At 44.3% G+C, this 57671-nt stretch carries 58 protein-coding genes, 1 other RNA gene and 2 pseudogenes (2 of these 61 running past the window's edge); 8 read left to right on the top strand and 53 right to left on the bottom strand.

Translation table 11 applies throughout. From position 1 onward, the window contains the following. The 5 genes from AALA56_RS00640 to AALA56_RS00620 form a co-directional block, all read right to left on the bottom strand. Positions 1 to 307, bottom strand: partial view of a zinc-binding dehydrogenase gene (locus AALA56_RS00640; RefSeq protein ID WP_369908291.1) — the start only. The gene continues 731 nt to the left of window position 1, outside the view; only the first 307 of its 1038 coding nucleotides appear in the window; its start codon is at positions 305 to 307; its stop codon lies off the left edge, out of view. 112 nt (positions 308 to 419) lie between these two features. Beyond that, positions 420 to 968: a ribosome hibernation-promoting factor, HPF/YfiA family gene (hpf, locus tag AALA56_RS00635; protein WP_164682447.1), complete on the bottom strand. Its 549-nt coding sequence runs from the start codon at positions 966 to 968 to the stop codon at positions 420 to 422. 75 nt (positions 969 to 1043) lie between these two features. Continuing rightward, the gene (locus tag AALA56_RS00630; RefSeq protein ID WP_369908290.1) at positions 1044 to 1184 is read right to left on the bottom strand and encodes a phosphoribosyltransferase family protein; all 141 of its coding nucleotides are present in this window, start codon (positions 1182 to 1184) and stop codon (positions 1044 to 1046) included. 48 nt (positions 1185 to 1232) lie between these two features. Then, positions 1233 to 1706 (bottom strand): ComF family protein, encoded by a 474-nt coding sequence (locus AALA56_RS00625; protein ID WP_369908289.1) that lies wholly within the window; start codon positions 1704 to 1706, stop codon positions 1233 to 1235. Then, positions 1706 to 3004 carry a DEAD/DEAH box helicase gene (locus tag AALA56_RS00620; protein ID WP_369908288.1) on the bottom strand — a complete coding sequence of 433 codons (1299 nt, stop codon included), beginning with the start codon at positions 3002 to 3004 and terminating at the stop codon, positions 1706 to 1708. Before AALA56_RS00620 ends, AALA56_RS00625 begins: the two co-directional genes overlap by 1 nt. 54 nt (positions 3005 to 3058) lie before the next feature. Here AALA56_RS00620 and AALA56_RS00615 point away from each other — a divergent pair, with 54 nt between their 5' ends. Next, positions 3059 to 3715, top strand: coding sequence for a YigZ family protein (locus AALA56_RS00615; protein ID WP_369908287.1), 657 nt, complete (start codon positions 3059 to 3061; stop codon positions 3713 to 3715). 76 nt (positions 3716 to 3791) lie between these two features. Beyond that, positions 3792 to 4721: a cysteine synthase A gene (gene cysK, locus AALA56_RS00610; RefSeq protein ID WP_369908286.1), complete on the top strand. Its 930-nt coding sequence runs from the start codon at positions 3792 to 3794 to the stop codon at positions 4719 to 4721. Positions 4722 to 4752: 31 nt separating this feature from the next. On the opposite strand, the gene AALA56_RS00605 is transcribed toward cysK, so the two are convergent. The 18 genes from AALA56_RS00605 to AALA56_RS00520 all read right to left on the bottom strand — a co-directional run bounded on the left by AALA56_RS00605 (position 4753) and on the right by AALA56_RS00520 (position 23255). Further along, positions 4753 to 5118, bottom strand: coding sequence for a S1 RNA-binding domain-containing protein (locus tag AALA56_RS00605; protein ID WP_115268507.1), 366 nt, complete (start codon positions 5116 to 5118; stop codon positions 4753 to 4755). Beyond that, positions 5119 to 6519 (bottom strand): Cof-type HAD-IIB family hydrolase, encoded by a 1401-nt coding sequence (locus AALA56_RS00600; protein ID WP_369908285.1) that lies wholly within the window; start codon positions 6517 to 6519, stop codon positions 5119 to 5121. Between the two features lie 50 nt (positions 6520 to 6569). Next, positions 6570 to 7205 carry a response regulator gene (locus tag AALA56_RS00595; protein WP_369908284.1) on the bottom strand — a complete coding sequence of 212 codons (636 nt, stop codon included), beginning with the start codon at positions 7203 to 7205 and terminating at the stop codon, positions 6570 to 6572. After that, positions 7198 to 8229 carry a sensor histidine kinase gene (locus AALA56_RS00590; protein ID WP_369908283.1) on the bottom strand — a complete coding sequence of 344 codons (1032 nt, stop codon included), beginning with the start codon at positions 8227 to 8229 and terminating at the stop codon, positions 7198 to 7200. Before AALA56_RS00590 ends, AALA56_RS00595 begins: the two co-directional genes overlap by 8 nt. Next, a complete protein-coding gene (gene liaF / locus AALA56_RS00585) occupies positions 8226 to 8921 on the bottom strand; it encodes a cell wall-active antibiotics response protein LiaF (protein WP_369908282.1) in 696 nt (231 codons plus the stop codon). Before liaF ends, AALA56_RS00590 begins: the two co-directional genes overlap by 4 nt. An 83-nt stretch (positions 8922 to 9004) precedes the next feature. Further along, the gene (pknB, locus tag AALA56_RS00580; RefSeq protein WP_369908281.1) at positions 9005 to 10945 is read right to left on the bottom strand and encodes a Stk1 family PASTA domain-containing Ser/Thr kinase; all 1941 of its coding nucleotides are present in this window, start codon (positions 10943 to 10945) and stop codon (positions 9005 to 9007) included. Next, positions 10942 to 11682 (bottom strand): Stp1/IreP family PP2C-type Ser/Thr phosphatase, encoded by a 741-nt coding sequence (locus AALA56_RS00575; RefSeq protein WP_369908280.1) that lies wholly within the window; start codon positions 11680 to 11682, stop codon positions 10942 to 10944. The genes pknB and AALA56_RS00575 overlap by 4 nt, the downstream gene beginning before the upstream one ends. Before the next feature lie 39 nt (positions 11683 to 11721). Continuing rightward, positions 11722 to 13038: a 16S rRNA (cytosine(967)-C(5))-methyltransferase RsmB gene (gene rsmB / locus AALA56_RS00570; protein WP_369908279.1), complete on the bottom strand. Its 1317-nt coding sequence runs from the start codon at positions 13036 to 13038 to the stop codon at positions 11722 to 11724. Next, a complete protein-coding gene (gene fmt / locus AALA56_RS00565) occupies positions 13028 to 13963 on the bottom strand; it encodes a methionyl-tRNA formyltransferase (RefSeq protein ID WP_369908278.1) in 936 nt (311 codons plus the stop codon). The genes rsmB and fmt overlap by 11 nt, the downstream gene beginning before the upstream one ends. Positions 13964 to 13975: 12 nt before the next feature. Beyond that, positions 13976 to 16321, bottom strand: a complete 2346-nt coding sequence (locus tag AALA56_RS00560) for a primosomal protein N' (RefSeq protein ID WP_369908301.1) — start codon at positions 16319 to 16321, stop codon at positions 13976 to 13978. Positions 16322 to 16434: 113 nt separating this feature from the next. Beyond that, the gene (gene rpoZ, locus AALA56_RS00555; protein WP_164682422.1) at positions 16435 to 16749 is read right to left on the bottom strand and encodes a DNA-directed RNA polymerase subunit omega; all 315 of its coding nucleotides are present in this window, start codon (positions 16747 to 16749) and stop codon (positions 16435 to 16437) included. A gap of 25 nt (positions 16750 to 16774) precedes the next feature. Beyond that, entirely contained in the window at positions 16775 to 17398 is a 624-nt protein-coding gene (gene gmk / locus AALA56_RS00550; RefSeq protein ID WP_369908277.1) for a guanylate kinase, read from the bottom strand. Positions 17399 to 17483: 85 nt separating this feature from the next. Further along, entirely contained in the window at positions 17484 to 18167 is a 684-nt protein-coding gene (locus AALA56_RS00545; RefSeq protein WP_369908276.1) for a TMEM175 family protein, read from the bottom strand. 55 nt (positions 18168 to 18222) lie between these two features. Beyond that, positions 18223 to 18819, bottom strand: coding sequence for a response regulator transcription factor (locus tag AALA56_RS00540; RefSeq protein WP_369908275.1), 597 nt, complete (start codon positions 18817 to 18819; stop codon positions 18223 to 18225). Continuing rightward, a complete protein-coding gene (locus AALA56_RS00535; RefSeq protein WP_369908274.1) occupies positions 18816 to 19910 on the bottom strand; it encodes a sensor histidine kinase in 1095 nt (364 codons plus the stop codon). The genes AALA56_RS00540 and AALA56_RS00535 overlap by 4 nt, the downstream gene beginning before the upstream one ends. Then, positions 19907 to 20647, bottom strand: coding sequence for an ABC transporter permease (locus AALA56_RS00530; RefSeq protein ID WP_369908273.1), 741 nt, complete (start codon positions 20645 to 20647; stop codon positions 19907 to 19909). Before AALA56_RS00530 ends, AALA56_RS00535 begins: the two co-directional genes overlap by 4 nt. Further along, positions 20644 to 21516 carry an ABC transporter ATP-binding protein gene (locus AALA56_RS00525; protein WP_369908272.1) on the bottom strand — a complete coding sequence of 291 codons (873 nt, stop codon included), beginning with the start codon at positions 21514 to 21516 and terminating at the stop codon, positions 20644 to 20646. Before AALA56_RS00525 ends, AALA56_RS00530 begins: the two co-directional genes overlap by 4 nt. A 131-nt stretch (positions 21517 to 21647) precedes the next feature. Then, positions 21648 to 23255 carry a ribonuclease Y gene (locus AALA56_RS00520; protein ID WP_115268470.1) on the bottom strand — a complete coding sequence of 536 codons (1608 nt, stop codon included), beginning with the start codon at positions 23253 to 23255 and terminating at the stop codon, positions 21648 to 21650. Positions 23256 to 23448: 193 nt separating this feature from the next. On the opposite strand from AALA56_RS00520, the gene AALA56_RS00515 reads away from it, so the two are divergent. Next, positions 23449 to 23931 carry an S-ribosylhomocysteine lyase gene (locus AALA56_RS00515; protein ID WP_369908271.1) on the top strand — a complete coding sequence of 161 codons (483 nt, stop codon included), beginning with the start codon at positions 23449 to 23451 and terminating at the stop codon, positions 23929 to 23931. 31 nt (positions 23932 to 23962) lie between these two features. On the opposite strand, the gene AALA56_RS00510 is transcribed toward AALA56_RS00515, so the two are convergent. From AALA56_RS00510 to AALA56_RS00490, 5 genes are all read right to left on the bottom strand, one after another. Then, positions 23963 to 25438, bottom strand: coding sequence for a cell division site-positioning protein MapZ family protein (locus AALA56_RS00510; protein WP_369908270.1), 1476 nt, complete (start codon positions 25436 to 25438; stop codon positions 23963 to 23965). Positions 25439 to 25449: 11 nt separating this feature from the next. Next, a complete protein-coding gene (locus tag AALA56_RS00505; protein ID WP_369908269.1) occupies positions 25450 to 26610 on the bottom strand; it encodes a THUMP domain-containing class I SAM-dependent RNA methyltransferase in 1161 nt (386 codons plus the stop codon). A gap of 71 nt (positions 26611 to 26681) precedes the next feature. Further along, positions 26682 to 27048, bottom strand: an RNA gene (gene rnpB / locus AALA56_RS00500) — RNase P RNA component class B. Between the two features lie 13 nt (positions 27049 to 27061). Further along, on the bottom strand, positions 27062 to 27403 hold the full coding sequence (gene gpsB, locus AALA56_RS00495; protein ID WP_369908268.1) for a cell division regulator GpsB: 342 nt from the start codon (positions 27401 to 27403) through the stop codon (positions 27062 to 27064). Between the two features lie 123 nt (positions 27404 to 27526). Beyond that, positions 27527 to 28048, bottom strand: a complete 522-nt coding sequence (locus tag AALA56_RS00490) for a DUF1273 domain-containing protein (protein ID WP_369908267.1) — start codon at positions 28046 to 28048, stop codon at positions 27527 to 27529. A gap of 81 nt (positions 28049 to 28129) precedes the next feature. On the opposite strand from AALA56_RS00490, the pseudogene recU reads away from it, so the two are divergent. Further along, a pseudogene (gene recU / locus AALA56_RS00485) lies at positions 28130 to 28755 on the top strand (Holliday junction resolvase RecU). Further along, entirely contained in the window at positions 28733 to 30922 is a 2190-nt protein-coding gene (gene pbp1a / locus AALA56_RS00480) for a penicillin-binding protein PBP1A (RefSeq protein WP_440210891.1), read from the top strand. The pseudogene recU and the gene pbp1a overlap by 23 nt, the downstream one beginning before the upstream one ends. A gap of 56 nt (positions 30923 to 30978) precedes the next feature. Here pbp1a and AALA56_RS00475 read toward each other — a convergent pair whose 3' ends face one another. The 22 genes from AALA56_RS00475 to AALA56_RS00370 form a co-directional block, all read right to left on the bottom strand. Beyond that, entirely contained in the window at positions 30979 to 31296 is a 318-nt protein-coding gene (locus AALA56_RS00475; protein WP_369908265.1) for a hypothetical protein, read from the bottom strand. Positions 31297 to 31463: 167 nt separating this feature from the next. Continuing rightward, positions 31464 to 32801, bottom strand: a complete 1338-nt coding sequence (pepC, locus tag AALA56_RS00470; RefSeq protein ID WP_369908264.1) for an aminopeptidase C — start codon at positions 32799 to 32801, stop codon at positions 31464 to 31466. 80 nt (positions 32802 to 32881) lie between these two features. Beyond that, entirely contained in the window at positions 32882 to 33706 is an 825-nt protein-coding gene (gene nadE, locus AALA56_RS00465) for an ammonia-dependent NAD(+) synthetase (RefSeq protein ID WP_369908263.1), read from the bottom strand. Continuing rightward, positions 33703 to 35163, bottom strand: a complete 1461-nt coding sequence (locus tag AALA56_RS00460) for a nicotinate phosphoribosyltransferase (RefSeq protein ID WP_276770340.1) — start codon at positions 35161 to 35163, stop codon at positions 33703 to 33705. The genes nadE and AALA56_RS00460 overlap by 4 nt, the downstream gene beginning before the upstream one ends. Before the next feature lie 140 nt (positions 35164 to 35303). Then, positions 35304 to 36218 (bottom strand): thioredoxin-disulfide reductase, encoded by a 915-nt coding sequence (trxB, locus tag AALA56_RS00455; RefSeq protein ID WP_369908262.1) that lies wholly within the window; start codon positions 36216 to 36218, stop codon positions 35304 to 35306. A gap of 81 nt (positions 36219 to 36299) precedes the next feature. Beyond that, positions 36300 to 36524: a DUF4059 family protein gene (locus AALA56_RS00450; RefSeq protein ID WP_369908261.1), complete on the bottom strand. Its 225-nt coding sequence runs from the start codon at positions 36522 to 36524 to the stop codon at positions 36300 to 36302. A gap of 149 nt (positions 36525 to 36673) precedes the next feature. Further along, positions 36674 to 37417, bottom strand: a complete 744-nt coding sequence (locus AALA56_RS00445; RefSeq protein ID WP_369908260.1) for an amino acid ABC transporter ATP-binding protein — start codon at positions 37415 to 37417, stop codon at positions 36674 to 36676. Beyond that, positions 37417 to 38214, bottom strand: a complete 798-nt coding sequence (locus tag AALA56_RS00440) for an amino acid ABC transporter permease (protein ID WP_164682385.1) — start codon at positions 38212 to 38214, stop codon at positions 37417 to 37419. Before AALA56_RS00440 ends, AALA56_RS00445 begins: the two co-directional genes overlap by 1 nt. A gap of 128 nt (positions 38215 to 38342) precedes the next feature. After that, positions 38343 to 39152: a transporter substrate-binding domain-containing protein gene (locus AALA56_RS00435; RefSeq protein ID WP_369908300.1), complete on the bottom strand. Its 810-nt coding sequence runs from the start codon at positions 39150 to 39152 to the stop codon at positions 38343 to 38345. 140 nt (positions 39153 to 39292) lie between these two features. Next, a complete protein-coding gene (locus AALA56_RS00430; RefSeq protein ID WP_369908259.1) occupies positions 39293 to 40636 on the bottom strand; it encodes a DEAD/DEAH box helicase in 1344 nt (447 codons plus the stop codon). An 89-nt stretch (positions 40637 to 40725) separates the two neighbouring features. Further along, complete coding sequence (mraY, locus tag AALA56_RS00425) at positions 40726 to 41724, bottom strand: phospho-N-acetylmuramoyl-pentapeptide-transferase (RefSeq protein ID WP_369908258.1); 999 nt, start codon at positions 41722 to 41724, stop codon at positions 40726 to 40728. 1 nt (position 41725) lies between these two features. Continuing rightward, on the bottom strand, positions 41726 to 43948 hold the full coding sequence (gene pbp2x, locus AALA56_RS00420) for a penicillin-binding protein PBP2X (RefSeq protein WP_369908257.1): 2223 nt from the start codon (positions 43946 to 43948) through the stop codon (positions 41726 to 41728). Positions 43949 to 43951: 3 nt separating this feature from the next. Further along, entirely contained in the window at positions 43952 to 44275 is a 324-nt protein-coding gene (ftsL, locus tag AALA56_RS00415; protein WP_115268432.1) for a cell division protein FtsL, read from the bottom strand. Between the two features lie 8 nt (positions 44276 to 44283). Beyond that, positions 44284 to 45234 (bottom strand): 16S rRNA (cytosine(1402)-N(4))-methyltransferase RsmH, encoded by a 951-nt coding sequence (gene rsmH / locus AALA56_RS00410; protein WP_369908256.1) that lies wholly within the window; start codon positions 45232 to 45234, stop codon positions 44284 to 44286. 82 nt (positions 45235 to 45316) lie between these two features. Beyond that, positions 45317 to 46567: a glutamate-5-semialdehyde dehydrogenase gene (locus AALA56_RS00405; RefSeq protein ID WP_369908255.1), complete on the bottom strand. Its 1251-nt coding sequence runs from the start codon at positions 46565 to 46567 to the stop codon at positions 45317 to 45319. Next, positions 46554 to 47375 (bottom strand): glutamate 5-kinase, encoded by an 822-nt coding sequence (proB, locus tag AALA56_RS00400; RefSeq protein ID WP_369908254.1) that lies wholly within the window; start codon positions 47373 to 47375, stop codon positions 46554 to 46556. The genes AALA56_RS00405 and proB overlap by 14 nt, the downstream gene beginning before the upstream one ends. 59 nt (positions 47376 to 47434) lie before the next feature. Beyond that, positions 47435 to 49024 carry an ABC transporter permease gene (locus AALA56_RS00395; RefSeq protein ID WP_369908252.1) on the bottom strand — a complete coding sequence of 530 codons (1590 nt, stop codon included), beginning with the start codon at positions 49022 to 49024 and terminating at the stop codon, positions 47435 to 47437. A gap of 17 nt (positions 49025 to 49041) precedes the next feature. Continuing rightward, positions 49042 to 49773, bottom strand: a complete 732-nt coding sequence (locus AALA56_RS00390; RefSeq protein ID WP_369908251.1) for an ABC transporter ATP-binding protein — start codon at positions 49771 to 49773, stop codon at positions 49042 to 49044. Between the two features lie 167 nt (positions 49774 to 49940). Continuing rightward, the gene (locus AALA56_RS00385) at positions 49941 to 50198 is read right to left on the bottom strand and encodes a DUF896 family protein (protein ID WP_369908250.1); all 258 of its coding nucleotides are present in this window, start codon (positions 50196 to 50198) and stop codon (positions 49941 to 49943) included. Between the two features lie 18 nt (positions 50199 to 50216). Continuing rightward, the gene (gene glyS / locus AALA56_RS00380) at positions 50217 to 52256 is read right to left on the bottom strand and encodes a glycine--tRNA ligase subunit beta (RefSeq protein WP_369908249.1); all 2040 of its coding nucleotides are present in this window, start codon (positions 52254 to 52256) and stop codon (positions 50217 to 50219) included. Positions 52257 to 52269: 13 nt separating this feature from the next. Continuing rightward, positions 52270 to 53184: a glycine--tRNA ligase subunit alpha gene (gene glyQ / locus AALA56_RS00375; protein WP_369908248.1), complete on the bottom strand. Its 915-nt coding sequence runs from the start codon at positions 53182 to 53184 to the stop codon at positions 52270 to 52272. A gap of 271 nt (positions 53185 to 53455) precedes the next feature. Next, positions 53456 to 54298, bottom strand: a complete 843-nt coding sequence (locus AALA56_RS00370) for an aldo/keto reductase (protein WP_369908247.1) — start codon at positions 54296 to 54298, stop codon at positions 53456 to 53458. A 192-nt stretch (positions 54299 to 54490) separates the two neighbouring features. Between AALA56_RS00370 and AALA56_RS00365 the strand changes: the two genes are divergently transcribed. Together AALA56_RS00365 and AALA56_RS00360 are read left to right on the top strand one after the other, a co-directional pair. Continuing rightward, entirely contained in the window at positions 54491 to 55033 is a 543-nt protein-coding gene (locus AALA56_RS00365; protein WP_369908246.1) for a hypothetical protein, read from the top strand. Further along, positions 55023 to 55532: pseudogene (locus AALA56_RS00360) on the top strand (YgjV family protein). The gene AALA56_RS00365 and the pseudogene AALA56_RS00360 overlap by 11 nt, the downstream one beginning before the upstream one ends. Before the next feature lie 26 nt (positions 55533 to 55558). Here AALA56_RS00360 and AALA56_RS00355 read toward each other — a convergent pair. Continuing rightward, the gene (locus tag AALA56_RS00355; protein ID WP_369908245.1) at positions 55559 to 56410 is read right to left on the bottom strand and encodes a DegV family protein; all 852 of its coding nucleotides are present in this window, start codon (positions 56408 to 56410) and stop codon (positions 55559 to 55561) included. 170 nt (positions 56411 to 56580) lie between these two features. Here AALA56_RS00355 and AALA56_RS00350 point away from each other — a divergent pair, with 170 nt between their 5' ends. Beyond that, a complete protein-coding gene (locus AALA56_RS00350; protein WP_369908244.1) occupies positions 56581 to 57138 on the top strand; it encodes a TetR/AcrR family transcriptional regulator in 558 nt (185 codons plus the stop codon). Between the two features lie 24 nt (positions 57139 to 57162). Here the strand turns inward: AALA56_RS00350 and AALA56_RS00345 are convergent, their stop codons facing one another. Together AALA56_RS00345 and AALA56_RS00340 are read right to left on the bottom strand one after the other, a co-directional pair. Then, a complete protein-coding gene (locus AALA56_RS00345; RefSeq protein WP_369908243.1) occupies positions 57163 to 57297 on the bottom strand; it encodes a hypothetical protein in 135 nt (44 codons plus the stop codon). Between the two features lie 15 nt (positions 57298 to 57312). After that, positions 57313 to 57671, bottom strand: partial view of a Cof-type HAD-IIB family hydrolase gene (locus AALA56_RS00340; RefSeq protein ID WP_369908242.1) — the 3' portion only. It continues 454 nt past the right edge of the window; the window shows 359 of its 813 coding nt (coding positions 455-813); the start codon falls outside the window, past its right edge — the gene reads right to left on this strand; its stop codon occupies positions 57313 to 57315.

Below are 57671 nucleotides of genomic sequence, written 5' to 3'. Positions count from 1 at the left end.
AATTGCCATCAAAGCCCGAACGACAAGCCACACAATAGCCACAACCATGCGTAAAAGGAACCACGACAAAGTCACCGACCGCAACAGAAGTCACTTCACTTCCTACCTCATCGACAATACCGATTGCCTCGTGTCCTGCTAGTGTATCGCTATCTCTCTTAGAAATCCCACGATACCACCACAAGTCAGAGCCGCAAACGCAAGTGCGCAAGACACGAATGATAACGTCTGTTTTACTCTGCAGTTGTGGTTTGTCAACCTCCTTGACCTCTACTCTTCCTGGCTCTATAAAAACCGTTGCTTTCATAAATATCCCCCTTGATAGTGTATTCTGTAGTTATTGTAGCATAAGTTTGCCCCTTCGTCACTTAATCGTTGATAAAAAATATGAGGTTGCCTTTGGCAACCTCATGTCTTTCTTATTTGGCTTCGATAAGTCCTAGCTCACCGTCTTCACGACGATAAAGAACGTTTGTTGTAGCGTCTTCTGCGTCTGTGTAGATGAAAAAATCATGTCCTAGAAGTTCCATTTGTAGGATAGCTTCTTCAACATCCATTGGTTTTAAGCTGACGTGTTTAGTACGAACAACCTTTGTTTCTGGAACTTGCTCAATAGCTTCTGCTTCAAATTCATCTGTGAAAACTTGTCCAGCTGGTACTTTTTCACGGTGTTTTTTAGCGATTTTTGTTTTGTTTTTGCGGATTTGGCGCTCGATTTTATCAACAACCAAGTCAATAGAGCCATACATGTCTTGAGAAACATCCTCAGCACGAAGCACAACGGCATCCACTAAGATAGTCACTTCAACTTTTGAAGATTTTTCACGGTAAACTTTCAAGTTGACACGTGTGTCCAGTGTTTGATCTTCATTAAAATATTTTTCAATTTTAGCAAGTTTGTTTTCAACATAAGAACGAAGGGCATCTGTAACTTCGATGTTTTCTCCGCGAATACTAAATTTAATCATAAAGTACCTCTTTCTTGCGCTCATCACGCTTTCTTTATTATCATTATAACCGCTTTCATGAAAGTTTGCAAGTTTTTAACGCACTAATGAAAAAGTTCTTATCTGCTTGACACCATTTTCCTTTAGCAAAGAGACGATATCATCTAGTGTAGCGCCTGTGGTGTAGATGTCATCAACCACTACTATCTTGTCTGGTAACGGCACCCCTGCTACCACAGAAAAAGGATTGTCATGAGAGAGACGCTCCTGCCTTGAGAGGCTTGACTACTTGGTGATATGGGCTTTTTGAAGAATTTCTTGATAAGAGACTTTAGCAGCGTCTAATAGAGCAGTGACTTGATTGAACTGACGCTCTTGGTAGCGCTCAGGGCTAACAGGTACTGGCGCTATCGTGTAGCCTTTAAAGAAACGTAAATGCGCTTTCAATTCATTTGCAAAAGCATGGCGTAAGAGATAATCTCCCTCAAACTTAAAGGCAGAAAAATAAGCTTTCATGTTATCGTTGTACTGATAGAGCGCTTGATGATGGACGGTGTAGCCTTTTTTTGACCATTCCTTGCAGTCTTGACACTGCTTGTCTATGTGTGATTTAAAACAGGTCGGGCAGTGACTTTTTGAAACTTTCTCAAAGCCTTGATAACAGTCTGGACAAAGGCGATGTTGGCTAGGTCTTAGACTTAGAATATCTGAAAAATGCAAAGGTTCTTCATAGTAACTCCCACAGAGCAAACAGGTCATTAAAAACCTCCTTTTTTGTTCATATCTTTGATTTCGGCTATGGATTGTTTGATGGCTTTGGTGAGTCCGGCATGGAAAAAGAGAAGCTCGCCTGTTGGACGCTCCATACTCCTACCTACCCTCCCTGCAATCTGCACCAGAGCACTTCTAGTATAGAGCCTGTGGTGCGCTTCAATCACAAAGACATCCACACAAGGAAAAGTCACACCACGCTCCAGGATAGTTGTCGAGACAAGCATGGAAATCTCTTGCTTGCGAAAAGCTTCGACCAGCTCTAATCTATTTTCCGTCTGGCTAGAGACAAAGCCTACCTTTTCGTATGAGAAATGACGCTCTAGACACTTAGCAAACTGCTGACCTTCTTTGATATTGGGATAAAAAAGCAAGAGGGGAAAGCCTGTTTGCCGTTGTTTTTTGATATGATAGTATAAGGTCCTTGGTAAGCGCTGTTTGGTCAGACATTTAAGGACATTTTCCTGCCAAATGGGCTTTGGGACGACAAGTGGATTGGCGTGGAAACGCCGTGCCAAGTGAAGTTTTTGCAGCTCTCCTTTTTTGACCATTTTCTCTAGAGCATCTGTGGAGGTTGCAGTTAGATAGACAGTGACTCCAGCTGATGTCACAGCATGCTTTGCCGCATGATAGAGACTAGGATTGTCCACAAAAGGAAAAGCATCCACCTCATCAATAATCAGCAAATCAAAAGCCCTGTAGAAAGTCATCAGCTGATGTGTCGTTGCGATAACCAAAGGCGAGCGCTGGTAGGCTTCTGACTCACCATGCAAGAGACTAATCGGACAGGAAAAATCCCGTCTCAAGCGCTTATCAAGTTCTATACAGACATCCACCCTAGGACTTGCCACGCAAACAGCACCGCCCTTGTCAATGACACTAGCAATAGCCTGATAAATCATCTCAGTCTTTCCGGCACCTGTCACCGCATGCACAAGCAGATTTTGCCCCTTAGCAATGCCATCCACCAAACCATCTGACACCTCTTTTTGAAAAGGCGTTAGCTGACCAGACCAGTTGAGACACTGGGTCTTAGGAAAAGCAATTTGTGGAAAATGACAAAGCTGGCTGGTGCTGGTCAAACGCCCAAAGACGATACAAGTCCTACAATAAAAATTTCCTGTGGGAAGCAATGTCGCCTTATCAACCTTTTGTCCACAGCGCAGGCAGATGTCGCTATTGCCCTGCTTTTTAAAGGCTGGCACAACTTGAGCTTGCTGGGCAAAAACGTCTGGCACTCTTTCCTTGGGCAAGCGGCGCCCGTAAAAATCTTCTAATGTCTCCATACCTATCTATCCGAAAATCCTTGCTAAACGAGGAGTTTTTGGTACAATTTTGATATGGACTATAAAACAATCAAAGAAGACGGTATTGTCGAGGAAATTATCAAAAAATCACGCTTTATTTGTCAGCTAAAGCGTATCACAAGCGAAGAAGAGGGGCGAAACTACATTGCTGCTATCAAAAAAGAGCACTACAAAGCCAACCATTCCTGCTCTGCTATGATTATCGGCGAACGTGGAGAGATTAAGCGCTCTAGTGACGATGGTGAACCTAACGGAACAGCTGGTGTGCCTATGCTGACTGTACTTGAAAAGCAAGAACTGACCAATATCGTTGCTGTCGTGACACGTTATTTTGGTGGTATCAAGCTCGGTGCTGGCGGGCTTATTCGTGCTTATGCTGGCAGTGTCGCTCACGCTACCAAAAAAATCGGACTGGTGCATGTCAAGGAGCAAGCTGGGCTTGAGTTGACACTGACTTATCCCCAGTACCAAGTTTTTGCCAACTTCCTAGAGCAAGAAAATCTCACCGAGCAAAACACACAGTTTTTAGAGCAGGTGACGACTGAACTTTACGTGGATCCTGAGGTTCTTGATGCGACACAAGAACACCTCATTGATTTTTACCAAGGCAAAATCACCATGACTAAAATCGACCCACAGATTATCGAAGTGCCACTTGAGCTAAGTGATAAAGAAGACCTATCACGGTGATAAAAAATGTGTATTTTACAATCAGGAAAAGGGCGTTTATACTAAGACTACAAACCTAAAAAGCGAGGTAAACCCTATGTCAACGATTTACAACTCTATTACCGAATTGATTGGAAATACACCGATTATCAAACTCAACCGTATCGTCCCTGAAGGCGCAGCTGATGTTTATGTCAAAGTCGAAGCTTTCAACCCTGGCTCTTCTGTCAAAGACCGTATCGCTCTTGCCATGATTGAAGACGCTGAAGAACGTGGTATCATCAAGCCTGGTGACACTATCGTTGAGGCAACTTCTGGAAATACCGGCATTGGACTTTCTTGGGTTGGGAGTGCCAAAGGCTACAAGGTTGTCATCACTATGCCTGATACCATGTCGATTGAACGTCGCAAAATCATCCAAGCTTACGGCGCAGAGCTTGTCTTGACACCAGGAAATGAAGGCACAAAAGGCGCTATCATCAAGGCTCAAGAAATTGCTAAAGAGCGTAACGGCTTTATCCCAAGCCAATTTGAAAACCAAGCCAATCCTGCTATCCACGAAAAAACAACAGGTCAAGAAATTCTCAAAGCATTTGGCGAGGACGGCTTAGACGCTTTTGTAGCAGGTGTCGGTACAGGTGGAACGATAACAGGGGTTTCACGTGCTCTCAAAAAAGCAAATCCAAATATCAAAGTCTACGCTGTTGAAGCAGATGAGTCAGCTATCCTCTCTGGTGAGCAACCTGGACCACACAAAATTCAAGGTATCTCTGCTGGATTCATCCCAAACACACTTGACACCAAGGCTTATGACCAAATCATCCGTATCAAATCTGACGACGCCCTAGCCACTGGACGCACTATCGGTGTCAAGGAAGGCTTCCTCGCTGGTATCTCTGCTTCAGCTGCTATCACAGCTGCCATCGAGGTCGCAAAAGAACTCGGTCAAGGCAAAAAAGTGCTAGCGCTTCTGCCTGACAACGGTGAGCGTTACCTCTCAACTAGTCTCTATGATTTTGATAATTAAACCAAAAAAGAAGGCTCATTGAGACTTCTTTTTAGTTATGTTTTTGTTGTTTCAAAAAGACCTTTGCTTCTCTTATCCAGATGGGCAATTCTTCAACAAAAGGTTTAAAGCCAATCTTGTAGCGGCTGTTTGAGAAACGGTGGCGATGTGGGAAATGGTGTTTTTCTTCCTCCAAGGTGCGCATAGATAGGCTTGCCTTTTGGCTAAACTCATCATAATCCACCACCTGCACCAAAACCTCCTCACCAACAGACAAGGTTTTGTAGATATTGTCAATATAGCCCGTCTTAATCTCAGAGATATGGATAAGCCCAGTCGTACCATTTTCTAGTAAAACAAAGGCGCCATAAGGCTTAATGCCTGTGATGGTTCCCTTGTATTTTTCACCAATTTTCATCTATTCACTAACCTCGATTGTCTCAATAACGACATCCTCAACTGGTCGGTCTTGCGCTCCTGTCTCAACAGTAGCAATCTTATCAAGTGTCTTGTAAGACTCTTCACCAACCAGCTGACCAAAGACAGTGTGTCTGCGGTCTAGGTGCGGTGTACCACCGTTTGCAGCATAGATTTCTGCGATTTCCTCTGGCCAGCCACCACGCACCAGCTCTTTTTTGGCATAAGGAATCTTGCTATTTTGAACAATGAAGAATTGACTGCCGTTGGTGTTTGGACCGGCATTTGCCATAGAGAATGCCCCACGGACATTGTAGAGCTCTTCTGAGAACTCATCCTCAAAGCTATCGCCATAGATGGACTCGCCACCCATACCTGTACCTGTTGGGTCACCCCCTTGAATCATGAACTCTTCAATCACACGGTGGAAAATGATACCATCGTAGTAGCCTTGTTTAGCAAGACCTAGGAAGTTTGCTACTGTTTTTGGTGCATGGTCTGGGAAAAGCTTGACGCTCATATCCCCAAGATTAGTCTTGATGGTCGCAACTGGTCCGTCAAAGTCTTCGATATCTGTTTGTGGGAAGGATAATTGTTTGTCAATCAAACCAAGAGCCACAAGAGCATCTCTGATACCATGCTCTTCAAGCGAAGTCGTTACGTAATCTGCTTTTTCTTTGAGCTCAAGTACACCGTCTCCCATAGCCACAGAAAGCCCAGCATAGTCAAAGAGTTCCATGTCATTTTGTCCATCACCAAAGACAAGGATGTTTTCAGCACTAATGCCGAGTTTGTCAGCTACTTCTTTGACACCAGTAGCTTTTGAGATGTGTGCTTGAACAACGTCTGAAGAGTTTTCATGCCAACGTACCAAACGAAGACTTTCTTGCAATTCTTTTGATAGTTGCAAGCTGTCGCCGACTTCCTCAAAAGTCCACATTTGATAGACATCGTTGGTCTTGTAGTAGTCTGGCTCAACATCACAGACGCCGTAAACTGGCACCATAGCATTGTCAATCAAGTCTGAGCGTTCTGAGACAACAGGCTTGTCAGCACCGCAAAAACCGTAAGCAATCTTATTTTCCTCTGTCCAAGCGATGTATTCTTCGATGACTTCTTTTGAAATCGGGTGTTTTTGAATTGGCTTTGCATTCTTATCAAGAATATAAGCGCCATTGATAGTCACAAAATAATCTGGCTTGAGGTCACGAATCTCTGGCACAACACCGTAGTAGGCACGCCCAGAAGCAATCCCAACGGTGATACCTTTTTTCTTGAGCTCAGCAAAGACAGACGGAATACTGTCTGGGATAAGACCTGTCGCTTTTCTGCGAAGTGTGTCGTCAATATCGAAAAAAACAGCCTTAATTTTTTTAGCTTTGTACTTTACTTTGGCATCCATGATAGACTCCTTTAGTTCTTAAATTGTTTATATATTCTCTATTATACCATTTAATAGTCATCTTGTGGAACCAGATGATGTTGAAAGGCATAAACAACAGCTTGCGTGCGGTCAGCGACTTCTAACTTGGCAAGGATATTAGACACGTGGGTCTTGACTGTCTTTAGCGAAATAAAAAGTTCGTCAGCAATCGTTTGATTGTCATAGCCTTTAGCAAGCAGCGCTAAGATGTCACGCTCTCTAGCGGTCAATTCCTCATAGAGCTCTGGCTGACTGTCGTGAGCTTTTATTTTTTTGTCCACTTCAGTTTCGATGGCTAGCTCATTTCTTGCGACCTTGCGAATGGCATGTAAGATCTCAGAAGCGCTAGAAGTCTTGAGCATATAGCCTTTAGCACCAGCCTTGATAACTGGATAAATCTTGCTGTTATCGAGATAGGAGGTCAATACCAAGATTTTCACATCTTCCCATTCCTTTAATAGCGCAAGCGTCGCTTCAACGCCGTCCATCTCAGGCATGACCAGATCCATCACCACCACATCTGGACGCTTCTCAAGAGCAAGGCGAATGCCTTCCTCACCATTGACCGCCTCGCCAACGACCTCGACGTCCTCTTGTAAATCTAAAAAACTCTTTAAGCCAATTCTGACCATCTCGTGGTCATCTACTAAAATCACCTTAATCATCGTCGTTCTCACTTTCTTGCGTCTCTTCTACATCCTCAGCTATCAAGGGCAAGCGAATATCTAAGCTCGTGCCCTTACCAGCTTGACTGAGCAATTGAATGGTTCCTGCCAAATCATCCACTCGGTCTCTGATATTTTTTAGCCCATAGCTCAGCTCATGGTGCTCGTCAATATCAAACCCAACACCGTTATCCACCATTTTGAGCTGCAAGCTGTTGTCTGTCTGGTGGAGGTAAACCTCAAGCCGTGTGGCTTTGGCATGTTTTAGAGTATTGCTGATAAATTCCTGACCAATCCGAAAGACATTCTCCTCGACTTTTTTAGGCAATGTGGTCACGTTATTTTCATAGACCACTTGGATGTTGCTCTTGTCGGTCAGCTCTTTTAAGATAAGGTCAAATCCTTCAGATAACGTGCGATTTTCAAGCTCAATAGGGCGCAGGTGCAAGAGCAAAATCCGCAAATCATTCTGCGCTTTCTCAAGTGTATCTTCGACCACTTGGAGTTGCTTGGTCATCTTCTCGCTGTCGATATGGCGAGCGTTTTGGATGAGCCCTGATAAAATCATGGTCGCTGCAAACAAATCCTGACTCACCGTGTCATGCAAATCCCTGGCAATACGCCCTCGTTCTTTTTTGACGATTTCCTCATCGTTTAAAAGACCTGTGTTTTCAGTGTTTTGCAGGCTCGTTGTCAGCTGTGCCATCTTTTTAGACAAGCGCTTCAAGTTGGTGTTGAGCTCTGTGTCTTCCTCAAGTTTTAGCGGTGTATTGGTGAGGATACGGCGCAGGTTGCGATTGATCTGGCGCTTACTCAAATCATCCAAAATCACCCAAAACAAGAGAAGTAAAACCGTCAGAGACACCGTGATGAAAAAGACTGAAAAGACAAAGCGCTCCGCTAACCAGATATTTTTAAAGGAATGCAACAAGTCAATCTTGAGACTATCCAGCGTCACAAAGACAATGGCAGACACCGTCAGAAGCGCATAAAAGAGCAGAAGCAGATAATATTGCTTTTTCATTGGCGTCTCACCTCCACATCTCCTGCCAAGGTGTTGACCACTAGCTTGACCCGCTTGACCTTTTTACTATCACTATCTTTAAAAAGGCTAATAGTTTCATTGCGCAAATCATACTGGTCAAAGTCCAGATAGCGAATGCTACCGTAAATCGAGCTCACCTCTGCCTTGATGGCAACATCAATAGGAACGATAATAGTCGTTGGACCAAACACCTTACGGATGAGAATGACATTATCTCGCCCCTCGACAATGACCTGCGTCAAGTCAATCGTGTCACTGCCCACCATTCGGATGATATTGATGTCATCAAAGGCATAGCTATCACTCTCATGCACGTTACTGCCAATCCACTGATTGCGCTCGTGTTTGGCTGTGAGAAAGGCATCCTGAAATTGCACAAGAGCATAGCGTTTTTTCTTTTTGACTTGAGAAAAATGATTGATAACCACATAAATCACCGCAAACACCACCATGAGGACAATGTAGGGATTGAGCATAAAGATAAAGAGCAAGAGCAAAAGGCTTGCGCTCAAGAGAAAATCCCCTCGGTTATCTTGATTGTAAAAGCGTACCACCATCAAAAGCGCTGCAACGATGAGAATAAAACGGGATAAATCCTCCTGTAAAATCGTCAGCAAACCCAGTGTCAGCAAAACGACCTCGACAATCACAAAAAATTGAAACTTTCGCATAGCCTGCCTTTCTTTTCTAAACTAAAAATGAGGATGAGACAAATGTCCCAGCCTCATTCATCCTATTTCTGCTTTCTGGCTTTCTAGTCAGAAGAATCTTGTGATTCTGTGCTACTGCTTGCTTCTGTTGAGGCTTCAGACTCACTGCTATCGCTAGTTGAGCTTGTTTGCGTACTACTTTGACTGCTTTGTGTAGACTCTTGTGAGGATGAGCTTTGAGTGCTTGACTCACTGCTACTTGCACTACCAAAGTAGAGGATAATCTCGTCAGAAGAAAGATCGATACGACTGCCTGCATACGGCTCTTGTGCCATGACAATATCAGATTGGCTGACGCTGCCAGACACATAGCTAGCTGTGCTGCTATTGTAGATGTATGTCCTAATACGGCTAGTCTTGACCCCTAAGCTCTTCAACTGAGCAAGCGCATCTGCATAGGTCATCTGATAGAGATTCGGCATCTCAACGCTGTTATTTTTAGCGACAGTAAAGGTAATCTTGCTTGTGCCACCAACAGTGAAGCTCTCACCCGAGCTAGGAGTTTGGCTGATAATGGTGCCATTTTCATACTCGGTGGTAGACACAGTTTTCTTTGTAATTTGCGAGCTCTTGATACCATAGCTACTCTTTAGCGTAGCGACAGCAGAAGAATAGCTATCACCTACAAAGTCCTGCATGGTAATGGTCTTGGTCGCTGAGGCAACATAGATGTTAATCTTTGAGCCTTGCTTTCTAGTGGTACCTGCGACTGGGTCAGTTCTGACCACCTGACCGCTATCAACATCTGAGCTTTCTATCTCCTTGACATCACCTACTTTAAGTTCCTTGTCTGTAATGGCTGTCTTAGCTTGCGCTAAGCTCATTCCTGCGACATTAGGCACTTCGACATTAGTTGGGGAGGTGAACGCTAAGTAAGCAATCACTACGATGATAACAGCTACTAGAGCAATGAAAGCCTTCACCGCTCCACCTAACCAACGCCTACGCAAGGACTCTTTCTTTTTGCTCTTGCCAGCTGACTTGGTCTGCGTAGCCTTGCTTGCTGCTTGTGATGAGGTCTGCTCCTCACGCTCTCTGGCTGCTTTTTGCTTTTCTAAAAGCTGTGCTGTTGAGAGATTAGTTTGCGTTTGAGAGACCTTTGGCAAGGTTTTGGTTGTCTCATTGTCTCCAAAGACGAGCTTTGGTTCATTTTTTCGGCTATCGCTAAGAGCTGTCGCCAAGTCACGACTCATCTCAATAGTCGAGGTGTAGCGGTCGGTCAACTTTTTAGCTGTCGCCTTGATGACGACATTTTCTAAAGCCTGCGGAACAGCCTTATTTTCTGCAATGATAGAAGGCAAGGGTTGCTGAAAATGCTGCAGGGCAATCGTAACGGCGCTATCGCCATCGTAAGGAATATGCCCTGTCAACATCTCAAAGAGCATAATTCCCATAGCGTAAATATCACTCTGCACCGTCGCTTTTGAGCCACGAGCCTGCTCTGGCGAGAGATAATGCACAGACCCTAACATGGAGTTGGTCTGTGTGAGACTGGTCTCAGCAAAAGCGACCGCAATCCCAAAGTCTGTCACCTTGACCGTTCCGTCACGGGTTAGAAGAATGTTTTGCGGCTTCAAGTCACGGTGGATAATTCCCTGCTGGTGAGCGAGTGTCATAGCAGAGAGGACTTCCTCCATGATACGCACCACAAGTGGATTTGGCAGTGGAGCGTGCGCTTGAATGTAGCGCTTGAGGTCAGGACCATCAATATACTCCATGACCAAGAACTGCTGCCCATCCTCCTCACCGATGTCACGAATGGCAACGATATTGGGATGGTTAAGCTCTGCCATGGCACGTGCTTCACGTTGAAAACGTGCCACCGCAATCTGGTCTGTTTGGTAATTGGTACGCAGCACTTTGATAGCGACTTCTTCATTGTCTAAGATTAAGTCACGTGCCAGATAGACATCTGCCATGCCGCCTCGTCCAATGGATTTTAAAATCCTATAACGACCAGCAAACAACTTTCCAATTTGTATCATGTGCTTGCCTCACTTTCAAAATGAACCAAAGCGACAGAAATATTATCTAGCCCCCCACGTTCATTTGCAAGTGCAATCAAAGCTCTACTCTTATCATCTAAGGACATATCCTCTGCCAAAATAGCTGTGATATCCTCTTTTGAAATCATGTTGGTAAGACCATCACTATTGATGACCAGATAATCACCTGCCTCAAGGACATGAGCCGCTAAGTCTGGCTCTACAGGGTTTGCTTGTCCGATAGACTGGGTGATGATATTTTTCTTTGGATGCATTTCTGCTTCTTCTTCGGTGATTTCACCAGCTTGTACCAAGGCATTGACCAAAGAGTGGTCGCTAGTTAATAGCTGATAATCACTTCCTCGAACAAGACCAATCCTAGAGTCACCAACATGGGCAAAAATAATATTATTGTCAACAATAGCTACGGCTTCAACAGTTGTCCCCATACCACGGTATTCTTCTTGCTGTCCCATCTCATGAATCTTTTGATTTTCCTCTTCGATGACATGAAGCAGCCAATCACGAATGTCCACTAACTCTGTAAAGCTAGTCTCCTCCCAAAGTCTACCAAGGTCTAGGACTGTCATCTCGCTGGCAACATTTCCAGCACGGTGTCCTCCCATGCCGTCAGCTAAGACCACAAGAGTAATCCCATTTTGATTTTCAAAATGGCTCACATAATCTTGATTGCTTGATCGACGTTGCCCAACGTCCGTTAACAGTGATAATTCCATAGTTTTTTCTTCCGACTGTTGTCTATTCTTTCTAAACACTCATACCATGCGTTTGAGCTGCGCAATGAAAAAGCCATCGCAGCCATATTGCTCTGGAGTGATGGTGATACAACCATCTTCGACAAGCTCCTGGCAAGGGTGTGTCAATTTTACTTGTGTAAAATGAGGATGTTCTTTTAGGAACTGTTTAATGACTTGACGGTTTTCAGTCTCAAAAATCGTGCAAGTACTATATGTTATTATACCACCTTTACGTATGGTTTGACAAACACTATCTAAGATTTCGAGCTGGACTTTGGCTAAAGCTTCAAAATCTTGGTTGGCTTTGTTGTATTTGATGTCTGGTTTACGTCTGATAAGCCCAATCCCTGAACATGGAGCGTCGACCAAGGCTTTATCAAAACTGCCTTTTGGAAAGACTTGGTGGACTTTTGTGGCGTCTAACTTTTTGGTGGTGATTTTATCAGCGACATGTAAGCGTTTAGCATTTCCCTCTACAAGTGCTAGCTTGTGGTCGTAAAGATCAAGCGCTGTGATATGTCCGACGGTCAAGTAAGATGCCATGTGGCTGGTCTTGCCACCAGGGGCGCTACAAGCGTCCAGAATAGTTTCATCTCCTTCTATGTCTAAGGTCGGTGCTACCAACTGACTAGACTCATCTTGAATGGTGATTTGTCCTTCTTGGAAATAACGTGACGCTGAAAAGTGCCCTGTCGCAGACACCAAGGCAGACTCCGCTACAAGCGAGTTCTCAAGACCAAGAGCCTCTTTGATTGCCTCTTTGTCCTCTAAGTTTGTGACACGCACACTGGCTTTATTGCGGACAAAAAGACTCTCTAAAATCGCCTCAGCACGCTTCTCACCATACTCATCTATCAATTTTTTGACCAGCCAGACTGGTGTGGAGTAGGTAATAGACAAGCGTTTATTTTTACGCTTAATACTAGCTAGGTCTGGCAAGCCCTCTCTAAGAATGCGACGTAACACGGCATTGACTAGCTTGCTGCTTTTAGGGTGTGCCACTTGTTTAGCAAGATTGACCGCTTCATTGACCACCGCATGATGAGGAACCTTATCCAGATAGACTAGCTGATAAAGACTCATCATCAAAAGTAAATAAATCTTTTTATCAAGCGTCTCACGGTCTGCGATATAGTGAGACAGATACCACTCAAGCGTTAGCTTTCTTGCCACCGTACCGTAGACAATCTCTGTGACAAGTCCCTTATCCTTAGCTGTGAGCTGGCTGTTTCTGAGCTGTTTATCAAGGACGATGTTTGAGTAAGCACCCTCGGTAAAGACATCCTCCAAGGTTTCAAGTGCTACCAAGCGTGCCTGTTTTGTTTTAGTTTCCAAAGTAATCTCCTACTTGTAAATTGCGACCGACACCGTTTAGAAAGTCAGCAATCGCCATTTTCGGCTTGCCTGCTGGCTGAACGACATCAAGGGCCAGAGCACCATCACCCGTTGCTACGATCAGCTCTTTCTTGCCTTTTTGGATAATCTCACCAGGTTTTCCACTACCTGCAACCTCGTGCACTTGATAGAGTTTGAAGCGTTTGCCATCAAGCAGTGTATGCGCCACAGGCCAAGGGTTCATTCCACGCACATGATTGAAAATCGCGCGAGCGGACTTTGTCCAGTCGATACGCTCTTCTTCTGGCGTGATATTAGGTGAGAAGGTCGCTTGGCTAGCGTCCTGTAGGACAGGTTTTAATTGACCAGAGAGATAATCTGGCAGGCTATCAAGCAATAAATCACGTCCAATCACGGCTAACTTGTCAAACATGGTTCCGACATTGTCCTCATCCGTAATCGATGTTTTGCGAGTCGCTATCATATCTCCAGCGTCCATCTCCTTGACCATCTCCATCAAGGTCACACCAGCTTCCTCATCACCATTGATAATGGCATAATGAATCGGTGCTCCACCACGGTATTTTGGCAGCAGTGAGGCATGGACATTGAGCGCAAAGTCAACACTGTCTAGAAGCTTACTTGGCAAGAATTGCCCAAAGGCTGCTGTGATGATACCATCTGCACCTAGTGACATGATGTCTGCTAACTCCTGACTGCCTGAGAGTTTTTCAGGCTGGTAGATAGGCAAGTTATGTTCAAGCGCTACTTCCTTGACCGGTGTCATGCGGATTTCTTTTTTACGTCCAACCGCTCGGTCTGGCTGCGTGACAACAGCTATAACCTCGTAGCGATTATCCGCTAACAAGCCTTTAAGCACTGTCGCTGAAAAGTCTGGCGTTCCCATAAAAATCAGTTTTGTCATAATCTCTCTTTTCTATATGTTTTGTGGTTCATTATCAATCTGAACCCACAGTTTTTTGTTGTCCTTTTCCTGCGTCCAATCAAGGATACGATTGAGAACTGTCTCTAGATTGTCCTCAAAGCGGTATTTGATAATGATGTGATAGTGGTATAAGTTATGCGTTCTGGCAATCGGTTTTGGCGTTGGACCAAGGAGTTTTGCTTCAGGGCTCAACGCTTCCTTTAGCATGGCTAAGACCTGATAGGCTTTTCTGGTCAACTCAAGCTCGTCTGCTAGCGAAAGCGTAATGCCCACCGTGTAATAATAAGGTGGATAAGACATCTGCTTACGCACACTCATCTCGTAGCGATAAAAGGTCTCGTAGTCCTGCTTTTTAGCTAGCTGAATGGCGTAGTGGTCTGGATTGTAGGTCTGGATGACCACCTCACCAGACTTGTCTCCTCGCCCTGCACGCCCTGCCACCTGCGTCAGCAATTGAAAGGTGCGCTCCGAACTGCGAAAGTCTGGGAGATTGAGCGACGTGTCCGCATTCAAGACGCCAACCAAGGTCACATTTGGAAAATCAAGCCCCTTGGCAATCATCTGTGTACCGAGTAATATGTCAGCTTCGCCATTACCAAAAGCCTTTAAAATCTTCTCATGTGCGCCTTTTTTGCGTGTCGTATCCACATCCATCCGCAAAATCCGAGCCTGTGGAAACACCTCCTGCAACTCGTCATAAGCCTTCTGCGTCCCTGTCCCATAGTAGGCAATGCTGCGACTATTGCAGTTGGGACAAGTCCTTGGAATAGCCTTTGTAAAGCCACAGTAATGGCAATTCATGGTCTTTGTGTCCATGTGCAGCGTCAGAGAAATATCGCAGTTGGGGCAGTTATCCACATAAGCACACTCCCGACACATGATAAAGCTGGAATAGCCCCTGCGGTTGAGCATAAGAACGCTCTGCTCACCCCTCTCGAGGCGATTGGCAATCTTCTCTAAAAGCAAAGGCGTGTAGTTGCTTGGGCTTTTTTGCCCTAGATAATCTCTAAAATCTGCAATCTCTACTTGAGGTAAGCTAGCCTTAGGATTAGCTCGCTTTGTTAACTGTAGAAAATGGTAGACCTTGCGACTAGCCCGTGCTCGACTCTCGATACTAGGCGTTGCAGAGCCCAGCACCACAACAGCCTTGTGGTATTTAGCACGGAGAATAGCAACGTCTCTAGCGTGGTAGCGAGGATTGGACTCTTGCTTGTAGCTTGCCTCATGCTCCTCATCGATGATGATGGCTCCGATATTATCAAGCGGTGAAAAGATAGCCGAGCGTGCGCCAACGACCACACGGGCTTTACCTGACTTTATCTTGCGCCACTCGTCGTACTTCTCTCCATCAGACAAACCAGAGTGCATGATAGCCACTTGCTTGCCAAAGCGGGAGATAAAGCGGTGAGTCATCTGCGGGGTCAAGGAAATCTCAGGCACAAGGACAATCGCTGTTTTCCCTTGCTTTAGGACCTTGTCAATAATATGCAGGTAAACCTCGGTCTTTCCAGAACCTGTCACACCTTCTAGTAAAAAGGGGGTGCTATCCTTGCCAATCGCTGCGCTCACCGTCTCAACGATAGCCTGCTGTTCGTCATTTAAGGTCAGAAAATCCGTCTTTTCCACCGTCTCAAAATAACTATCCGCACGGTTAACAAGGCGCTCAGACAGCGTGATTGCTTGCGCTTCGATGAAAAACTGAACCACATCACGTGAGTACTTTTCTCGTAAATCACTGAGCTTGCCCTTTGGAGACGTCTCTAGGTACTCTTTCAACGCTTGACGCTTCTTAGCCCTTTGGCTAATCTCTAGAGAAGCTAGGATAGCAGAGTTGACTTGATAGTACTTCTGCGTTTTAACCGTCTTTTTGTCCTTGGCGAGATAATCAAGGGCGACCTTTTTTTGCCTAGCTAGTCTGGTAAGAAGCTGTTTTTGGGCGTCTGATACTTCTGAGTAGCGCACGCTAGCTTGTCCTGAAAAAGCACTGTCAATGACATCTTGAGGCGTCTCATCCGTCACGGAAAAAAGCTTGTCATACTGTGAGTTTAAAAGGCTTGGCAGCATGGACTTGAGGATAGAAATCTTATAGGAAAAGACTGTTTTTCGCATGGCGTCCGCAAGCGCTAGCTGTTCTTCATTGAGAACTGGCTCTGGGTCGAGCACTTCTGCGATTTCCTTTAGAGATTGTGAACTGTCTACCTGCTCCTTAAAGCCAACGACAAAGCCCTGCAAGAGCCGATTACCAGCCCCAAAAGGCACGTGAACTCGACTACCAAGCGCAACATCCTCTTCTAAGTCCTTTGAAATAGCATAAGAAAAGGGTTTATCAGTCTGCATAAGAGCAGCATCCACAATGACTTGTGCAACTTTCACGTCTCCACCTCCTACTTCTTGGCTTAGCTGTTTTATTCATTATATCAAAGAATATGAAAAATCTAAGATTAAAAACCTTAGATTTTTTCGCCGTCTTCTTTTTCTTTTGCGATACGCTCTTTGATTTTGCGCTCTTCTTCTTCTTTAAGCAAGCGCTCTTCTTCGATTTTAGCACGCACTGCTGCACGCTTAGCCTCTGGGTCTGGGTGAATAATGACATTGCCAGACTCGATTTCTTCAAGCGCACGAAGTGTTGACTTGACTGAGGTGAACTCTTGAGTTGGTTTTGCGCCAGCTTCTAGCTCGTGAGCACGTTTGGCTTGGAGAACAACCAAGGAATATTTTGATGGTACCTTGTCTAGCAAAGTATCAATCGATGGTTTTAACATCATAAGCTTTTATCTCTTTCTATCTTTTTTACAGTTTGGGTGTTGATTTGACCATGTCACGGTAGTGACCAATAACACGCTCTACACGGTAATGCTCTGTCTCAATGATATGCTTGACACGCTCAGCAGCAAGGGCAACCTCGTCATTGACGACAGCGTAATCATACTCACTCATGAGCGCAATCTCTTCTTTGGCACGCTCAATGCGTTTTTTGATGACTTCTTGACTATCTGTCCCACGACCCACCAAGCGATCTTGAAGCTCGTCAAGGTCAGGTGGTGTTAGGAAAATAAAAACACCATCTGGTACTTTGGACTTGACCTGAAAAGCCCCTTGCACTTCAATTTCCAAAAAGACGTCAATGCCCTTGTCAAGCGTTTCATTGACATAGGTCAAGGGTGTGCCGTAATAGTTGCCGACATACTCAGCATACTCCAGCATCTCACCTTTTTTGATGAGCTCTTCAAACTCCTCACGGCTTCTAAAATGATAATCAACGCCGTCAACCTCACCAGGACGTTGTGGGCGTGTCGTCATTGATACCGAATATTCAAATTTATGGTTGGGTGTTGAAAAAATCTCTTGTCTCACAGTTCCTTTGCCAACACCAGATGGACCTGAAAAGACGATTAACAAACCACGTTCAGACATGTCAAACCTCCACATTCATTCTCTTTAGTTTACCAAAAAACATAGGGGATTTCAAGCTCGCTTTTCTAAAAAGGAGAAGATATCACTATCTTCTCCTTTGTCTGCCAAAGAGTTCATCTTTATTTTTACGATCGGGTCTAGCATATAAGACCATCATGGATGGGAGTGTCCGTCCTTGCTTGGCTAGAGCACGTCCGACTCTATAGCGTCTGACAAAGGTCACCACTGGTAAAATCAAGTAGGTGTAAACCCCGACATTTGGGTTAAAGTAAGCAAAAATAGCAAAGACAAGAATCCAACCATTTGTCCGCACGGTAAACTGTCTGATCCGATTTTCTAAGGTTTCTTTTGAAATGGTGTCTGGCAGATTTTTAATAAAGCCGTAATTGATATAGCGGAGCCTGATGATGTCTTGAAGCAAGCTAATGACAAAGTTCAACAAAACATAAGCCACAACAGCGATAGAGCGGTCTTCATAGTCCATCATAAACTTGGTCATCAGCGGAATCAGACAGACCAAGAGATGGTTAATCGCATCTAGGACGATGATTTCATCGTTGGTATTGTCTGTGCTAACCTCATTTAGCGTCCTCTCATACCAAAAGTTGAAAATCATGGTAAAGCTCAGCGCAAAAAGCCCGATGTGATTGATAAAGCTACCGAGCTCTTTACTGTTGGTTGGTGCGCTGATTTCTAAGACCAAAATGGTCATAGCAATCGCTACGATAGCATCTCCAAGAGCATCAAAACGCTCCTTAAATTTCTGCATAAAACTTTCTCCTTTTTTCCTTTAGGATACTAGTATAGCATACTTTAGAGCGCATTTACAGCCAATCTTTTTGGCGGGCGAGCTGAGTGGCTTCCATACGATTAGAAACACCAAGTTTGCTAAAGATACGAGAGGTGTAATTGCGCACAGTCCCGTCAGATAGATAAAGCGCTTTTGCGATTTCCTTGCTGGTGAGACCTTGTTCGATATGCTTTAGTATCAAGCGCTCTTGCTGCGTTAATGGATTGTCATCGTAGGCAATGCCCTCAACAAGCTCTGGTGAATATTCTTTGCCGCCAGCAAGGACGGTATTTATGGTTGTCATGAGCTCTGACGTGGAGCGGTCTTTTAGGACATAGGCGTCTACTTTTGCGGCTAAGGCTCGCTTAAAATAACCTTTTCGTCTAAAGGTCGTAACGATGATGACCTTGGTGCCCTTGTGCTCACGCACCCACTCCAGCACCTCTAGCCCAGACTTTTCTGGCATCTCAACATCTAAAATCGCCACATCAACTGGTTCTTTTTCTAAAAGTGTTATCGCTTCTAAGCCGTTGCTGGCTTGATAGACAGTATCCACACTTTCTTCCATGAGGAGCAATTGGCACAGCGCATCACGCAGCATAGACTGATCCTCAGCCACTAATAATCTCATACTCTATCTCCCTCTTGTAACTCAATACGGACAATAGTCGGATGTTTCAAGGAAACAACTTGACTAGTCCCATTGACCAACTGCAAGCGCTCACGAATGCTTTTAAGCTCCTGCCCAGTCAGCTCCTTAAAGCCGACGCCATCATCCTCGCACTCAATAAAGAGCTTGCTGTTACTGTCACGTCCCAAGGTCAAGCGACAATGCCTTGCCTCACTATGCTTGACAACGTTATTAGTCAGCTCACGTAAAACCATGGTGATGGTCGACTGCAGCACAGGCGACAAGCTCTCAAGTTCTAGCTTGTTTGTCAGCTGCAAACTAATCCCAGACAGGTCAAACAAACGCTCAATCTCCTGCAGTTCCTCAGCTACCGTACGGTACTTGAGATTATTGACAATCTCTCTGACTTCATACATGGACTCGTGGCTGATACGATTGATGTCCTCGATTTGCTGCTTAGCGCTCTCATACTGCTTGTTTTCCAGCTGCTTTAGGGCAAGCTCAGTCTTTAGCGTCATCATAGCAAAAGTATGCCCAAGTGTATCATGCAAATCACGTCCGATACGATTGCGCTCATTTTCAGCAGACAAGATGTTTATGGTGCGGTTCTTCTCCACCAACTCCTGCTTGATGAGATGTGCCTGGTGGTCTTTTTTAGAGGCTACTGTAATCCCCATGATAAAGACCAGCACAACCAAAAGCTGCATGGCATTTACCGCTGTCATGCCGTCTCTCACAACCACTGTCGTAACAGCACCAAAAAGGGTCAGATAAAAGAGAATGAATTGCCAAGAAAACCAGTCAGCGTTGAACTTGTAAACCAAAAGGTTAGTCGCAAAGAAAAAGTACCAGACAAAGTTGACATCGCCAAAAACCACCATGCCATAGATGTAAGCAAGGATAAGAAACCAAAACAGCCAGTTGCATTTCGCTAAAATATCTCGTACCAAAAAAAGGTAAGCTATGGCAAATATGATAGTCGCAGGAATCACAAGAATAGCGCTCTTCCAGTCATAAATGGAACTCAGCGCAAAGACAAGAAACAGCAAAGCGACATCGTAGCGAATAAATGACAAGGGGTGTTTTTTCAACGGTCTCCAAACTCCTTTTTCTGACTCGTCCAAAATAGCAGCAGCAAAGCAGCAAGTGCATAAGCAATGAGGACGAAAAATGATGTGTTTATTATTGTACCATTTTTGAGGTAGCTTGTAACTAAGTGATAAAAGTGATAGGTCGGTGTGCACTTGCTGACTGCCTGCAACCAGTCAGGAAACATAGTCAAAGGCATCCACATGCCACCAAGCATAGCTAAACCGATGTAGAGAAGATTTCCAACCGCAGACATGGTTTCGCTGGACTTTATGGTAGATAGTAGCAAACCAAAAGGTAAAAAGCACAGCATGGCAAACATGAGTAAAACCGCTGACATCAGCCACTCTGACATAGGCAGGTTAACTCCACGCACAAAGTGACCCACTGAAAAACTCACAACAATCGCTACAAGGTAAAAGAGAACAATCCGCAACATCTTAGCCAAATAGTAAAGCAGCATAGGAACTGGCGTGTGCTTTAAGAGACGCAAGCGGTTGGTTTTTCTATCCTCTACTAGAGAAAAAGGCAGAGTGAAAAAAGCAAGACTGAGACTAGCAAAGGCTGTCATCGTCATCAGATAGTCTCGTAAAACGGTTTGCTCAGCTGAGCTCGTCCCAACACCCTGCGAGAAAAAGAGAAAGAAACAAGATGGCAAAGCAATCGCCATCACAAGAGAAGTAAGTCCTCGTTTAGTTAACAACCATTCATTCCACATCAAAGCTTTAAACATCGTCATTTCACACTCCCATCATTAAAAATACTATCCATCAAACTACGATTGGTCATCTCGATATCAGCAATCGGACATTTTGCTTCTTCAAGCAAATGCCAGACCAGATCGACCTGACTGCTTGTAAAGCTGATATTGTCCCTTTTTTCCTCAATAGCCGAGGCGTCATCTATCCTCTCTAGCAAATTGCGGTAGCTAATGGGCACCGTAAAGATTTTCTGACGCTTTTCTTTTTTGAGGGCATACGGTGTCGTGTCACGAAGCAACTGCCCCTCTTTTAGAACTAGCACTCTATCTGCCGTCTGCTCCACCTCCTCGATATAATGAGAAGAGTAGATAATGGTTTTATCTTGCGCTTTTAAGTCGTCAATCAAACGCCAAAAATACTGACGTGTCGCCGTATCCATGCCTGCTGTCGGCTCATCTAAAAAGAGAATGTCAGGCTTTCCAATCAAAATCAAAACAAACTGCAACAAGCGCTTTTGCCCGCCAGATAGAGTACTTGCAAAACTGTCATACTGCTTGTCTGAAAAACGCAGCAAGGCTCTTATCTCCTCATCAGAGAGGGTGTCCTTGTAGATGGCTTTTTGAAAAGCGATGAGCTCACGCACCTTCATTTTTTCTTGGACCAAATTTTCCTGAAAAAGGACGGTCACTTTTGACTTTAAGTCCTTTGCCTGTGGCGACTGTCCGAGGATATGAATCTTGCCACCTGTCGTCTTGACATCGCCTAAAAGACAGGACATGAGAGTGGTCTTTCCAGCACCATTTGGTCCAATGAGCGCCACGCACTCACCATCTTCAATCTGAAAACTGATGTCTTTTAAAATGCTCTTATCTGCTACTGCTTTGTTTAAACTTTCTACACGAATCATGTCAAACTCCTTTCTTAAGACACTCTTAGTATAGCAGGAAGTAAAACATGCTCATAGACCCGCTTGTCATGACATGAGATGACTTTTGTCACTTCATCAATAAAACGTTTAGAACCTAGGTTCTAAACGTTTTATTTTGCATAAGTAATGGCACGTGCCTCACGGATAAGGGTGACTTTGATATTACCTGGATAGTCGAGATTATTTTCGATTTTCTTGCGCACTTTATGCGACAAAATCACCATCTCATCATCGGAAATCTTATCTGGACGCACCATGATACGAATTTCACGTCCAGCTTGAAGAGCAAAGCTGTTTTGAACCCCATCAAAACTATTGGCAATGTCCTCAAGGTCACGTAGACGCTTGATGTAGTTTTCGATAGACTCGTTTCTGGCACCGGGACGGGCTGAGCTGAGCGAGTCCGCTACAGCAACAAGGACAGCAATCACCGTCTCAGGCTCAACATCGCCGTGGTGGCTGGCAATAGCATTGACCACAACAGGGTGTTCCTTGTACTTGCGTGCCATCTCTGCACCAATCTCCACGTGACTGCCTTCGATTTCTTTATCGACAGCTTTTCCCATGTCATGTAGAAAACCTGCTCGTCTAGCAAGATCTACATTTTCACCAAGCTCACCAGCAAGTAAACCAGCAAGCTTTGCGACCTCAACAGAGTGACGAAGGACATTTTGCCCATAGCTGGTACGAAATTGCAGACGCCCCATAATCTTAATCAAGTCTGGGTGCAAGTTGGGTGCTCCCACCTCAAAAGCGGCGGACTCACCGTACTCACGAATGCGCTCATCCATCTCCAAGCGGTTCTTCTCCACCAACTCTTCAATGCGAGCTGGGTGAATGCGCCCATCCTGAATAAGCATTTCAAGTGTCATGCGAGCAATCTCACGACGAATCGGGTCAAACCCAGATAAAACAACCACCTCAGGCGTGTCATCGATGATGATGTCAATACCTGTCAAGCTCTCAAGCGTTCTGATATTGCGCCCCTCACGCCCAATGATACGCCCTTTCATGCTATCATCAGGAAGATGGACTGTAGTGACTGTCTGCTCAGGCACAAAGTTGCCAGCTAGACGTTGCATGGCTTGCGCTAGCAGATTTTTAGCAATCTTTGTTGAGCGCTCCTTAATGTCACGCTCTGCCTCACGAATACGCCCCGCAATCTCATGCGTAAGCCCCTCCTCAGTCCTATCTAAAATAAGCTGACGAGCCTCGTCCTTTGTGAGTTCTGCCAAGCGTTCCAGTTCTTGATGCTTTTGTTCTTCTAATGTTGCAACTTGTTTTTCACGCTCATCAATATGTCTAGTACGATCTGTTAGACTCTGCTCCTTGCTTCCAAGGAGCTTTTCACGATCGGAGAGCTTTTCATCTTTTCGATCAAGAGTTGTTGCACGCTCTGTCAAGCGTGTCTCCATTTGCTTTAACTCCTGTCTTTCAGACTTGAACTCTCTATCGACGTCTTCACGATACTTCCTAGCCTCTTCTTTTGCTTCTAAGAGATATTCTTTCTTTTGGGCTCTGCTGTCACGCTCTGCTGACTGGCGAATGTGCTCTGCTTCCAGCTCAGCTTTACTGCGAACATTGACAGCTTCTTGTTCAGCATTTAAAAGAGTTTGTTCTGCGGCGTCTTGCGACGCTTTAAGACGCATCATAATCACCGCATAACCAATAATCAAACCAATGAGGGCACAAACAACAGCAATGATAACATTAAGCATGTTTATACCTCAATCTAAATTTTACTAGCTTTCATTTAAGGAAAGACCACCTAAAATTCTATCATAATTTGTAACAATTCTCAATTTAAAATAACAAGCATTTTTCAAGATTTTATGATATGATAACTAAAAGATGACCTTGTTATAAGGAACACATAATCTACTCTATGAGTACATTTTACAGGAGGAAAACATGTCAAAAGACGTTATCATTGAGAGTTTTGAGCTAGATCATACTGCCGTTAAAGCGCCTTATGTGCGTTTGATTTCTGAGGAAGTGGGACCAAAAGGAGACATTATCACAAACTTTGATATTCGCCTCGTTCAGCCAAACAAAAATGCTATCCCTACGGCTGGGCTTCATACCATTGAGCACTTGTTAGCAAAACTCATTCGCACACGCATTGAGGGGATGATTGACTGCTCACCCTTTGGTTGCCGTACTGGTTTTCACATGATTATGTGGGGACGACACACCAGCACTGAGATCGCAAAAGTCATCACCTCAAGCCTAGAAGAAATTGCTAATGCCACGTCTTGGGAGGATGTGCCAGGAACTACTATCGAGTCTTGTGGTAACTACAAAGACCACAGCCTCTTTTCTGCTAAAGAATGGGCAAAACTCATCCTTTCAGAAGGCATTTCAGACGACCCATTTAACCGCCACGTGGTTTAAAAAAATCAGACGCATGCGTCTGATTTTTTTCTTAATAATCGAGTGCGTCAGAGTGACCAGCGGCATTTCCGACAAAGTAACCTGTCTTATCATTGATAGAGAAGAGATAAGTTCCGTCAGGTTTAAACATGTTGTAATAACCATTGCCGTTGATGATATTGACACGCTCCAAGATAAAGTTATTGCCTGTGATGTAGCCACGTTGGCGTGAAATCTCCAAAATCTTCTCAAGCACACCTGGATTAAATGTCCAAGCAGAGTTTGAGCTATCTGCAATCTTGCTAAAGTCGTATGGTACACGGCTACGGTCACGTTGCAAGATCGTAGGGTCGTAGTTGGTGATACCATAGCTTGACGCTGCAGATACCGTTTGTCCACTTGTTGCTTGAGTGCTGTCTGTTGAAGCTTGTGCTTGCGTTGTATCTGTTGCGGCTGCACTTTGTGTTGTCGTATCAGCTGACGTTGCTGCTTGAGCTGTTGCTTCTTGAGCGCTGGTTAATTGCGCACGTCCATCGGTAACAGCTGCCTGCAAGAGCTTGTCAAGCGTGCTGTTGCCTGTATTTAGCGTGCTGCTAGCCAAATCATCAAAGTTCGCATCTGACTTGACAGTAGCGTCTGTCTGACTACCATCAACAACTCTAGCAGAGTCAAACTTAGCATTCACCACTTGAATAGCCTTGATTTGCACTTCTAAACTGTCGTATTTGCTCTTAGCAGCCTTGTAATAGCTGGTATTTTTCAAAGCGTCTAGCTTGGTCTTTAAATCTGACAGTTGGTCAAACTGGCTGTTTTTGAGAGCTGTTTGCGTATTGTCTGTAAAGAAAGCGTCATAAGATTTTGTAAAGGCGCTGTTAGCTTCTTTAGCCGCCTTAGCACTTGTTGAGCTTGATGTACTTGTGCTGGTTTTGGTCGTTGATGACGTGCTAGTACTTGTTGTTTGGTTTTTATTATTACTAAACCATGTGAAGCAAAAAGCGATGATCGCTAGAACCAAGACAATCAAGCCGCCCCAGACAATACGACGAGAGCGTTTTTGATTGTCCTCTTCAACAAACTTTTCCTCTGGTGAAAGTACTATTTCCTCTTGAGCCACTTCTTCTTTCGCTTCGTTTTTCACAAGCGGTGTGACTTCTATCTCGTCAATGACAGGAGTCTCCTCAACTGGTGGTTGAGGCACTTCCTCGCTAGAAGCAGTCTCTTCTTTTTGGCTTTGCGCTTCAATCTCTTCGAGTTCTTGTAATTCTTGTTTTTTCTTTTCGATAAACTCATCAAGTGAAGCTGTATCTAACTGCTCAAGCTCTGCCACTTTGGTATCAAACTTTTCTGCGGTTACCTCATCACGGTGCTGTTTGATGTAGCGGTCTAACACACCGTCTTCTTCGGTGATACCTGCTTTCATGTCCGCTTCTGCTCTAGCTGCCTCACCGACCGTCATTTGCTGTGCTTTTTCAAAGTCAATGCCATCAGGTTGCTTGCTTTCTGGTTGTTTATCAGTGTCTTTTGTCACAATAAGCTCTCCTAGTTCGTTTTGCTTTGTCGCTTAACCCGTTGCCCAAAGAATTGGTACAAATCTACTCTCAAGGTTCCATTGTAGAGTTTGCGTTTCTTATCCGCTTGGCGTCCAAATTTTTTCTCAAACTGCTCATCGCTAGTCAAAATAAACTGACTCCAAGTCTTCAATGGGGCAAAGGTTTCACCCATTTCATTATACAAAATATCCACTGCTTTGTCATCAAGTAAGCGCTCACCGTACGGCGGATTGGAGATGATGACACCACCAATCTTATCAGTCCTAAAGTCCTGCAGACGCATTTGCTTGAAAGTGATAATATCATCGACACCAGCCGCCTTGGCATTTTCCTTGGCAATCTCGACCATGCGTGTGTCAATATCAAAGCCTGAAATATCAAGCTCAATCGTCTCGTTGATAGCTTTTTTAGCTTCAGCACGCACATTAGCTAGGACAGCTTTATCAACCCATTCCCACTGATCAAAGGCAAAGCTGCGCTTGAGCCCTGGTGCGATATTTTTGCCGATAAGAGCCGCCTCAATGCAGAAAGTCCCTGAACCACAGGTCGGATCCACCAAAGGCTTGTCTGGGTACCAGTTAGACAGCTCTAAGATAGCTGCCGCCATATTTTCCTTAATTGGAGCGCCACCCTTATCCACACGATAGCCACGCTTAAAGAGACTAGAGCCAGTCGTGTCAATCATAATAGTCGCTTGGTCTTTTAATATAGATACTTCGATTTTATACTCTGCTCCAATTTCCTGCAAAGGCACGCCTTCAGGACGATGGTAAACCTTTTGCAGTTTTTTAACAACTGCTTTTTTCGTGATGGCTTGCACACTGGGCTCATTGTGCAATTTTGACTTGACGCACTTAGCTTTGGCAATGGGAAAAGTCGCACCTAGCGGCAGGTAGTTCTCCCAGTCTAGCTTAAAGACACCTTGGAACAGCTCCTCAAAAGTCCTCGCAGGAAAACGTCCAACGATAATTTTGATACGGTCAGCTGAGCGTAGCCAAAGATTGGTCTTTGCGATTGTCTTAATATCACCGTCAAAGTAAACCTTGCCATTATCCACTTGGCAATCAATCCCAAGTGCTCTCACCTCACGCCCAACTATTGCTTCTAAACCAGCTGCTGCTGTTGCTACTAAATTAAAATGTTCTTTCATATCCTACCCTTACTTTCAAAAAGATAGGAGCTGAACCCATAGCCCAGCTCCTAAAAACCTATTATGCAATTTTCTATAAGCCATGTTTTGTTCCGGCGGCAACTAGGTCTTGCCACCTTCGATAATCATCTGTCTACTGCAAAAGCAGTCAGGATAGATCGTTCGTTTCCAACTATCCCATGCCCCTACCAAAGTTTGGGTTGCTAGCTTGAGGGGTTTACCGCGTTCCACTTTTTAGGTTTCCCTAAAAACTACGTCACTGTGGCACTTTTCAGATCTACTTGAGCATATCAAAGACTTAGCTCTTTTGATCGCCGTAAGGTATCGCTACCTCCCTAGGCTTATTTTTTCGCCTAGCACAAACACTACCGGCATCACAGCCAGTGCTAGCATGGACTTTCCTCATGGTATCTAAACACCACGCGATTATCCAAAAATTGCACAGTTTTTATTATTCTCTGATTTGTTTGCCGAAGACTTCCTTTTCAAGGCGACTAATACGTTTTAAAACATCTAGGTTAGTCGCAGTTTGCGAGCTTTTAACAGCTTGCGGTTGCTCCGCATAGAAAGAATTGATCTTGCGATAAGCTGAAGCCATGTCTTTTGGTTGTTCGGCATTGGCTTTTTTTAGGTTGGCATTTTCTGCCTTCAAGCGCTCAATCTCTGCCATAAAGGCTTCATAGTCCTTAATGACATCATCCAAAAATTCATCTACTTCGCTACGGTCATAACCACGCATGGCAACCTTAAAGTCTTTTTCAAAGATATCCTTGGGGATATATTTCACATTCATACGGCTCTAATCTCCCTTACATTCAAATCGTTAGCGCACTAAGTATACTAAGGGCTTCTTAATGATACCTAAATTTACGCTAAAAATCAAGCTAAATAAGGTCATTACACTAAAATATTACCTTTATTCTTCTTGTGCGATTTCATTTAAGCGATCAAAAGTCAGATAGGTTATGGGATAGTGGCTCTCACTTCTCATAAGCCCTAAAAGGTACTTGAGATTAGTCTCTAGCTCCTCATCATAAAAGAGATAAGCTTCGTCAGTGTTACTAATAGCAAAGCGATTGTGGTTGGCAAATTGGCTTGGATTGTCATAGTGAGGATACGAAAACTTAATAAAATCAACGTTTTTGAAAGCTTGTAACTTTTCTTGATTAGTTTCATTCCAGTTGCTACCGTGATTTTCAAAAGGAAATAGTGTTGCCATACTAAACTCATAACCTTCTTCTTTTAAGTCCTTTGCCACCTCAAGCGCCCAATACTCAAAGCCGAGATTGCCCATAAAAATGAACCAGTCTGTCCCCTCATCCAAAAAATGAATGAGGTCTTTTCGTATCGCTCGCTTAATAATCGCAAGCTTAGGATCGCTATCTGCAAAGATCCCCAACTCAAAACTTTTATAGCCCGAAATTAAAACTGCAGTCATTTTATGTAATCCTTTCTGAAAATATGGTATAATAGTATGGCTTATAACTTATAAGGAAAATGGTGTTAGGAGTTTTCAACAATGGTAAACTATCCTCATGGACTTATTCGTAAAAGCACCCCTCTTCGTTCTAACAAGTCTAAGCGTAAAACGGTGGATTTTGCTAACCGTGGGATGAGCTTTGAGGCAGCAATCAATGCAACCAATGCTTACTACCTCTCACGCAAGATAGCAGTCATCCATAAAAAGCCAACCCCTATCCAGATTGTCAAGGTTGACTATCCAAAGCGCAGTCGTGCTAAGATTGTAGAGGCCTACTTTAGGCAAGCTTCTACAACAGACTACTCTGGTGTTTACAAGGGACGCTACATTGACTTTGAAGCCAAAGAGACTCAGCAAAAGACAGCCATGCCTATGAAAAATTTTCATCAGCATCAAATTACGCACATGGCCAATGTTGTCGAACAAGACGGGATTTGCTTTGTACTTTTGCATTTTTCAACCTTAAAAGAAACCTATCTCTTACCTGCCAAGCTCTTGATTGACTTTTATCAAGTTGATTTAGGTGCCAAATCCATGCCTCTTGATTATATCAAAAAAAATGGATTTGAAATTGGTTTGGGCGCTTATCCGCAAGTTCCTTACTTGGAAGTTGTGGACGATCATTTATTTTAGGCGGTGATTATCATAAAAAAGACAGTATTTAAATGGCTGAAATATGGTATTGGTATTGCTATCAGCCTCTTCATTGTTGCAGTTATTGCCGGTGCTTCTTTATTTGCTTACTACGCAGCAACAGCACCAAAATTATCCGCAAAATCACTCAAATCAGCAAACTCCAGCTTGGTCTACGATGCCAATAACAACTTGATTGCTGATCTTGGTTCTGAAAAACGTGAGAGCGCAAAGACTAGCGACATTCCTCTCAACTTGGTCAATGCCATTACTTCCATTGAGGACAAGCGTTTCTTTAAACATCGTGGGGTCGATGTTTACCGTATCTTGGGTGCTGCTTTTCACAATCTGACCAGCTCGAGTACCCAAGGGGGGTCTACGCTTGACCAGCAGTTGATTAAGCTCGCTTACTTCTCCACAAAAGAATCCGACCAAACCCTAAAACGTAAAGCGCAAGAAGTTTGGATGGCTATTCAGATGGAGCGCAAATACACCAAAGAAGAAATCCTCACCTTCTACATCAATAAGGTCTACATGGGAAATGGAAACTACGGTATGCTGACAGCTGCCAAGTCTTACTACGGCAAAGACCTAAAAGACCTCTCTATTGCTCAGCTGGCACTGCTTGCTGGTATCCCACAAGCCCCAAGCCAGTACAATCCTTATGACCAGCCAGAAGCTGCTAAGACAAGACGTGATACCGTTCTTCGTGAAATGTACAAAGACGGTAATATCACGAAATCAGAGTACAACACAGCTATTACGACACCTGTCACAGATGGTCTGCAAGAACTCAAAGAGTCTACAAGCTATCCTAAATACATGGATAACTACCTTAAGCAAGTTATCGAGCAAGTCAAGGACAAGACAGGTCAAGACATCTTTACAGCTGGACTCAAGGTCTACACTAATATCATCCCTGAAGCGCAACAACAGCTCTATGATATTTACAACACTGGTCTTTATGTCAACTATCCAGATGATGATTTGCAAGTGGCTTCAACAGTTGTTGACGTCACAAATGGTAAGGTTATCGCTCAATTAGGTGGACGTAATCAAGATACCAACGTCTCCTTTGGTACCAACCAAGCGGTGCTGACAGACCGTGACTGGGGTTCAACCATGAAACCTATCACAGACTATGCACCAGCTATTGAGAGTGGTAAATACACCTCAACAGCTCAGCGTCTGAACGACTCGATCTACTACTGGCCAGGAACAAGCACGCAGATTTACGACTGGGATAGACAATATCTTGGTTGGATGACCATGCAAACTGCTATCCAACAATCTCGTAACGTTCCTGCCGTGCGTGCCCTTGAAGCAACTGGACTAGACTACGCCCTCAAGTTCCTAAATGGACTTGGCATTGACTATCCAGAGTTGCTCTATTCAAACGCTATCTCAAGTAACACCGGCAGCTCCGACCAAAAATACGGTGCTAGCTCTGAAAAAATGGCTGCTGCTTACGCTGCCTTTGCTAATGGTGGTACTTACTACGAACCACAGTATGTCAATAAGATTGAATTTAGCGATGGGACAACTGAGACCTACGACGCTAAGGGTAGCAAGGCGATGAGCGAGACAACCGCTTATATGATGACTGACATGATGAAAACTGTACTGACTTACGGTACAGGGACACGTGCTAGCATCTCAGGCGTTATTCAAGCTGGTAAAACCGGTACATCCAACTACAGCGATGATGAGCTTGCTCAAATCGAAGCGTCTACAGGTATCTACAACAGTGTCGTAGGTACTATGGCGCCAGATGAAAACTTTGTTGGCTACACCAACAAATACGCTATAGCTGTCTGGACAGGTTACAAGAACCGTCTCACACCAATCTATGGTAACGGTCTTTACGTTGCAACTGATGTCTACAAGGCGATGATGACCTATCTGACAAACGGTTACAGCTCAGACTTCACAATGCCAAGCGGACTCTATCGCAGTGGTGGCTACCTCTACTTGAGCGGCACAACACCAAGCTATTTGAGCACAGCAACTACCTATAGTAGCAGCTCAAGCACATCTACTAGCACGTCCTCTACTGATGAGAGCGAAAGCCAAGATGAAGAGGATGAGTCAAGCACTGAAAGCTCCTCTGACACAAACTCTCAACAAACAGATACAGAAGATGACGACAGCGAGGACAACAGTACCGTAAACAACGGTAATCATTTTAACAACCCATAATAAAAACCAACCTTAGGGTTGGTTTTTATAGTCAACTGAAACAAGAGCAGGACTTGCTATACAGAAAGCCCCATCCAATAAACATGACCACTACCAATCCAAGGACCAACAAGTGTCATGATAATGGCTATCATGCAGACATTAAACAAGATAGTGATGGTGATTTTGGCACTAAAACTATCTGTCTCTGCTGTAAAACGATTCATGAGCTTTTCTGCTGGTGAATGTATCAAAAGAACGAGAATGACGATAATCAGCCAAATCCTAGGTAGAAGCGTGAGAGTGTGCTGATAGGTCTCAAGCGAAAAGCCCTGCGTCAAGCAAGAAATCAAAGGTGCAATAAGATTGACAGAGATAAGAGACACAATCAGCAAAAACAAGGTAAATTCACGCTTGTTGCAAGGTAATCATGTAAAATGCCATTTTTCCTCCTAAAAGACAAAAAGAAACCAGCCACTGGGCTGATTTCTTTTACGCCTTATCTTTATGAAATAACTTTATGATGCTTTCATTATAGAACCTTTGGTCTGAAAAAACAAGATTAGTGACTTGCAAGAGCTCCCATTGGATCCCACGGTGCAAGTACTTGTGGCTCTGCTTCGTAGGCTTTGAGTTCTTCTTCGGTTAGCAAGTCTTTACGGACAACGATTTGGTAAGTGTACTCGTCCATCCAGCTATCAGATGCGACAAAGTAACCTTTTTGTCCGACCTTGTCTCCCCATGAGTTTTCAACTTTCCATTTGAGGGATTTACCATCGGCATCCAAATCAACACCTGTCAAGACCATAGCATGTGTCATGAGACTCTCACTGTAGTCTAGACGTCCTGCCTTGTCTTGAGTCAAGTGGATGTCCATGCTTGATGCGAAATCGTAAGTGTTTGTCGCCATGATACCAGCTTGACGGTCGCTTGATTGACCGACATCAGAACCAAACCAAACAGTTTCTCCAGATTGTAATTGAGCGATAGCGAGTTCTTTGAAGCGATCCATCTCAAGGTTGATGTACTTGACTGGGCGGCTACCCACGACATTTCCAAGGAGCTCAACAGTGTAAGATTTTCCAAATGGTTTGTCAGCTGTTGGGGCATTGATAACAGAAACGTAGTCAGAGAGTTTTAAGCCAACATACTTTTCAAAGAAAGCTTGCGGTGTGATGTCTTTTTCCACGTGATAAGCATTGTCTTTATCACGGAAAGCAAAGTCAAATTGACGTGGTGGCAAGCCAAGTGTCATAGCTAAGAAGTTAAAGATTTCTTGGAGAAGCTCTTCTTTCTTAGCTTGAACAGCAGCTTCGTCTGCTCCACTCTTAATCAAGTCACGCAAGATTTGCGCATCTTGGCGAAGGAGTTTGTTTAGGTATTGGTTCAGTTCACGGCTGTTGCTTGAAGCGACAGATTCTGGGTAGACGGATTTTGGTACAACACCGTATTTTTCAAAAAGGGAAACGACCATGTCCCATTGACCACCGTCTTGTTGAGGAGTGTCAAGGAGAAACTTAACCTTGCGGCTCTCTGTTAACTCAGAGGCGGTTGCGATGATTTGCTCTAAGAACCAGTTTGATTTTTCATACTTGTCCCAGAAAAAGGTGTGAGCTTGTGACAGCTCAAAGTTTTCAAGCTTGAACTCGCTGATGAGTTTATGGCGGAAAGTGTTTAGAGCAGCAAACATCCAGCAGCGTCCAGACGCTTTTTGGTTAGCGACTTCATCTTTTGTCAAATCAATAGAAAAAGCGTAGTCGTTGTCCACAGCACTTTGGCGGGTTTCAAGAGATTTCAAAAGCCCGTTGTGAGTGACGGCATTTTCAATAGCACGGTACTTGGCATTTTCTTCAAATGCTTGGTAGAGTTTGTCTGTAAAGTTTTGTGTTAATTCTGACATAATTCCTCCTTTGTTGCATTTTATATGTGATAACACTTAGCATTATAGACCTTTCTTAGATTTTTTCAAGTCGTAATGGCTTAGGCTTTCCAAAAATCATCAAATATCGTAATTGGCAGATGACGCTTGTGTTCGCCTTTTTTCCACCAGTTTGCGATAGTATCTTGGGCAGATTTAGAGATGGTCTTACCTTCTAGATAGTCGTCAATCTCATTGTAAGTGACACCGAGCGCTACCTCGTCGGCGATACCTGGTTTTTCCTCTTCAAGGTCGGCTGTTGGCACTTTTTCATAAAGCGCTTTGTCAGCTCCCAGATACTCAAGCAACTGCTTACCTTGACGTTTATTGAGGCGGAAAATCGGTAAAATATCCGCACCACCATCGCCAAACTTGGTGAAAAAGCCTGTGAGGTTTTCTGCAGCGTGGTCTGTCCCAATGACAGCACCAGAGGTCTCACCAGCTACTGCATACTGGCTAATCATGCGCTGACGTGCCTTGATATTGCCTTTGTTGAAGTCTGAAATGCTAAGTCCAGCCTCTTCTAGGGCAGCTACCTGCGCATCAACAGCGCCTTTGATGTTGATGGTCATGGTTTTATCAGGTTTGATAAAGGAAAGCGCCGCTTGCGCATCGTCCTCATCAGCCTGCACCCCATAAGGCAGGCGAATAGCGATAAACTGATAATTTTCCTTTGTCTCAGCTCGCAATTCCTCAACAGCTAGCTGAGCAAGACGCCCTGACAGACTAGAGTCCTGTCCTCCTGAAATGCCTAAAACATAGGTCTTAAGGAATGGGTGTTTTAGCATGTAGGCTTTTAGAAAATCAATGGATTTTCTGACTTCTTCTTCTGGGTTGATTGTCGGTTTAACGCCTAATTGGCGGATAATATCTTCTTGTAAGGTCATTTTACTTCTCCTTTGGCGTAGGTATCACGGCGGATACGGTCAATTAAGTTCATCTTGTGCTGCCAAACATCACGTGCCAAGTCCACAGGATAATCTTGCGGATTGAGCACCCGCTTGTACTCATCCCAGAGCTTGTCAAACTCTTTTCTAGCATAGACTTGGATGTCCTCAAGACTCGGCAGACTGTAGACCAACTCTCCTTTGTCAAAGATGTCTACTAAAAGCGGCACAGCGTCAAAATCACGCACGGTTTTGTTGATATAAGTATAGGTCGGATGGAACATCTCAATCTCATCAAGACTGGTCACATCGCTGTCAGAAAAGGTGATATAGTCTCCTTCAGACTTGCCCTTTTCACGGCTGGTAATGCGCCAGACCTGCTTTTTGCCTGGGGTTGAGACTTTTTCAGCGTTGTTTGAGAGCTTGATACGGTCAACCATTTGCCCATTATCATCCTCGATAGAGACAATCTTATAGACCGCACCGAGCGCTGGCTGGTCATAGGCTGTAATCAGCTTGGTACCAACGCCCCAGACGTCTATCTTAGCCTTTTGCATTTTGAGGTTGAGGATGGTATTTTCATCAAGGTCGTTAGAAGCGTAGATCTTAGCATCAGGAAATCCTGCCTCGTCCAGCTGCTGACGGACTTTTTTAGACAGATAGGCAAGGTCACCAGAATCTAAGCGCACGCCCAAGAAATTGATACTGTCTCCCAGTTCCTTTGCGACACGAATAGCCGTTGGCACACCGCTTCGAAGCGTGTCAAATGTGTCCACTAGAAAAACACAGTCCTTGTGAGTCTTAGCATAAGCCTTGAAAGCCTCGTAGTCATTGCCATAAGCCTGCACAAGCGCATGCGCATGCGTTCCTGATACTGGAATGCCAAAGAGCTTTCCGGCACGCACATTGGACGTTGCATTGGCGCCACCAATGACCGCTGCACGTGTCCCCCAGATAGCAGCGTCCATCTCTTGGGCACGGCGTGTGCCAAACTCTAAAAGCGGCTCATCATCAATCACCGAGCGAATGCGAGCTGCCTTGGTCGCCACCAAGGTTTGAAAATTGACAATATTTAAAATCGCTGTCTCCACCAACTGACACTGAGCCAGTGGCCCTTCGATTTGAACGATAGGTTCATTGGCAAAGACCAAATCACCTTCTCTTGCTGAGCGCACAGACAAGGTCATCTCCAAATGACGAAGATAATCTAAAAAAGGCTCGTCATAACCTAGCGTCTCTAAATAAGCCAGATCACTTTCAGAAAACTTGAGATTTTCCAGATAGCGCACGATACGCTCCAAACCTGCAAAAACAGCGTAGCCATTTTTAAAAGGCTCTTTTCGAAAATAAACTTCAAAGACTGCATTTTTATCATGAATGCCCTGCTCGAAATAGACCTGCATCATATTGATCTGATAGAGATCGGTGTGCAAGGTTAAACTGTCGTCTTGAAACATAGATACTCCTCCAGACGGGTTCGCCCGCTTTCATCATTAGTTAACATTATAACATATTTTAAAAATAAGGTTAAAACATTGTGATTTTTAGAACATATCACAGCAAAAAAAAGCCTAGGACTTTGCCTAGACTTTCTATTTTAGTAATGTTCTGTGATGTAGTGGTAGACACCCTGTCCTGCGATAGCGCCCTCACCAACGGCTGTAGCAATCTGACGGAGGTCTTTTTGTCTGACATCCCCAATGGCAAAGACACCAGGAACCTTTGTGGTCATGTCTGTATCTGTGATGACCCAGCCACTCTCATCGGTGATACCAAGGTCAGACACCATGTGTGAGGCTGGATTCATACCGACATAGATGAAAATGCCTCCAAAGGCATGCTCAGACAGCTCACCTGTCTTGACATTTTCCACAAGAACACCACTCACCTTTGTCTCATCGCCCTTGATTTCCTTGACGACTGAATCCCAAATAAAGTGGATTTTGTCATTGGCAAAGGCTCTATCTTGGATAATCTTTTGCGCACGCAACTCGTCACGACGGTGGATAATCGTCACTGACTTGGCAAACTGCGTGAGGTAAATAGCCTCCTCCACCGCAGAGTCACCACCACCGACAACTAGTAGGTCTTGGTCTCTAAAGAAAGCTCCGTCACACACCGCACAGTAAGAAACCCCACGGCTGGTATACTCTTCCTCACCAGGTACACCTAAGAGGCGATATTTAGCACCTGTGGCAAGGACAATGGTCTTTGCTTCATAGCTAGCATCCTCAGTGATGACACGCTTGATGTCACCGTCAACTTCTACTTTTTGGACGATACCGTAGATATTTTCAACTTTGAATTTCTCAAGCGGCTCGTACATTTTCATAGAAAGCTCTGGTCCTGAGATGTTATCATATCCTGGATAATTTTCAATCTCAAAGGTGTTGTTCATCTGACCACCAGGAGCTCCTTGCTCAATAATCCCTACCTTGAGGTTAGATCTAGCAGCATAGAGAGCTGCTGTCATCCCTGCTGGTCCTGAACCAATAATCAATGTATCGTACATCACATATCCTCCTTAACTGATAAAACGTCAACTGCTGTTTGTAGCCTATATTGTATAGCAAAAGGTCAAAAAAGCCAACTGTTATGCTCTCAACATGACAATCAGCGTGGTAAAGGCAAAGGCAAGTATAGGGACAGTAATCAAAGTGATGATAATCATATCATATAAAAATGACTGACGTTCTTTGGCTGTTTTATCCTTATGTCTAGACATCCGCCACAAGAGCCATATCCCACTCACAGCTAGAGTCACTATCAAAGCTGTCAACAAGCCAGAGCCGTAAAATTGCACCATTTGAAAAAACATACCAAAACCTCTTATCCTTAGATTATCATACGAAAAAGGTTGGGACTAAGCCTCAACCTCGCTATAAACATAACTTCTAAGACTGTTTAATGCGCTTATATATCACCTTTTTAGTGATAATCACTTTTCATTATAACAAAAGTTCCGCCTTAAATATAGGTTTTACTATAATTCGCAAAAAATTCTTTGGTGCGCTCTTTTTTAGGGTGCTTAAAGATTTCTTCTGGTGTGCCTTGCTCAAGGATACGCCCATCTTCTAAAAAGAGAACCTTATCTGCTACTTGATAGACAAAGTTCATGTCATGACTGACAAGCACCATGGTCTGTCCTTGCTTAGCTGCGTTGGCGATGGATTTTTCAACCTCTCCGACAAGTTCGGGGTCAAGGGCACTGGTTGGCTCATCAAGTAAGAGCACATCTGGCTTCATAGCAAGTGCACGAGCCAGCGCCACACGCTGCTTTTGCCCACCTGAGAGGTGTCTTGGGTAGTGGTTTTCACGGTCAGACAGTCCGACCTTGGCTAGCTCTTCCTTGGCAATAGCTGTCGCTTCTTGGTCAGACATTTTTTTGACCACTTTTAGACCTTCTTTGACATTGTCAAGGGCTGTGCGACGCTCAAAGAGATTGAACTGCTGAAACACCATAGCAAGCTTTCTGCGTAAGGCCAAAATCTGCTCTTTAGTGATGGTTTTAAAATCCACCTTGAAATCATCAATAGTGATAATGCCTGAATCTGGCTCTTCAAGGTAGTTTAAGCTACGTAAGAAAGTAGACTTCCCCGCACCAGAAGCACCGATAAGCGCAACAACCTCCCCTTGCTCAATGGTTAGGCTCAAATCATCCAGCACCTTATTGCCAGAAAAAGATTTTGATAAATGTTCAATGGTAATCATCAATGTTCTCCTTCCGTAATCACATTGGTAATCGTCTCTGGAGTCTTTATCGCCATACGGCGCTCAACGAAGTTGCCAATCTGCTCGATGATGATACTAATCACCCAGTAGACAAGGGCAACCGAGATAAAGCGCTCAAAGTAGCGATAGTCTGAACCACCTAAAATCTTGGCTTCGGCAAACATCTCAACAATCCCTGCGTTAAAAGCAAGTGATGTCCCCTTGGTCAAGCCAATCAAGCTGTTAATCAAGGTTGGGGTCGCAATGACCGCAGCATTTGGAATGATGACACGACGATAAATCTGAGCCGTTGTCATCCCCAGACTCTTAGCTGCCTCAATCTCACCATCATTAACTGCTAAAATAGCAGCACGCAAGGTTTCACTAGTGTAGGCAGCCTCGTTAAAGGCAAAGGCTGCAATGGCAAAGACCTCGGCAGGAATAGCATTGACATTCCAGTTGAAACCGTAGCGCTTATTGAGGTAATTGAGAAAGAGCGGAATACCGTAGTAAGTCAGCATCAATTGCACCAAAATCGGTGTCCCACGCAAGAAACTCACAAAAACCGCTTGGATAGGGTAGATGATTTTGGTTTTATTGATTTTGACAATGGCAAACAAAAGTGCTAGAAGTAAGCCAAACAAAGCGCCAAAAAAAGTTAAACTAAGGGTAATCGGCAGGCGGCTTAAAATCTCTGGAATGCCGTTAAAGACGGCACGTAGACTAAAGGTCTGACCCGATGGGATATACTCCATTAAGCGATCGTACCAAGCCCATGATGCTAAGACTAAATTCATCTGCTATTTTCCTTTTCTATCGTTTTTCTATTTTACCATTGTAACACCACAAGAGCGATTTTGTAAATGATTTAAACCTCATCCCGTGATAAGAAAAAGCTATCACTGTGATAGCTTTTTTATAAGACTCAATCAATATCACTCACATAATCTCCACCAAAATAAGTTTTGCTGAGTTTGGCTAGGGTGCCATCTTTTTTCAAGGCTTTGATACGCTTATCAATGAAGGTTTTGAGTGTTTGTCCTTTATCGTTCTTAGGAAGGAGCAGATACTCAAGACCTTCGGTTGATTTTTCGATCTTGTCCTTGACGCTTGAGACCGTCAAATCCATGCCTTGGTCTTTGACGATATAGCTAGATGAGATGGCGTCGTAGAGGATAAAGTCAATCTTGCCACTTTCGATATTTTTCAATCGGCTGGAGATACCTGTAGTCCCTTCGACATAGTTGATAGTGATTGGTGTCTTGTCGGGGTGTTCAGCGTTCCAATTTTCTAAAATCTGAGCATAGTTTGAGCCTGCGATAGCTTCTGTAGTTTTGCCTGAAAGCTGGCTAATAGAGGTGTATTTCTTGCCTTTAGCTGAGGTGATGGCGTAGTTAGAGCGTGAGATAGGATCTGAGAAAAGGTATTTTTGCGCACGCTCTTCATTGTAGTTATAGTCGTTAGCTGCAAGGTCATACTTGCCAGCATCCAAACCGACAGTGATACTATCAAAAGGGACAGTCTTGAAAGTGATCTTGTATTTAGACCCCTTAAAAATCGCCTTGACCACTTCGATGTCATAACCTTTAAAGCTATTGCCTTTTTTATAAGTAAAAGGAGCTGTATCAGAGTCTGTCGCAACGACAAGTGTCTCCTTGCTGTCAGCTTGAGCACTGAGGCTTACACCAGCTAAGAGAACAGCTAGACCAAGAAAAATAATCTTCATACGTTTCATAGACATACCAATCTTTCTGTTTAAGTTTGATGTAAGACTAGTCTAACACCAATTGACAGACTTGACTAATACCTCTTTTCTATCAAGCTATAAGAAAAAGCTATCACAAAAGCACCCCCAATTGAGGTGCTTGTATGGTTTTAAAAACTTTGGCGCTTGGCTTTACGCTCTGCACGTCCTTTAGCACGGTTGGCAGCACGGCGTTCTTTGCGGCGCTTTTCATCCACTTTCCACTGGATTTTCTTCTTGTAGCCCGGCTTGATTTTTTTCTTTTTCTTTTTAACCAAACCAATCATTTCAGTGTCTAGTTTTTGGTAAGATTTTTCACGGTTTGCCCTGCGGTCACGGTCGTAAGTGTCTTGAAATTCACCATTTTTGATGACCTTTGGTACAAAGCGAATGCCCATCTTCTCCAGCTCACGAATATCAGAGTCATCACTTGGCTGATAAAGGGTAATGGCAATACCAGAAAGCCCATTACGCCCTGTACGCCCAACACGGTGGACAAAGAAAGACAGATCTTGAGGAATGCTGTCGTTGATGACATGGCTCACGCCCTCAATATCAATCCCACGTGCCGCAAGATCCGTTGCGACAATGTACTCATAGTCTAGCTGCTTGACTTGGTTCATGATACGCTTACGCTCACGTGGCGAAATTCCTCCGTGAATCTTTGCCACCTTGAGCCCATTGCTGGACAGATAAGCATGCAAATCATCCGCACGTTCCTTGGTATTGACAAAAATCATGGCAAGAAATGGCTGCAAGAGTTTTGAAATTTCTAAGATTTGCGCATTTTTATCACGTCCTTTGGTAGAAATCAACCAGTTGTCGATAGTGTCTGCGATGACTGTCTCTGTCTTGATGGTTTCTATAACAGGATTGGTCAGGTATTTCTTCAAGAAGGGTTGCAATTTTTGTGGAATGGTGGCTGAAAAGACCAAAATCTGCACGTCTTTTGGCAGACTGGCTGCAATCTTGTCCACAGTCCCCAAAAAGCCCATGTCCAGAGTCATGTCCGCCTCATCCACAACAAAAGTGTGCGCCTTGTGAATATCAAGGTCGCCGGACGCGACTAAGTCATAGATACGCCCAGGTGTGCCGATAACGATATGTGGCTGGCTTGTCTTGAGCTTTTCAATCTGGCGCTTCTTGTCCGTACCGCCCACATAGTGCCCAATGCGAATAGGATTTTTGGCATGGCTTGCGATTTGCTTGGTTGCTTGGTAAATCTGGGTTGCTAGCTCACGGCTAGGCGCTGTGATAACCACTTGTGTTTCATTTTTAGCTTCATCTAATTTCTCAAAAATAGGGAGCAAGAAAGTGTGGGTCTTTCCTGAGCCAGTCTTTGACTCACCAACCAAGTCACGTCCAGAACGCACAACTGGAATCAGCTTTTGCTGAACGGGTGTTGGATCGACAAAGCGAAGCTCATCAAGCGCTTCTTGAATGTAAGGTTTAAAGTTAAAATCTCTAAAAGTCATATCTTCTCTCTCTTTGTTTTCGTTCTTTTTATTATAGCATGATTGCCCTTTAAAAAGCAAAAGACTGAGGAAATTCTCAGTCTATCGCCTTATAAATAGAGAATGGCTAAGGTGATGGCTGACATGACAATCCCAACACCCCACAAGAAAGCGTCAACTCTCCACTCACTCCAAGTTGACCCCTTCCCAGTCAAACCACCTAGCTCTAGGTGATGATGAAAAGGTGTCATCCTAAAGATACGCTTGCCTTCTCCTGTTTTTTTCTTGGTGTATTTAAAGTAAGTCACCTGTAGCATGACAGAGGCTGTCTCAAAGACATAGACAAAACCAATGAGAAGTAGTGTCCACTCTTGACGCAGGGCAATAGAGATGGCTGCTAGCATGGCACCAAGAGCGAGGCTACCGACATCTCCCATAAAGACCTTAGCTGGCTTGTGGTTAAAGACAAAGAAACCTAGCAATGCCCCAATCATGGTCACAATAATGGTCAAAATATCAAACTGCTTTTGCATAATGGCAATAACAGCGTAAGCAACTAAACTAATCACAACAGAGATAGACGCTAGCCCATCAATACCATCTGTCAAGTTGACCGCATTTGAAAAGCCGACAACCCAGAAAAGCACAAAGAGCAGATAAAAGACTCCTAAGTGCAAGTGATAGCCAAAGATGTTAATCGAGTCTGTCCCACTTGGACGCACATGGATAAAATAGAAGAGCAGCCCCGCAATAATCTGCAAGCTCATCTTCTGCCAAGGCGTGAGGCCTTCGTTGATTTGTTTGAAAATTTTCAAGAAATCATCTAAAAAGCCGATAATCCCATAAATCAAAACGACCAGTAAAATACCAAGCGGAGCGCCTAGAGGAGCTTTGTCAAACAAGCTAAAGACAAATCCTACAATGATAGCAACTGCTAGAAAGACTGTCCCTCCCATCGTAGGTGTCCCAGCCTTTGCTAGGTGCTGCTTAACATCTTCGTGCATTTGTTGACCACCAATTTTCTTTAATTGGTAATAACGGATAAACCTTGGCATTGCAAGAACGGTTAGTATAAACGCAATAGCACCTGCCAATAAACTGATTGTCATGTTAGTCTCCTAATATTATTGTTAATTTCTTCACTTTTTTGATAGCCTTACCTGACTCGACACTTTGCTTGGTGACAGTCCCTGACTTCTTGCCTTTTATGGTGATGTCAATGCCTGTCCACTTGGCAAAGGTCTCGACATTTTTCTTGGTCCAGCCATACATATCTGGCAGCTCTGTGAGTTTATCAGTAAGGAGCAAGATTTGCTCGTTTTCCGAGAGCTTGCTGCCTGCTGCTTTAGACACTTTGCTAATCTTGCTACCATTGCCTAGGATAATCGGCTGAATGATGTTTTGACGTAGCACAACAGCTTTAGATCCTGGGCTTTCTCCAACAATATTTGGCAAGGTGTACTTAGAAGCTGTCGCTTCTTTGACCGTTGAGGTTGTCAAGGTATCTTTCATTGCCATAGCTTGCTCAAGCACCGGATTGAAAATGGTAGACCACTCTGTACCTGTCCATTTTGTTGGTTGTTGGACAGTGACGTACATCATAAAGTCAGGATCATCAGACGGCACCATTGCGATAACAGAGTTAATCGTGTCGTTCTTTCCAGTCAAGTAAGAGCCATTTTCAGCGATTTGGGCTGTACCAGACTTGACGGCTACACTTTGATTGCCGACTTGGATGATAGGCTGACCGTTCGAGATAAGTGTCCCGTAGGTAGAGTCCGTTCCGACAGTGACCATGTAGTCACGGGTCTGACTGGCTGCCTTTTTCGAGATGGGTTTGCCGACAACTTCGGTCGTTGCGGTTCTGCTAGTGTCTGTATTTGGATCGTAGACGCTTCTGATAAACTGTGGCTCAAGCATGACGCCATCGTTTGAGATGGCTGAGAAGGCTCTTAGCATCTGCACACGGGTCACACCGATAGCCTGACCAAAGGAGGTCATGGTACCGTTGACACGTGTTAGGCTAGGAAAGAGCCCGCCGTCTTCATTGAGCATACCAAAGCGGGTCGGATAGCCAAAGCGGAACTTAGAGAGATAGCTAAACCAAGTGTTGTCTCCCATTTTTTCCTCTAAAATAGACATGCCGACGTTACTTGAGTGGGCAAAACCTTGGGCAAAGTTCATGTACAAGCCTTCAGTTTTTCCTTCATTGACGTCCCAGTCACGCACCGTCACGTCACCAACCTCGTACTGGTTACTGTAGTAATACTCTGTCGTGTTAAAGGCGCCACTGTCAATGGCTGACGCTAGGGTCATGACTTTCATGGTTGAGCCGGGTTCAAAGTAAGTTTGATAGAGGAGGTCATTTTTATTTGAAAGGTCATTATAAGTTTGAGGGTCAGTTGGGTTGTAGGTCGGACGCTGCGCTGTGGCGAGAATCTCACCGGTTTTAGCATTGACCAGCGTTGCAGTTATGTTTTTAGCTTCGACCTGACTTTGAAAGGCGTCGAGCTGCCCTTCAAGCAGGGTCTGCAATGGCTCAGAGAGAGTCGTGTAGACGTCCTTACCATTGACAGCTGGTTTTGACTTTATAACAGAACCTAGAAGAGTATTTCCATTGCTGTCTCTTTCGTAGGTGATATAGCCATCCGTCCCAGAAAGGAGGGTATTGAGCGACGCTTCTAAGCCGGTTTTTCCGACTAACTGGCTACCAGAGTCATCATCCTCTAGCTGAGCGTAGCCGACAAACTGGGAAGCAAAGATACCATTTGGATAGGTTCTCCCTGGGCTGGTCTCAAAGCCAATCCCATTGATATTCGCTTTTTTCATCGCCTCTTGAATAGCCGTCATGGTCGTGTAGGAAATCCCTTTACCTTTAGTTCCAAAGGAAACTTGGAAGAGATCTTTTTGCTTGAGCTGCTTGAGGACTTCTTTTTTCTCAATACCCAGCTGCTCATTTAAAATCTTTGCAACCGTATTGTACTGCGAGGGCTGGACATAGAGCTTTTTACCGCTACTATCTTTGTAACTCTTTGAGATAATAGCGTAAATGGTATAGGTCGTTGCGTCCTCAGCAATGGCATTGCCATCACGGTCATAAATAGTCCCACGCTTTGCCTGCACCTTAACGGTCGTTTGATAAACTTTCTTAGCTTCTGCGGACAAGTTCTGCCCAAACTTTTTATCTGTGCCAACAATTACGATAAAATTCACCACAAAAATGAAAAATAGAGCGATGGCTAAAATCATAAGATTCTGCCCTACACGCTCTCTATTTTTCTCTGGGCTTTTTCTATCCTTAATCACATACTTTAAAAAGCGATTGCGTTTCATCGTCTAATCCACCTTTTGAATATTTCCAGTCTTATTGGACAAGCCCGCATTATTAGCAATTTCAGTTACTCGGTCTCTAGTCGTGAGCTCATTGACCTCTTGCTTGGCGTCATCATACTCGGTTTGTTTTTGCGTAATCTGACTGTTTAAGTGCGATATTTCCTGCTTTTGCTGTAAATTACGGCTCTGCAAGAAAATAATCCCCACCGCCATGACAATAGCAGTGATGATGATACTCGCATAAAATGCTTTTTCAATACGGGAAAACTTGCGGATACGGCGCTGCAAACTCAGCGTTTCTTTTTCTTTAGTGTCATCTCTTGTCATATCATCTATCAGTCACGAACCTTTTGTGCCACACGCAACTTGGCTGAATGCGCACGGTTATTGGCTCTTAATTCTTCTTCACTTGGTAATATCGGCTTACGATTGACCAGTTTTAGTTTTGGTTGCATGTCTTCTGGGATAAAGGGAAGTCCCTTTGGTGCATGCAGTTCTGAAGCCTCTTTAAAGAGCTGCTTGGTCAGTCTATCTTCTAACGAATGAAAGGTAATCACAGAGATACGCCCATCCACTGCCAACAAATCAATAGCAGCCTGTATAGACTCATCTGCTGCACCTAGCTCGTCATTGACCTCTATACGAATCGCCTGAAAAATCTGCTTGGCTGGGTGCCCTTTTTTCTTGAGCTCACGAGCTGGCTTTGCTGACTTGATGATGTCAGCTAGCTCTGTTGTCGTCTCGATAGGCTTGGTCTTGCGGTAAGTCTCGATCTTTCTCGCAATTTGCTTTGAGAACTTATCCTCACCATATCTAAAAAAGATACGCACCAAGTCGTGATAATCATAGCCATTAACCACATCATAAGCCGTCAAAGACTGCTCACGGTTCATCCGCATATCAAGCGGCGCATCCTGCTTGTAGGAAAAACCACGCTCTCTCTCGTCTAACTGCGGACTAGACACTCCCAAATCATACAGAATACCGTCAATTTTATCGACACCGTGCTTTTCTAGCTCTTCCTTTAAGTGTCGAAAATTGGACTTGATAAAAGTGACCTGTCCTTTTTGGATATAGTCGGCTAGGCGAATCTGAGCGTTGTCAATCGCTTTTTGATCCTGATCAAAAACATAGAGGTGCCCCTTGTCATTTAACTGTGATAAGAGATAGCTGCTATGCCCAGCCCCACCTAAAGTAGCGTCCACATAGACACCGTCTGGTTTGACATCAAGCATATCAACCGTCTCATGCAATAAAACAGTGACGTGTTTAAATTCGTTAGTCATAACTTTTATTTTACCATAATTTAGGCAAAGGATAAACGAAAAAGCGATTTTACTCCTAGTAACTTGTAAAATCGCAAAATCCTTATTCTCTTATCTGACCAGAGCCATTGATGTAAAATTTGGTGCTTGTCAGAGCTTCTAGCCCCATGGGACCTCTAGCATGTATCTTTTGAGTGGAAATGCCAATCTCAGCACCCAAACCAAAGACAAAACCATCTGTAAAGCGTGTGGAGGCATTGACATAAACTGCTGCCGCATCCACCTCATCTTGGAAGCGCTCTGCGTGATTGATATTGGTCGTTACAATCGCTTCTGAGTGGCGTGTGCTGTAGCGATTGACCCAGTTAATCGCATCGTTTAGGCTGTCAACAACCTTGACAGACAAGATGTAGTCTAAAAACTCTGTCGCATAGTCCATATCACTGGCTGGAACTGCCGACTTAAGGTAAGACGCCGCTATCTCATCTGCACGAAACTCGACAGCATGAACTTTTTGAATAGCCTCCTCCAAGCGAGGAAGGAAGTCTTTTGCCACACTTTTGTGAACCACTAAGCTCTCGCAGGCATTGCAGACGCTTGGGCGCTGTGTTTTGGCATTGATGACAATACGTGTCGCCATCTCAAGGTCAGCATACTCATCCACATAGATGTGGACATTTCCAACCCCTGTCTCAATGACAGGTACTTTTGAGGTTTCCTTGACCGTCTGAATGAGCTTAGCCCCGCCTCGTGGGATGAGCACATCAACATAATCCACCGCCTGCATAAGATCTCTCGCCACAGCGTGGCTGGTGTCCTCGACAAGCTGCACCGCATCTGGTGTGATGCCTTGAGCTTCTAGACTCTTTCGCACCACATCAACCAGCGCTTTGTTTGAGTTGATAGCGTCACGTCCACCACGCAAAATAATAGCATTTCCAGTCTTAAAGGCAAGGCTAAAAGCGTCAACAGAAACATTGGGACGGCTCTCAAAAATCATGGCGATAACACCAAGCGGTACTCGCTTTTGAACGATTTTGAGCCCATCCATGTTGGTGTAGCCACGCACCACTTGTCCAATCGGGTCAGCCAAGTCCGCCACTTGACGAAGCCCTGTGGCGATAGCTTCTAGACGCTCTCTTGTCAACAACAAACGGTCAACCATAATCTCAGAAATACCGTTTTCCTCAGCTTTGTCGACATCACGGGCATTTTCAGCTAGGATATAGTCTTCACTCTCCAGCAAATCCTTAGCGATCTGGTAGAGTGCCTTGTTTTTGGTGCTAGTTGCTAGGTTGGCTAGGTCACTGCTGGCTGCCTTTGCCTGCTGTCCCAGTCTATCAATGATTGTCATCTCGTGTCACCTCACTTGCAAAATACGTTCCAATTGTCTCACCAGAGAGTGCCTTTAGCATTTGTCTTGGGTCTTTGCCGTTCATCAAAATCATCTGACCACCCACATCAAACATCATCTGAGCGCTCTTAATCTTGCTACGCATGCCGCCTGTGCCAAACTTGCTGCCAGCGCCACCTGCTGACTGCCAAATCTCCTCTGTAATCTCTGGCACATAACTGCGTAAAACAGCGTCGTCGTAGATATTAGGATTTTTATCATAGAGCCCATCGATGTCTGATAGCATAATCAGCAAATCCGCCTGTGTAAAGGCTGCTACAACGGCAGACAGACGGTCATTGTCCCCAAACTTGGTCTGGTGGTCCATCTCATCCACACTGATGGCGTCATTTTCATTGATGATAGGCACAATCCTCATCTTGAGCAGACTCTCGATAGAGTTGGTCACGTTTCTCAAGCTCTCTGGATACTCCACGACATCACGGGTCAATAAAACCTGTGAAACAGTGGTTCTATAGTGGTTAAACATCTGCGTGTAAAGACTCATCATAGCGACCTGACCAACGCTTGAGATGGCTTGTTGCTGGTCGATTTCCTTAGGACGCTTGTCCATATCAAGGACATTTAAGCCAAATCCCATGGCTCCAGACGAGACCAAAATCACATCTACCCCACGATTCATCAAGGTTGAGATGACAAAGGCTAAGCCGTCAATACTCTCTAAATTGATTTTTCCATTTGGCAAAATAAGCGTACTTGTCCCCACCTTAATCACCAAACGCTTTATACTCTCAAAATTTCGTTTCATATCCAAAATTATAACACAAAGCCAGCAAAAAACCTAGATAGGATTATCTAGGTTTTTCTTTATACTAATGTCTTCCAAAACAGACGATTGATGAGAAGCTGCAGGGCAGCTATGACAAGCGCCGACATGACAAGGATGACGCCACTCACAACCGTTGGATTGATTTTGAAGGAGGCAAAGATAGCTATGCAAAGGAGTACCACACCGACAATCAACTCAACAAAGAAGATAAGAGCCGTTAGCATTTGGCTATTGCCACGGTTAAAGAGCTGGTTGATATTTTGCCAGTTGAGATTGAGATGACGGTAGTCGCTGCGGTAGATGAATTGCCCTTGTATAAGAGCTGAGAGCAACATGCCAACAAAGAGACTCACCACTAAAACAGGGTGCATACCAAAAAAAAGTGTAGCAATAGACATGAGAAGAGCTGGTGGCAAGACCTGAACGCCATACAAGACCCAAAACTTCTGCTTGATAAAGCCTTTGAAAGAAAAAGGTAGGGTCTTGAGATAAGTGTAATTGTCCTTTTCTAAAGACAAACCAACGCCCAAAATGGAAGCAGACTGTGTCATAAAAAGCCCCAGCAAGACGCCTACTAGAAAGGTCACACCAAAATGCTTACTGTCAAAGAAAGTGCTAAACCTAATCATAGCTCCTGAAAAGGAAATCCCTAAAATAACAGGCACACTATAGGTTTGTACCAAGAGCGAAGCATGCCCTAGAGTAGAGAGATGATGACGTCGCATCAAACGACCCAAACTGCGTATTTTTATCGCTTTTTTTGACTGTTTCTTACTAGGTGCGACCTTAGCATAGAGCGTATCTCTGTAGTAGTTTGGCACAATAAAAGTGATAACAGCTACGATGATAAGCACCGTCACAGCGATAGGCAACCAATAGTTGAGAAGGCTCTCCTTTGAAAAAGGAGCACGTACAATATCCACAAAACCTCTAAAGTAAGGCAGTGGCGTGATGTGGGCGAGCGCTTGCTCATCATCTAGCTGGGAACTGGTCATATTGATATAAAGAATAGGAACAAAGGCTCCAAAGCTAGCAATAGCCGTCAAGGCTGTTGAAATTGTCTTTTGATGACGACTCTTGACGATATAGCGCCCAATCAAGCCTGTCACAAGAAGCGACAAAGAAAGCACCGTCACCGACAAAACAGCAAAATTGACGATACCTAGCAGAATCGTGAAAGGATTGCCTGTGATTTGCCAATAAGCAAAAGCAAAGAGTGTCAAGGTAGGCGCCAAGTACAAAAGACTCATCCCTAAAGAGGCAATGACCTTTGCGACAAAGAGCTCTCTTGACTCAATGGGCAGATAAACATAATTCTTCGTGTCGCCACTTTCGTAAAAGACACTATACATGGCTGAAAAGGACGTCATCAGCGCCATAACAGCAAAGACGATCGTCTGCTGACTCAAGAAGTAAGGATAGTGCTTATAGTCCACCATCAGTAGAAAATAACTAAAGCAAACCATCATCACGACTAGAAGAATGACTTGATTTTTAATCATCTCCTTGGCGATAGAAAAGCGATCTTTTTGCTTTTTTTCCTGCCTTTTGCGGATATTGGCTAAGTAATTACTATTTGAGTAGAGGATATTGACCTTTACTAACTCCCAAATCGTTGACCATTTCATAATAACCTCCTCATGCGCTAGTCCTCTTGCGCTTTTCTGCCTGCCAATTCCAGATAAATCGTCTCCAAATCTTTATTTGGATAGCTTTTCTTGAGCTCCTCGATGCTACCGACATAGATGAGCTTTCCTTTTTTGAGAATGGCAATGCGGTCACACAGCTGCTCAGCTACGGCAAGGACGTGCGTTGAAAAGATGACACTGTTTCCTTCTTTAGCATGCGTTTTCATCATTTCTTTCAAATCATAGGACGCCTGTGGGTCAAGCCCTGTCAAAGGCTCATCCAAAATCCAAATATCAGGATTGGACACCAAAGCCCCGATGACAATCACCTTCTGGCGCATCCCATGCGAAAAGCCATCAATGACCTCGTAGCGACGCTCACCTAGCTCAAACAGAGTAACCAGCTGGTCAATGCGCTCACTCGCTTCTTCCTTTGGCACGCCGTAGATAGTCGCTAAAAACTGCCAGTACTCCTGCGCTGTCAGATTTAAGAAAATATCAGGAGAGTCTGGCACATAGCCAATCTTGCGCTTAATCTCATCCCTGTGCTCAGAAAGCAGCAAATCATCCACATAGACCTCGCCATAAGTCGCCTCAATGATGGAGGTCAAAATGCTGATGGTCGTTGTTTTCCCTGCACCATTGTGTCCTATGAGCCCAAAGATTTCTCCATCATTGATAGTGAGATTGAGGTCGCTTAGCGCTTCTTTTCCCTCATACACTTTTGACACATGCTCAAACCTTATCATAGTTCTCCTCCTTTATCCTGCTAAGCAGGTATTTGTTTGTTCTATCAAACAAATACAATTTTCCTTTGGCTTCATTATACTCCTCATGAAAAGCCTTGTCAAGCGCTTCCAAAAAAATTCTCAATAAAAAGGTCTTACCTGAGCAAGACCTTTTTAAGACCTTCTTATTAAGAATTTAGGTCATCTAAGCTACGTCCGTGAAGTCCTTTTTCGCGTTGGACTTGGCGTAGTTTTTCAGGTGTGATGTCGTTGCCTTCTTCATCGACAATCTTGATACCCTCGATGTGGTGACGAACGGCGCGGCGATAGCCTTCGATGTATTCTTCACGAAGTTCGGCTTGCTCTACCTTTTCTTCTGGTGTCAAGCCTTCTTCTTTTTTCTTTTTAGCAAGCTCGTTAATACGAGCGATTTTCTTAGGATCCATAGTGTCCTCCTTTAAAGTTTACTTGGTATTGAGTTTATTAAAGGCTGCGACTTGGCTGGCTTTTGCAACAAGGCTAGAAAGCAGAGCGAGGCGGTTGTTTTTGAGGGCTTCGTCTTCTGCCATAACCATGGTATTGTCAAAGAAGGCGTCAATGACTGGGCTAAGTGCAAAGAGTTTGTCTAGATTTTCAGTCATATCAGCTGAGAGTTCTAAGGTCTCGATAGCATCGTGTAGCGCTTTTTCCTCGTCATTTTCAAAAAGACTAGGGTTGACCGTAGCACTAGTATCTGCTTTTTCAGCTAGATTAAAGACACGTGAGAGGCTCTCAACGGCTGCCTTGTAACCAGCGTCCTTACTCTTTGTCGCAAGCGCTTGGCTGGCTTCTAGCATGGTACCAACGACATAAGTTGATGAAGCAAGCGTTGCTTCTTTGATGTCTTTTGCGATGGCGCTGTCCATCATTTTTTCGATACGAGCCACGACAAAATCCATGACTTGGTCTTGATTAGCATAGTCTAGGCTATCAAAGCTAAGAGCATACAGGTCGCTAACCAGCTCATCCAGCGGAATATCCCATCCAAAAGCGTCTAAAATGCGGACAATCCCTTGAGTCGCACGACGAAGCGCATAAGGATCGTTAGAACCACTTGGGATAAGCCCAACAGAAAAGAAAGAAAGCACTGTGTCCAGTTTGTCAGCAATAGCTAAGATTGCTCCGACCTTAGTCTCAGGCAAGTCTCCGTCTGCTGAGTTTGGCAAGTAGTGTTCACGGATAGCAGTCGCAACCATTTCAGACTCGCCAGCGAGAGTAGCGTATTTTTCACCCATGATACCTTGTAACTCATCAAACTCACCAACCATACCAGTCAATAGGTCAAACTTGTAGATAGATGCTGCGCGTAAAACAGCTTCTTTCTCATCAGCGCTCAAGCCTGCCTTGTCAGCCAAATAGCCAGCAATGACTTTTGTGCGTTCCATGTGGGCAAAGAGAGAGCCAATTTTTTCGTGGAAAGTGACGTGTTTGAGCTTTTCAACTAAGTCAGCAATCACTAATTTTTGGTCCTCACGCCAGAAGAAAGCACCATCTTCAAGCCTTGCTACTAAAACTTTTTCATTTCCTTTGATGACATTTTCAATGAAGTGGCTATCGCCATTACGCACTGAGATAAAGTGCGGAAGGAGTTTACCAGACTTGTCACGCACGACAAAGTAGCGTTGGTGATTTTTCATAGATGTCACCAAAACTTCCTCTGGAACCGCCAGATATTTCTCATCAAAAGCACCCATAAAGGCTGTTGGATACTCGACGAGATTAAGTACTTCATCGAGAAGCTCATCGTCAATCTCAACGACAACGTCGTGTTCTTCTTCGATAGCTTTGATTTGAGAAACAATCAAGTCCTTACGTTCCTTGCTATCTGCGATAACAAAGCTGTGGCGCAAGTCCTCCTCATAAGAATCCGCTGACGCTACCTCAACTTCTGTCCCTAGGAAGCGATGTCCACGACTGGTGCGACCTGATGTGATGTCAAGAAAATCAAGGTCAAGCGCCTCATCATCAAGCAGCACAATCAAGGTATGCACAGGGCGGATGTACTCAAAAGTGTTGTTTGCCCAGTGCATATTGACAGGGAAGGTCAAGTCTTTGAGGACACTTGTGACGTTTGTAAGAACCTCACGGGCTGGTTTTCCTTCTTCGTGCTTGGTCACATAGACGTACTCTTCACCCTTGACCTCACGAAATGTGATGTCGTCAACGCTCAAGCCCTTACCACGCACAAAACCTTCTGCTGCTTTAGTGAAATTGCCATCAGCGTCCAGTGCAATTTTCTTTGCAGGTCCTTTGAAGTCTTCTTCTAAGTCAGACTGTTTATCAGCTAAGCCTTTGACACGCACAGCGAGGCGACGTGGTGTGGAGAATACTTCGATGTCCTCAAAGGTGAGACGATTGTCCGCTAGGAAAGCCGTCATCTTTTCTCCAAGTTGCTTCATGGCAGGTGTCACCACGTAGGCTGGCATCTCTTCAAGTCCAAGTTCGACAAGTAAATTATGAGTCATGATAGCTCCTTTCTTAGTCTTCTTTTGCTAATAATTCATGGCGTGTCTCTTCGTCAAGAAGCGGATAGCCTAGACGCTTGCGCTCAGCGACAAAGGTCTTTGCGACCACACGAGCGAGATTACGAATGCGAGCAATATAGCCAGCACGCTCTGTTACAGACACCGCACCACGGGCGTCAAGCAAGTTAAAGGTGTGTGAGCATTTGAGCACATAGTCATATGCTGGGTGTACTAGATTATCCTCTAGCGCACGCTTTGCTTCTGCCTCAAACTTGTCAAAGTTTTCAAGCAACATGTCTTGGTCTGACACTTCAAAGCTGTATTTGGAGTGTTCGTACTCAGGTTGCTTAAAGATCTCACCGTACTTAACGCCAGGAGCCCACTCAATATCATAGACAGAGTCGACCTCTTGGATATAAGACGCCAAGCGCTCCAAACCGTAAGTCACCTCGGCAGTAACAGGTTGTGTCGCAAGACCTCCAACTTGTTGGAAGTAAGTGAACTGAGTGATTTCCATACCATCAAGCCAGACTTCCCAACCAAGACCAGCTGAACCTGTTGACGGGTTTTCCCAGTTGTCCTCTACAAAGCGAATGTCGTGCTCAAGCGGATTGATCCCCAAAAGCTCTAATGACTTGAGGTAGAGCTCTTGGATATTGCTTGGACTTGGTTTCATAACCACTTGGAATTGGTGGTGTTGGTAGAGACGGTTTGGGTTTTCCCCATAGCGTCCGTCTGCAGGACGACGACTAGGCTCTACGTAAGCTGCATTCCAAGGCTCAGGTCCAATGGCACGCAAGAATGTGTATGGGCTCATGGTTCCTGCTCCTTTTTCATTGTCATAAGCCTGCATGAGCATACAGCCTTGATCGTTCCAATACTGCTGGAGCGTCAAAATGATTTCTTGGAAGGTTAATTTTTGTGACATCTTATCGGTATCCTCCTATTAGCCTAATGTAAGCGATAAATAAAAAGAACCGCCCACACACCTATGTAAAACATAGGGGCGTTGGTACGCGGTTCCACCCTAATTTATAACTTCATTGGTTTATCAAACATAGCAAAAGAGCGCCAATCACACTAGGCTCCGCTTGGCTCACACCAACCCCAAGCTCGCTTTTGAAACCCACAAGGTGTCATTTTCTCTTTTTACAAGGGTAATTATAGCAAAACTAGTGACTTTTGTCCATGCTTATCTACTAAAAGTCAACTTGGTCTGGGTCAGAGGCTCCTGAGACACCAGAGAGTGTATCAAGTGCTTTCATATCCTCAGCGCTTAGAGTCATATCTGGGACATCTAGGTTTGATGTGATACGCTCAGGTGTTACAGACTTAGGTAGTGGCAAAAAGCCGTGAGCAAGACTCCAGATAAGAGCTAGTTGAGCAATGGTGACTTGATATTTTTCAGCCAAGCTTTTAGCTACTGGGTGGCTAAAGAGCTCACCTTGACCAAATGGTCCCCAAGCTTCTAACAAGATGTTTTTGTCCTGACAATAAGCGACAACCTCTTCTTGTAAGACACCTGGTGCTAGGCGGATTTGATTGACCGCAGGAGTGATAGTTGCTGTCTCAAACAGCGCTTCTAGGTGGTGCACCATAAAGTTGCTGACACCAATAGAGCGCACACGACCGAGTGCCACTTCCTCTTCAAGCGCTTGCCAAACGTCGGCATTACGCTTTTTCCAAGCACCGTCACGAAGCGGTTTTGGATTTGGCCAATGCACCAAGTACAAGTCAACATAGTCAAGCCCTAGTTTGGCTAGTGATTCATTCAAGGCTTGATGGGCTTCTTCCTTGGTGTGGGCTGTGTTCCAGAGTTTTGTCGTGATAAAAAGCTCTTCTCGATCTAGCCCTGAGTCTTTAATCGCACGTCCGACACTTTCTTCATTGCCATAGACAGCAGCTGTGTCGATATGGCGATAGCCTGCCTTGAGAGCGGCTAGAGTAGACTGATAAGCTTCCTCACCGTCTTTTGCTTTAAAGGTTCCAAAACCAATAGCAGGGATCGTTTTTCCGTTGTTTAATGTGTAGGTCTTTGTCATAATAGCCCTCCTTTTTTTACTTAGTTTATCCCCTTTTGTCTGGCACGTCAACAGATTTTATCTCCAAAAATAAACCGCTACCACAAAAAGTGTGTACTTATTTGGCATTCGGCTTAATTTATTCTTAATTTTAGCTTTTCTTTTGGCGCAATTAAGGGTATAATGAGATGAATATCTTTTTAAGGAGTTTCCATGAAACAGTCAAAGAGTGAATTTTTCTTCTTTATTTTGAGTATTATTTTGGTTATCTTTTTAGGAGCAGCTTTTTTCATCTTTAGAGATAGTGAAAGCAAGGCTGAAAAGATTGACTATCAAACGACAAGCCAGTCTACCACCACTTCTGGCTCCACTAGCGAGGAAGACACCACTAACATTGAGCAAAGCCTAGCAAGCCTCAAAGCCAATCCAACACAAGACGGTATCAGCTCTCTTCAAGCGGAGCTTGACAAGGTCAGTGATGGCATTAAAAAGGCACAGCTGCAAGAAGAGCTCAACGTCATCGCAGCCAATCTCGCTATCAGAACAGCAAATAGCCTAAGAACAGCAGATAGTGTCAATGCCGCTCAAGAAGCGATTAACAAAGTTAGCGATACAACCTCTAAAGCCAACTTACAGGCAGAGCTTGATCCTATCAGCCAAGCCGTCTCTGCAGCTGCTATGGCTACACAAAGCTACACAGACACCTACGAGGACGAAACTGGCTCAGCAGCTCTAACGACAGATTATGCTCAATAATACAAGTATCGGGCTCGTCTTCTCCAGTATCGGAGCTATCTGCCTAGCCATCTCAACCTTCAATCCGTCTAAAAAGCACATGCTGCTCTGGCAGGTGAGTGATTATGTCTTTACCTTGATTGCAAACCTCCTCTTAGGTGGGCTCACAGGTGCGCTTACTATCGCTGTATCCATCGTGAGAAATACACTTGCAATCACAAAGCGTGACAATCGCTGGACGACACTTATCCTAGTCATCCTTCAAATCGTGTTGGGCTATTACTTTAATCGTCTGGGCTACATTGGCTTTTTGCCTATCGTAGCTAGTGTTTCCTACACGATTGCTATCCAGATGACCTCATCCACGCAGATTTTACGCTTTGTCATCATTGAAAACATGCTCTTGTGATTTATCTATGACGTCACCATTCGTGCTTATCCTGCTGCCATCATGGACATTGTGATTACACTATTAAGTGCTGTATCGATTTGGCCTTTTTATCAAAAGAAAACCTCGTAAAACCATTATAAAAATCTGAGCTTAGCTCAGATTTTTTGCGTTTCATAACCAATCATGACACCACCCTGCTCAGCGTAAAAACTGCACAAGCCTGATGTCGGGTAAATGGAAATAGCAGCTTCAGGAAAGTCACTCTCAATCAGTGCGGTTAGTTGCTTACATAACTTAGCGTTGTCCTGATGGGCAATAACGAGACGTCCACCTGCGTAGCCATGTTGTTTCAGTTCTTGGTAGATTCTTTGCAGGGCTTTCTTTTGCCCACGTGGTTTTTCAAGCACTTCTAGCGCACCCTCTGGGCTTGCTTCACCGACCAAGCGGATGTTTAAGAGCCCAACGACTTTACCAACAAGTTTTGACAGACGTCCATTTTTGACCAAGTTATCCACTTTTGATAGGGCAAAAAGGAGCTTACTTTGCTGTTGATAAGCCGTGATTTTGTCAACCACTTCCTCAAAAGTCAGTCCTTGGTTGATCAAGCGCACCAGCTCTAAGACCAACAAATCAATCTCACCACCTGCAGACAAAGAGTCAATCAAGTGAATATTGGTCTTGGGATAATCTTCCTCTAACATCTTTTTGGCTAGAAAGGCGCTGTTGTGGCTACCTGACATCTGGCTGGTAATTGTGATGGCAATCACATTGTCAGCGCCCTTATAAGCTTCTAAAAAGCGGTCTGGACTAGGGCAAGCAGAAGCTGCTGCGCTGTCTGAAGCGTCCATAGCCCTCATCAATTGCTCAACATCAAGCCCCTCGTCATCCACATACATTTCATTTCCAATCTGGATGATAAAAGGCACACGCTCATAAGCAATAGCCACATCATCTGTTGGTAGCGTCATTATATCACAAGCCGAATCGACTACAATTTTCCAAGTCATAACATTTCCTCCTCAATCTCAATTAGTTTGACAAACAAAGTATAGTTGATTAAAATAAGAACAAGTTAGTAAAACTCATTCTGAATTCGTTACTTAATTAAAGTATATCACTACTTTGCCGTTTAGGTAGCAAAAAAACATTCGGATGTTACAAGAAAGGGGAAAGTGTCTTGTCGGAAAGTAGTATCTCGCAAAAATCACTGCAAAATCTTAGCCAGTATAACAAGGAAAACAGACGATTGACCCGTGAAGCCTTGGAGACAGCTCTTCTGGCTCTGCTTGAGAGTAAGGAGCTGGCTAGTATTTCTATCTCCGAGCTGGTCAAAAGAGCTGGCGTTTCTCGCAATGCTTATTATCGTAATTATAAGAGTAAGGAGGCTATTTTCGAGAGTATCTTAGAAGGCAGTGTCAAGCGGATATTTGCTGGGCTCAAGCCCTTTAATCTAAAGACTCAGACCTACCAAGCTTGGCTCTATCTTTTTAGCGAGGCTAAAAAAGAGGGGCAGCTTCTTGCTATTCTCTTTCGACAAAATAGCGAAAAGCTTCTCATCGCTATCGTGGCTAAGCGCCTTCGTGCCTATCAAAAATTGAGCGGCAAACAGCTCTCCCAGTACATCATCTCCTTTTGGAGCAATGCCATTATCTCTGTTCTTGAGAAATGGGTAGCCGAGGACATGAGTGTTTCTGAAGAAGAGCTAGCTGGCATTGGGTTGCCGCTTTTGCCCTAACCACCTTTTTTACTAAGGTGGTTTTTATTTGACCCCAACAACTGCTGCGATAACGACAAGGGCAGCAAGTCCTAGATAGTATTGGTTAAAAGCAAAGCCTGCCAACATGATAAGCGATAGCACCAGCACAGCTAGAAAACGAGGGCTTAATTTTTTCATACTAACCTCTCTATTCTATAAAGCGTAATCGTAGATGGCTTTGGCGACGCCATAGTCGTCGTTTGAGCTTGTCGTGTAGCGACATCTTTTTTTGATGTCGTCTGTGGCATTGCCCATAGCGACACTGACGCCTGCAAAATCAAGCATTTCAATGTCATTTGCGGCATCCCCAAGCGCCATAATCTCAGCAGGTTCGATGTCCAGTTTTTCCGCCAACTGTCTCAGCCCACTAGCTTTGGTAGCGCCTTGTGGCAAGACCTCGTAGATGTATTCTTGACTTCTCACCGTGCTAAAGTCTTGTGACAAATCCCCATATACCGCCGCTTGGAAAACATCTAGATACTCTTTTTTTGCCATGTACATGGCTTGGAAAA

The organism is Streptococcus hyointestinalis (genome assembly GCF_041225505.1).
Taxonomy (GTDB): domain Bacteria; phylum Bacillota; class Bacilli; order Lactobacillales; family Streptococcaceae; genus Streptococcus; species Streptococcus hyointestinalis_B.
Note: the sequence above shows the minus strand (reverse complement) of the source record. Positions and strands in the feature narration are given on the sequence as shown.

Bases quoted from the DNA above. Each gene is read 5' to 3' on its own strand.
- hpf (WP_164682447.1), bottom strand. From the start codon at position 968: ATGATTAAATTTAGTATTCGCGGAGAAAACATCGAAGTTACAGATGCC.
- AALA56_RS00625 (WP_369908289.1), bottom strand. From the start codon at position 1,706: ATGACCTGTTTGCTCTGTGGGAGTTACTATGAAGAACCTTTGCATTTT.
- AALA56_RS00620 (WP_369908288.1), bottom strand. From the start codon at position 3,004: ATGGAGACATTAGAAGATTTTTACGGGCGCCGCTTGCCCAAGGAAAGA.
- AALA56_RS00615 (WP_369908287.1), top strand. From the start codon at position 3,059: ATGGACTATAAAACAATCAAAGAAGACGGTATTGTCGAGGAAATTATC.
- cysK (WP_369908286.1), top strand. From the start codon at position 3,792: ATGTCAACGATTTACAACTCTATTACCGAATTGATTGGAAATACACCG.
- AALA56_RS00605 (WP_115268507.1), bottom strand. From the start codon at position 5,118: ATGAAAATTGGTGAAAAATACAAGGGAACCATCACAGGCATTAAGCCT.
- AALA56_RS00600 (WP_369908285.1), bottom strand. From the start codon at position 6,519: ATGGATGCCAAAGTAAAGTACAAAGCTAAAAAAATTAAGGCTGTTTTT.
- AALA56_RS00595 (WP_369908284.1), bottom strand. From the start codon at position 7,205: ATGATTAAGGTGATTTTAGTAGATGACCACGAGATGGTCAGAATTGGC.
- AALA56_RS00590 (WP_369908283.1), bottom strand. From the start codon at position 8,229: ATGAAAAAGCAATATTATCTGCTTCTGCTCTTTTATGCGCTTCTGACG.
- liaF (WP_369908282.1), bottom strand. From the start codon at position 8,921: ATGCGAAAGTTTCAATTTTTTGTGATTGTCGAGGTCGTTTTGCTGACA.
- pknB (WP_369908281.1), bottom strand. From the start codon at position 10,945: ATGATACAAATTGGAAAGTTGTTTGCTGGTCGTTATAGGATTTTAAAA.
- AALA56_RS00575 (WP_369908280.1), bottom strand. From the start codon at position 11,682: ATGGAATTATCACTGTTAACGGACGTTGGGCAACGTCGATCAAGCAAT.
- fmt (WP_369908278.1), bottom strand. From the start codon at position 13,963: ATGACAAAACTGATTTTTATGGGAACGCCAGACTTTTCAGCGACAGTG.
- AALA56_RS00560 (WP_369908301.1), bottom strand. From the start codon at position 16,321: ATGCAGACTGATAAACCCTTTTCTTATGCTATTTCAAAGGACTTAGAA.
- rpoZ (WP_164682422.1), bottom strand. From the start codon at position 16,749: ATGATGTTAAAACCATCGATTGATACTTTGCTAGACAAGGTACCATCA.
- gmk (WP_369908277.1), bottom strand. From the start codon at position 17,398: ATGTCTGAACGTGGTTTGTTAATCGTCTTTTCAGGTCCATCTGGTGTT.
- AALA56_RS00545 (WP_369908276.1), bottom strand. From the start codon at position 18,167: ATGCAGAAATTTAAGGAGCGTTTTGATGCTCTTGGAGATGCTATCGTA.
- AALA56_RS00540 (WP_369908275.1), bottom strand. From the start codon at position 18,819: ATGAGATTATTAGTGGCTGAGGATCAGTCTATGCTGCGTGATGCGCTG.
- AALA56_RS00530 (WP_369908273.1), bottom strand. From the start codon at position 20,647: ATGACGATGTTTAAAGCTTTGATGTGGAATGAATGGTTGTTAACTAAA.
- AALA56_RS00525 (WP_369908272.1), bottom strand. From the start codon at position 21,516: ATGATTCGTGTAGAAAGTTTAAACAAAGCAGTAGCAGATAAGAGCATT.
- AALA56_RS00520 (WP_115268470.1), bottom strand. From the start codon at position 23,255: ATGCTTAATGTTATCATTGCTGTTGTTTGTGCCCTCATTGGTTTGATT.
- AALA56_RS00515 (WP_369908271.1), top strand. From the start codon at position 23,449: ATGTCAAAAGACGTTATCATTGAGAGTTTTGAGCTAGATCATACTGCC.
- AALA56_RS00505 (WP_369908269.1), bottom strand. From the start codon at position 26,610: ATGAAAGAACATTTTAATTTAGTAGCAACAGCAGCAGCTGGTTTAGAA.
- gpsB (WP_369908268.1), bottom strand. From the start codon at position 27,403: ATGAATGTGAAATATATCCCCAAGGATATCTTTGAAAAAGACTTTAAG.
- AALA56_RS00490 (WP_369908267.1), bottom strand. From the start codon at position 28,048: ATGACTGCAGTTTTAATTTCGGGCTATAAAAGTTTTGAGTTGGGGATC.
- pepC (WP_369908264.1), bottom strand. From the start codon at position 32,801: ATGTCAGAATTAACACAAAACTTTACAGACAAACTCTACCAAGCATTT.
- nadE (WP_369908263.1), bottom strand. From the start codon at position 33,706: ATGACCTTACAAGAAGATATTATCCGCCAATTAGGCGTTAAACCGACA.
- AALA56_RS00460 (WP_276770340.1), bottom strand. From the start codon at position 35,163: ATGTTTCAAGACGACAGTTTAACCTTGCACACCGATCTCTATCAGATC.
- trxB (WP_369908262.1), bottom strand. From the start codon at position 36,218: ATGTACGATACATTGATTATTGGTTCAGGACCAGCAGGGATGACAGCA.
- AALA56_RS00450 (WP_369908261.1), bottom strand. From the start codon at position 36,524: ATGTTTTTTCAAATGGTGCAATTTTACGGCTCTGGCTTGTTGACAGCT.
- AALA56_RS00445 (WP_369908260.1), bottom strand. From the start codon at position 37,417: ATGATTACCATTGAACATTTATCAAAATCTTTTTCTGGCAATAAGGTG.
- AALA56_RS00440 (WP_164682385.1), bottom strand. From the start codon at position 38,214: ATGAATTTAGTCTTAGCATCATGGGCTTGGTACGATCGCTTAATGGAG.
- AALA56_RS00435 (WP_369908300.1), bottom strand. From the start codon at position 39,152: ATGAAACGTATGAAGATTATTTTTCTTGGTCTAGCTGTTCTCTTAGCT.
- AALA56_RS00430 (WP_369908259.1), bottom strand. From the start codon at position 40,636: ATGACTTTTAGAGATTTTAACTTTAAACCTTACATTCAAGAAGCGCTT.
- mraY (WP_369908258.1), bottom strand. From the start codon at position 41,724: ATGACAATCAGTTTATTGGCAGGTGCTATTGCGTTTATACTAACCGTT.
- pbp2x (WP_369908257.1), bottom strand. From the start codon at position 43,948: ATGAAACGCAATCGCTTTTTAAAGTATGTGATTAAGGATAGAAAAAGC.
- ftsL (WP_115268432.1), bottom strand. From the start codon at position 44,275: ATGACAAGAGATGACACTAAAGAAAAAGAAACGCTGAGTTTGCAGCGC.
- rsmH (WP_369908256.1), bottom strand. From the start codon at position 45,234: ATGACTAACGAATTTAAACACGTCACTGTTTTATTGCATGAGACGGTT.
- AALA56_RS00405 (WP_369908255.1), bottom strand. From the start codon at position 46,567: ATGACAATCATTGATAGACTGGGACAGCAGGCAAAGGCAGCCAGCAGT.
- proB (WP_369908254.1), bottom strand. From the start codon at position 47,375: ATGAAACGAAATTTTGAGAGTATAAAGCGTTTGGTGATTAAGGTGGGG.
- AALA56_RS00395 (WP_369908252.1), bottom strand. From the start codon at position 49,024: ATGAAATGGTCAACGATTTGGGAGTTAGTAAAGGTCAATATCCTCTAC.
- AALA56_RS00390 (WP_369908251.1), bottom strand. From the start codon at position 49,773: ATGATAAGGTTTGAGCATGTGTCAAAAGTGTATGAGGGAAAAGAAGCG.
- AALA56_RS00385 (WP_369908250.1), bottom strand. From the start codon at position 50,198: ATGGATCCTAAGAAAATCGCTCGTATTAACGAGCTTGCTAAAAAGAAA.
- glyS (WP_369908249.1), bottom strand. From the start codon at position 52,256: ATGACTCATAATTTACTTGTCGAACTTGGACTTGAAGAGATGCCAGCC.
- glyQ (WP_369908248.1), bottom strand. From the start codon at position 53,184: ATGTCACAAAAATTAACCTTCCAAGAAATCATTTTGACGCTCCAGCAG.
- AALA56_RS00370 (WP_369908247.1), bottom strand. From the start codon at position 54,298: ATGACAAAGACCTACACATTAAACAACGGAAAAACGATCCCTGCTATT.
- AALA56_RS00365 (WP_369908246.1), top strand. From the start codon at position 54,491: ATGAAACAGTCAAAGAGTGAATTTTTCTTCTTTATTTTGAGTATTATT.
- AALA56_RS00355 (WP_369908245.1), bottom strand. From the start codon at position 56,410: ATGACTTGGAAAATTGTAGTCGATTCGGCTTGTGATATAATGACGCTA.
- AALA56_RS00345 (WP_369908243.1), bottom strand. From the start codon at position 57,297: ATGAAAAAATTAAGCCCTCGTTTTCTAGCTGTGCTGGTGCTATCGCTT.